The following is a 55,107-nucleotide window of genomic DNA, read 5'->3' as shown; positions in this document are numbered from 1 at the left end:
GTCGGAGACCGGAACGCGCAGGTCCGCGATCGCCGACTGGTTGTCGAGCACCTCGGAGAGCTGCAGCGTCGTGTAACCGGGGACGTTGGTGGGATCGTCGACCGGGCTGAGCGGCTGATCCGTCGTGCCGATCGAGCTGACACCCTTCTCGTCGGTCGCGAGGAGGTACAGGGTGCCGTCCTTCTTGAGGACGTTCACCTGATAGACCGGAGAGTCGGGCACGCGCTTGGCGCCGGTCGACTCGATCGCGCTGATCGCATCCGACTTGGTGCTGTTGTGGCCGTCGCTGTAGTTCGTGAAGGCGACGTACCCGCTGAAGCCGATGACGAACACCTGGAAGACGAGCAGGAAGAACACGCCGGGGGTGAGGTACTTGGCCGGCAGGCGCTTGCCCGCCCCGATGTAGATCCAGTTGATGATGCCGGTGATGACCACGGTGATCGCGATCGGCACCCACATCTGCAGGCCGGCCATGATCAGGATGGCCCAGACGGCGAACGCGTCGAGGAGCCCGAGCAGCACGATCTTCACGACCAGGCCCAGGATGCCGCCCGACCGCCGTTCGCGGGGAGGCGGCAGCGGGGCATCCGTGGATGGCGGGGGGACGTCGAGCGTCGTCGCTCGCTCGTGCTGGATGGTCATCTGTTCCTCAGTGGCTCAGGCAGGACGGTGCTCCTGACAGGACGGGAGCGGAAGAGCCGGAGCCGGCACCTGGGTGCCGGCTCCGGCCGGGAGAGACGGGCGGGTCAGCCCTTGATCTTCGACTGGACGTTGGTGGCGGCCGTGTTCCACACGGTCGCGGGGTCACCGTCGCCCTTGATGAGCTGCAGCTCGGCGCCGCCCCAGTCGGCCCAGACGGAGGCCATCTGCGGGATGGACGGCATCGGAACGCCGTTCAGGCCGATGTCGCCGAACGACTTGATGTCGGCGTCGGTCGCGGCGACGGCGTCGTACGCCGTGGTCAGCGCCGGCGGACGGCCGCCGACCTTGTAGAGCTGCTCCTGCACGGCATCCGTGCCGAGGTAGTCGACGAGGAACTTGGTGGCCGCGACCTTGTTGGTGCTCTTCGAGCTGATGAAGAACGCGTTCACGCCGAGGAACGGCTTGCCCTGCTTGCCACCGGCCGAGGGCACGGGGTCGATCGCGTACTTCACGCCGGCCGCCTTGATGGCGGGGACGTTCCACGGACCGGTCAGGTAGTACGGCGACTGGCCCTTCTCGAACGCGTCGAGGGCGATGTCACCGGTGATGTTGGCGTTCAGCACGCCCTCCTGGCCCCACTTCTTCACGGCGGTCGCGAACGCGACGCCGGCGGAGTCGCCGAGGGTCAGCTTGCTGGCGTCGTAGGTGCCGTCGGCCTTCTGGGCGAAGACGGACGATCCGAACGAGGTCTGCAGCGGGTACATGTGGTACGGGTCGCCCTGCTTCGGGTCGAGGCCGAGCAGGAAGGGGTACTTCGACTTTCCGGCGGCGACCGACGCCTTGCCGGTGACGATCAGGTTGTCGAAGCTGGTGGCTGCGGTGGGAGCGAGCGCCGTGTTGCGCAGCAGCGCGACGTTCTCGATCGAGTAGGGCAGGCCGTAGACGTTGCCCTCGTAGGTGACCGCCTGGATGGCGACCTTCGCGTAGTCGCTCTCCTTGCCGCCGAGCTGCAGCGGGGCGACGACGCCGTTCTGCACGTACGAGCCGAGCTTGTCGTGCGGCGAGACGATGATGTCGGGGCCCTTGCCGGTCGGGACCTGGCTGATGAAGTCCTGGTCGACCTTCGCGAAGTCCTTCACCGCGAGCTTCACCGTGATGCCGGTGTCCTTCTTGAACTTCGCCGCGACGTCCTTCAGGGCGGGCGCGCGCTGGGTGTCGACCCAGAGGGTGATGCTCTTGGAGCCGCTGGAGCTGTCGCCGGCGTTGCCGCCTCCGGCCGAGCATCCGGCGAGCGCTGTCGCCGCGACGGCTGTCGCCGCAACCGCGGCGATGCGCAACATCGATCGTTTGGTCACCGTCATTGGTGTGCCTTTCTGTGGTTGTGCCAGGGTCGAGGGCGTCGTCGACGCGTTCTGCGAGACCGGGATTCCCTCGCTGTGATGCAAGCGTTTTCATCAATAGTCGACTTTGGACGCAATAGCAAACCCCTATTTTCCGCGGATCGGCGGGAGTTTCGGTTTGCAGCGGCGGCTCATGCGCGTAGAGTGCTGTCGAATCATGGAAACGCTTGCAAGATCGAAGGATGCCCGACGCGTGACCTCGCTAGGATCGATCGACGACATCGAGAACAGCGGGGTGGCAATGGCCGGCATCGAAGACGTCGCGCGCGCCGCGGGCGTGTCGACCGCCACGGTGTCCCGCGCGCTGAACGGCAACCCCCATGTGTCGGAGCCGACGCGCAAACGGGTGGCCGACGCTGCCGCCGCTCTCGGATACGTCGTGTCGTCGAACGCGTCGAGCCTGGCATCCGGCCGCACCAAGAACATCGGCGCCGTCGTGCCGCACCTCAACCGCTGGTTCTTCTCCTCCGTGATCGAGGGCGCGGAGCGTGCGCTGCTGCGCCGCGGCTACGACCTCACCCTCTACAACCTGAGCGGCAGCGGGGACGAGCGCCGCACGGTGTTCGAGAACCACCTGCTGCGCAAGCGCGTGGATGCGGTGATCGCGGTCTCTCTCGAACTCACCGAGGCCGAGGTCGGCCGCCTGATCGCGCTCGGCAAGCCGCTCGTCGGCGTCGGCGGCCCGCTGCCCGGTGTGCGCACGCTGACGATCGACGACCGCGCGGTCGCGAAGCTCGCGACGGACCACCTGATCGCGCTGGGGCATCGCCGCATCGCCCACATCGGCGGCGACAAGGAGTTCGATCTCGACTTCCACATCCCGACCAATCGGCGCATGGGCTACCAGCAGGCGCTCGATGAGGCCGGCATCCCGTTGCAGCCCGCCCTGTTCCAGACGGCGGACTTCACGATCGCGGGCGGCTACCGCGCGGCCAAGCAGCTGCTCGGCGCCCCGCGCGACCGGCCGACCGCGATCTTCGCCGCCTCCGACGAGATGGCGATCGGCAGCATCCTGGCCGCGCGCGATCTGGGGCTCTCCGTTCCGCGCGACATCTCGATCGCCGGGGTCGACGACCACGAACTCGCCGACTTCTTCCAGCTCACCACGGTCGCTCAGTTCCCCGACCGTCAGGGCGAGCTGGCCGTCGAGGTCCTGATGCAGGCCCTCGAACCCGCCCCGACACCGGATGCCCTACCCGAGCACGACGCGTCGGCCACGATCCCCGTTCCGTATCAGCTCGTCGTGCGCAACAGCACGTCGCGACCCCTCGACACAGCCTGAGCGTTCGCTTGACGCAGTCATGAACTGCGCGGCTATTGTCGATTCATCCCCACCCCCGAGAGACAGGCGACCACCATCTCCAGCTCCGATTCCCCGCGTGCTTTCACCCCGATCTCGCACACCCCCGGCACCCCCGGCCGTGAGTGGTGGCGATCGGCCGTCATCTACCAGGTGTATCCGCGCTCGTTCGCGGACGCCGACGGAGACGGCATCGGCGACCTCCCGGGCATCACGCGCCGCCTCCCCGCCCTGCGCACGCTGGGCGTCGACGCCGTGTGGCTGTCGCCGTTCCAGACGTCTCCGCAGCGCGACGCCGGCTACGACGTGGCCGACTACCGCGACGTGGACCCGCTGTTCGGCACGCTCGCCGACTTCGACGTGATGCTCGAGACGGCGCACGGCCTCGGCCTGCGTGTGATCATCGACCTGGTCCCGAACCACACGTCGAGCGATCACGCCTGGTTCCAGGAGGCACTGGCCGCCGGGCCGGGAAGCCCGGAGCGCGAGCGGTACCTGTTCCGCGACGGCAAGGGCCCGGACGGGTCGCTGCCGCCGAACAACTGGGAGTCCATCTTCGGCGGCGCCGCGTGGTCGCGCGTGACCGAGCCCGACGGCACCCCCGGCCAGTGGTACCTGCACCTGTTCGACTCGTCGCAGCCCGACCTGAACTGGAACAACCCGTGGGTGTGGGAGCAGTTCCGCGGCATCCTGCGCTTCTGGCTCGACCGCGGTGTCGACGGCTTCCGCGTGGACGTGGCGCACGGCATGGTGAAGGAGGACGGCCTCCCCGACTACACGCCGCCGGAGCACCAGGGCAGCATGGGCGGTGGCGGCGTCGCGCTCGAACCCGAGATCGGCGCGGACGCCTCGATCGAGCCGTCCACTCCGCCGTACTGGGCGCAGGATGGTGTGCACGCGATCTACCGCGACTGGCACAAGCTGCTCGAGGAGTACGAGGGCGATCGCGTGCTGTGCGGCGAGGCGTGGGTCGAGCCCCTCGAGAAGCTGGCCCTCTGGGTACGCCCCGACGAGATGCAGCAGACGTTCAACTTCGGCTACCTCGAGACGCCCTGGGATGCCGCAGCGCTCCGCCACGTGATCGACCGCTCGATCGAGGTCTTCGGCAGTGTCGGCGCCCCGAGCACCTGGGTGCTCTCGAACCACGACGTCGTGCGCCACGCCACGCGCCTCGCCCTCACCACCGAGAACCTGCAGGGCCACGGGCTCGGCCCGAAGTCGACCGGGATCCCGGACACCGCCTTCGCGCTGCACCGTGCGCGCGCGGCGACGGCCCTGATGCTGGCCCTGCCCGGCTCCGCCTACCTCTACCAGGGCGAGGAGCTCGGCCTCCCCGAGGTCATCGACCTCCCCGACTCCGCCCGGCAGGACCCGACCTGGTTCCGCACGAACGGCGAGCGCTACGGACGCGACGGCTGCCGGGTGCCGATTCCGTGGGAGTCGGCCGCGCCGTCGTACGGGTTCGGCCCGAGCGACTCGAGCTGGCTGCCGCAGCCGTCGTCGTGGGCGTCGTACGCCCGCGACGTGCAGGAGGGCGTGCCTGGATCGACGCTGAGCATGTACGAGGAGGCGCTGGCCGCTCGCAGTGCGAACGACCTCGCGTTCGGCGAGCTCGAGTGGCTGTCGCTCGGCACCGATGTGATCGCATTCCGCAACGGGAATGTGACCGTCGTGACGAACCTCGGCGAGACGCTGATCCCGCTTCCGGAGGGCGAGGTGCTGCTCGTCAGCGGTGCGCTCGACCACAATGCCATCCCGCAGGACGTCACCGTCTGGCTCACCGCCGCCTGAAGCGCGCCCGCGCCGCTCGCGGGCGAGCGCTCCGCTCGCACTCGAGCGCTCCGCTCGCCCGCGCGTCCGTTTGCTCACCCATTTCGTCGAGTCGGGGATAAAGCACGCGAATCCGCCGATCGGCGTGATTAATCCCCGACTCGCGTAACGGCGTCGCGCGCGTCGCTCGCGCGCGCGTCGCTCGCGCGCGCCTCCGTTCGCTCACCCATCTCATCGAGTCGGGGATTAAGCACGCGAATCCGCCGATCGGCGTGCTTAATCCCCGACTCGCGTACAGGCGCCGACGGGCGCGCGGCGGGCGCCGGCGCCGACAGGCGCCGGGGCGCGCGGCGGGCGCCGCGGCTAGGAGGCGTTGGCTTTGAGCCAGACGTAGGGGTCGGTGTGCTCGGTGCCGTTGAGCAGGATCTCGAAATGCAGGTGCGCTCCCGTGGAGATGCCGGTGTTGCCGACGAGCCCGACGATGTCGCCGACCTTCACCGCCTGACCGACGGCGACCCGCACCGAGCCCGACATCATGTGGCAGTACTTGCTCGCCACGAGCGCTCCGCCGATCATGTGGTCGATGGTGACGTTGACGCCGCATCCGCCGTTGTCAGAGGGCACGACCTCCCGCACGACGCCGTCGGCGATGATCTGGATCGGGACGCCCACGCCGGGCGCGAAGTCGATTCCGGGATGGTTCGTCGATGCGCCCTCGGTCGGGGCGACGCGCGGACCGTACCAGTCCGAGATCGGGACGCCGATGGCGAAGGGCCACTGCACCGCACCGCGCGGGTTGTTGGTGAAGGTGTCCGCGATGCGCATGTGACTGGTCGCGGAGACCTGCTCGGCTGACGTCACATCGGCGCCGTCCCGGATGATCGACGCCACTTCGCCGCCCACCGCATCGGCCATCGCCTGCGGCTCGACCGCGGCTGCCGGAGCGAGCTGTTGCTGCAGAACCTGGGCGCGTACGTCACCCTCGCTGAGGAGGGCCATCGCCGGCACCGAGGTCGCGACGGCCATCGCGACGGCGAAGGTCATCGCGAGCAGGCTGAAGCCCTTGGCGACGGCGGACTTCCGGCGGACGACCGGCTTCCTGCGCGCCGCGCGCGGGACGGAGGGCGCGGCGGTCATCGCGCGGGCCCGATCAGCGGGACGCGGTGAATGGTCGGCCTGGGCGAGTTCGGGCTGCGCGGCCTCCTCGGCCCGCTCGGCCTTCGCGCCCTTCGCGACCTGCGCGGCCTCCTCGGCCCGCTCGACCTTCGCGGCCAGCGCGGACTCCTCGGCGCGCTCGAGCTTCGCGCCCATCCGTGCCTTCGCGGCCTCCTCGGCGCGCTCGCGTTCGCGCAGCTCGCGCCGCGTCAACGGCTGAGCCGCCACATCCCACGCAGCCGCCGCATCCGCCGCAGCCACTACAGACGCGGCATCCACCGCAACCGGCCGCGGGGTCGCCGGCCCGCCGAGCGGGCGCACAGCGGCGCCCTCATCCTGGCGGTCGGGAGTCAACGGTCGGGTCGGCTTTCGATCAGTCTCGGGGACGATGCGGGTGGACGGGCGGACCCGGCCTCACAGCGCATCGAAGATAACGAATTCATAAACCCTACCGAATCGCGGGCCTAACGTATGAATTCGCATAGAGAGCGCGCGTTAATCCCAGCCGGCGTACAGCTTCTGGATCACCGGGTCGAGCTGCGCGAACAGCCCGGGCTCGGCGGCCACCAGCAGGTCGCTCCCCTCGCGCGCATCGCCGAGGCCGCCGACCGTCGCGCCCGCCTCGCGTGCGATCAGCGCACCGGCCGCGTGATCCCACGGGTTCAGCCCGCGCTCGAAGTACGCGTCGAGCCGGCCGGCGGCGACGGCGCAGAGGTCGAGGGAGGCCGCCCCGATCCGCCGGATGTCGCGCACCTGCCCGATGAGCTCGGTCACGATCGCGGCCTGGCGGCGGCGCTTTTCGGCGTCGTAGCCGAACCCGGTCCCCACTAGGGCGAGCTCGAGCTGGGTGCCCGGCTTCACATGGATGGCGTGCCCGTTGAGCCGGGCGCCGCCGCCTTCGAACGCGGTGAACGCCTCGCCCGCGGCCGGGTTCACGACGGCCCCGGCAAGCGTGCGCCAGGTCGCCGGATCGGGGTCGCCCTCGACCACGGCGACACTCACCGCCCACGACGGGATGTCGTAGAAGTAGTTGACGGTGCCGTCGATCGGATCGACGACCCAGGTGAGGCCGCTGGTCCCGGTTGCGCCGCCCGACTCCTCCCCGAAGAAGCCGTCGTTCGGACGCGACGCCGCGATGGCGTCCCGGATGAGCTGCTCGGACTCGCGGTCCGCGCGGGTCACGATGTCGCTGAGCGACGACTTGGAGGCGGCGATCTCCACGCCCTCTGCTCGCCGCTGCCGGGCGAGGTCCGCGGCGCGGCGCGCGATCGTGAGGGCGATGTCGGCGAGTTCGGCGTTGTACGGCATGCCCCCAGCCTGACAGACGACCGACAGCAGACGCAGAAAGGGACTCAGCTCACAGAGCTGAGCCCCTTTCGTAGCGGGTGGCGAGTGAGGGATTCGAACCCCCGAAGGCTACGCCGGCTGATTTACAGTCAGATCCCTTTGGCCGCTTGGGTAACTCGCCAAGGCGCTCCCGACCACCAGTGTTCTGGTGACCGAAGGCGCTCGACAAGGATACTCATCGAATGCTCCGACGCGAAATCAGCGAGCGCCCAGGATGCTCCGGCGGTCATGTCTGCCGATGGCAGATTCGCGCTCGGCAGACGAGCGGCCTCCCGACGTCTCCGCGTTCGCACAATGGGACCACCGATCGCGCTGCCTGCGCGGGAACGGCTCTCAGCCACCGACACGGAGGTCATCATGGACACGGCAACGACCGCACCCGATCAGCTCATCTTCAAACGACTGCTCGAAGAGCGCATCGTTTTCCTCGGATCCGAGGTGACGGACGAGTCGGCGAACGAGATCTGCGCGCAGCTCCTCATCCTCAACTCGATCTCGCCCGACCGCGACATCTACCTCTACATCAACTCCCCCGGCGGCTCGATCACCGCCGGGTTCGCCATCTACGACACGATGAACTTCGTGCAGGCCGACGTCGCGACCGTCGCCCTCGGCTTCGCGGCGTCGATGGGGCAGTTCCTGCTCTCCTCGGGAACCGTCGGCAAGCGCTACGCCCTCCCCAACGCCAGCGTCGTGATGCACCAGCCGCACGGCGGCTTCGGCGGCACCTCCGCGGACATCCAGACCCAGGCGAAGCAGATCCTGCATTTCAAGCACCGGATGGCGGAGCTCACGAGCGCGCAGACGGGCAAGCCGGTCGACCAGATCGTCGAAGACGGCGACCGCGACCGCTGGTTCACCGCCGACGAGGCGCTGGACTACGGATTCGTCGACCACGTCGTCGGCTCGACGACCGCGCTCCCCCGGAGCTGAGGTGGGCGCCTCAGGCGGCGAGCAGCTGCGCGTCGAAGGTCGAACGACGACCGGATACCGCGCGATGCTCTGGCTCGCGGGCACCGAGTTCGACGATGCGGGCTGGGGCTTCGACACGGGCGGGGGTGTCGACGCGCAACGGGGCGCCGACCCGCGGCGACTCGACGCGCGACGGGGTCTCGACGAGTCGCAATCCGGATGCAGCCGGGCGCCCATCCGTCAGCCCCGCGTACTCCCCGGCGACGCGGGCGAGCAGTTCACGCTCGGTGATCTCGAGCACCCGGCACAGCGTCGCGAGGATCTCGGACGACGCCTCCTTGCGGCCGCGTTCCACTTCCGACAGGTAGGGGACGGAGATCCGCGAGGACTCCGAGAGCTGGCGCAGCGTGGTCCCCCGCTCGAGACGGCGGCGGCGCAGCACCGAGCCGATGGCGTGTCGCAGCAGCATGGGATCTCCTCACGGTCGCTGTGGGGGCCAGCCTAGGCCGTGCGCTCGCGAACCGCCCATGGCATCCGGCGGTTCTGCTCTGGGCAGAATCGCACCATCCGGGTCGCCGCCAGCAGCAGCGCCAGCCCGGCCACTCCGCCGGCGAGCGAGTATCCGGTCACGAGGATGATCAGCACGCCACCGGATGCGGCCGCCGCCGCGAGAAACGGTCGCACGCTCAGGCTCCCCGGCGAGGCGGGCGTCCCTGTCGACACGGCCACCGTCTGCCCGGCCGCCGTCCGCCCGGCCCTCGGCCGCCCGGCCCTCGGCCGCCCGGCCTCCGACCGCCTCGCGATCGCCACAACGGCGGCGACGCTCACCGCGACCGCCGCGAGCCACAGCGGCCGGGTCATCCACCAGTCCACCATCAGCGGGACCGGCAACCGCGCCCCCGACAGCAGCAGCAGCGCCGCGAGCGCGATCAGCACGAGCATGTGCCAGAGGTAGATGGTCATGGCGCGCGCGTTCATCGCGGACACCGCACGGAGGAGCATCCGGATGCCCGCGAGCCGCTGCAGCGCAGGGCGCACCAGCTCGAAGACCGCGAGTTGCGCGAGGCCGAGCAGCACCAGGGCGAGCGTCGGCGGGTTGAGGTTCGCCAGCATGTCGAACGAGTACACGCCGGTCGCAGCCAGCACGAACAAGACGGTGAGGGAGCCGACCGCCACTCCGCTGAGAGTCGGGCGAGACAGGCCCGACACACGCCCGGAGGCGAGCCAGAACCCGAGCTGCTGCACGAGCAGCCACACGAAGAGCAGGTTCGCGAACCCGACGGCCGTGATCCCCGTGCTCGATCGCACCACGTCCACGGCGATGACGAGCGCGGTGAGCGCCGCGACCGTGGCGAGCGGTGCACGCCGATGCGCCGCGTACAGGGCGGGCACGAACGCCGTGCACAGGATGTACACCCCGAGGAACCAAAGGGGCTGGCTGAGCCGGAAACCCGCCGTCGCAACGATGTCGTGCGGAACGCCTCCGAGCGTGAGAGCCGCCAGGGCGACGACCACCGCCCCCACGGCCGTCACCGCCGGTACGACGAGGCGCCGCATCCGCAGGGCGACGTACTCGCCCGCTCCGACACCGCGCTCGCGCATCCGGCCCCAGTGGGTGAAGCTCGAGAACCCGCCGAGCACCACGAAGAGCGGCATGATCTGCGCCAGCCAGGTGAACGGGGCCAGCCACGCCCAGTGCTCGAGAGCGTTGGCGAGAACCGGTCCGCCCACTCCGACGCTGACGCCGACCATGAGGGCATGCAGTCCGACCACGACGGTGAGGCACCAGGCCCGCGCGATGTCGACGGTGACGTCACGGGTTCCAGCCGGTCCCGCCGGCCGGCTGCCCGTCGTCGCGACGCGAGCACTCGGCCCCGCACCGCGAGCGCTCGGCCCCGCACCGCGGATGCTCGGCGCCGCTTCGGGCAGGATCGCTGTCGACATGCTGTGCTCCCTCCGGCGCGACCCGGATGGCCGGCCGCAGGAAGCATCCCAACGCGACGTCGCCCGCGGCATCGCTCCGCGGAGCGAACCGGACCCCTACCGCCGTAGGGGTTCCGGTGCGGTCAGGAGGCGGGCTCGACGAGTCCGGCGTCGAACGCCAGGATCACCGCGTGCACGCGGTCGCGCAGCCCGAGCTTGGTGAAGATGCGGCTGACGTGGGTCTTGACCGTCTGCTCGGCGATGAACAGCCGGCCGGCGATCTCGCCGTTCGAGAATCCGCGCCCGATCAGCACCAGGATCTCGTGCTCGCGTTCGGTGAGACCGGCCAGCGCGAGCGCGTGACGATTCGTCGGCGGCCGCTGGGCGGCGAAGCGTTCGAGCAGCCGTTTGGTCACACGCGGCGCGAGCAGGGCATCCCCGGCCGCCACGATCCGCACGGCCTGCACCAGGTCGTCGGGCAGCGCATCCTTGAGCAGGAATCCGCTCGCTCCGGCCGTCAGGGCGTCGTGAACGTAGTCGTCCACGTCGAAGGTCGTGAGCACCAGGACCAGGGGCGTGTACGGCTCCCCGCGACTCGGATGCACGAGCTCCCTGGTGGCGTCGATGCCGTTCATCACGGGCATCCGCACGTCCATGAGCACGACGTCGGGCCGCAGCCTCCGCGCCTGCTCGATCGCCTCGGCGCCGTCGGCGACCTGACCGACGACGCGGATGTCCTCTTGAGCGTCGAGGATGGCGGCGAAGCCGGCGCGCACCATGGCCTGGTCGTCCGCGATCAGCACGGTGATGGTCATGCGGTCCCTTCCGGGTCGGCCTGCGCGGCCGATTCGGCCCGCGCACCCCGCGCGACGGCCAGCGGAAGCGACGCGCGCACCACGAAGCCGCCGTCCGCCGTCCGTTCCGCCTCCAGCGTTCCACCCAGCAGCACCGCCCGCTCGCGCATGCCCCGGATGCCGTGACCACCCGCATCCGGAGCGGGAGCAGCCGACGGACGTCCGGTCGCCGCCTCGTTGCGAACCTCGACGTCGATCCTGCGGTCGCGCCGGTCGATCACGACCGCTGTGCGCGCCCCGGTCGAGTGCCGTGCGACGTTGCTCAGCGACTCCTGCACGATGCGGTAGACCGTGAGCGAGACCGCGGGATCGAGCGGCGCGTTCGGACCCGCAGCCTGGTCCTCGAGCGTCGTCGGCGTGCCGGCGCGAACGGCGCGGTTCACCAGCGCCGGCACGTCGGCGACCGACGGCTGCGGCGCCGTCTCGGCCGCGGCATCCTCACTGCGGAGCACGCCGAGCAGCCGTCGCATCTCGCCCATCGCGGTGCGGGCCGTCGCGGCGAGGTCGTCGAACTCGGCCGCCGCCTCCTCACTGAGCGACGGCAAACGGTACTTGGCCGACGACGCCTGCACCTGGATCGCCGACATCCCGTGCGCCACGACGTCGTGCAGCTCACGCGCGATCCGGGTTCGTTCCTCTGCGATCTCGCGTCGCGCGAGTTCGGAGGCCGAGACCTGCCGTTCGCGTGCGAGCTGGGCGCGCACCGCCTGCCACCGGGTGACGAGCACGCCGGCGATCAGCACCGCGCCGGTCATCGACGCGAACACGATGAGGTCGGCGGTGGCATCGTTCGCCGTCACGGATGCCCGCAGCGGCGTCAACGCGACGACGAGCGCACCCACGACCGCGGCCGCCCAGCCGGCGAGCCCGACCAGCCACGACGAGCGCACCGTCGCGATCAGCACGACGAGGGCCTGCGCGATCATGGTCGTCACGGCGACGGGCCACGGGCTGGTGCCATCGGCCGACGAGACGATCGCGAATCCGATGACAGCCGCGACCGACAGCGCCATCGCGATGCGAGGGATCACGATCGCCAGCACGATCGACGCCGACTGGGCCAGGGCCAGCACGAGGGCCAGAGCCACCGGGATGCCCGCGATCGTCGACCCGAGCGACCAGCCGAGGGCCAGCAGCACGACCGCGGCCGTGCTGCCCGCTCCCCAGAGGAGCACGAGCGCAGGGTCGAGTCGCTGCCGCGCGGGAACCGCTTGCGTGACCATCTACTCCACCTCCCCTGCGACGAGTTCGCGGCCACCGACGCGCCGCTGCGCGATCATCCGGATGACGGCGTCGATCACGACGCCGGTCACGAGGCCGAGCGCGACGCCCACGAGCATCCCGAGCACGGGGTTGCCGTGGAGCCACTGCCCCGCGAGCAGTCCCACCGTAACGGAGTAGACGGACCAGGTGATGCCCGCGAGCACCGACAATCCGAAGAATCGGGCACGGGAAAACCCCGATGCGCCCGCGACGAGGTTCACGGCGACGCGGCCGATCGGCACGTAGCGGGCCGTCATCAGCAGCACGGCGGCGCGGCGGTCGAGGCCGCGGTGCGCGGCGTCGAGGGCCGCCCGCATCCGGCGCCGGCGCATCCAGGCGAAGCGGTCGAGGCCGACCAGGCGGCCGATCGTGAAGGTGAGGTTGTCGCCGAGGATCGCCCCCGCGGCGGCGCACGCGACCACGAGCGCGATGTTGGGCTGCCCGACCGAGATGCTGGCGGCGGCCGCGGCGATGACCACGGTCTCGCTCGGCACAGGCGGGAAGAAGGCGTCGACGAACACGACCGCGATCACCACCAGGTAGACCCACGGCGATGTCGCTGCCTGCACGATGAACTCGTTGACGGCGTCCACGGCCGCCTCCCGTCTCGAAGAAGCGAAGCGACCGGATGCCGCCTCGTCTTCGAGGCTAGGAATCCGCCGGCGGCCGATCGTCACCCCGGAGTACTTTCCGACCCCTACCGTGGAGTGACATCGAGGCGCGCGCGTCGGCCGCGCAGTGACATCGGCTGCCGCAGGGTCGACAATGAGAGAGAACGTCCTGCGGGATGGGTTCTGGAGGACACCATGGTCACTGACGCTTCGCTGGCGTCGCCCGACTTCTGTGCGCCCTTCCTCGCCGCCCTACCCGTCACCGGCGCCGCGATCTCCACCCTCGGCGACCTCGTCTCGCCCGAGACGGTCTGCGCGAGCGACCCGCAGGCGGCCCGGCTCGACGAGCTGCAGTTCGACCTCGGGGAAGGACCGTGCTGGGACGCCTCGGCGTCCCGCCGCCCGGTGATCGAACCGGACATCCAGCGCGCCCCCCTCGGCTCCTGGCCGGCCTTCGTCGACGCCATCCAAGACACCTCGGTGCGGGCGATGTTCGCATTTCCGCTGCTGCTCGGCCCGATCAACCTCGGCGTGATCGACCTCTACAGCGACGCGGTCGGAACGCTCCGAACGGACTACGAGAAGACGGCGGAGGCCCTCGCCGAGGCAGCCAGCCGCCGGCTGCTCCACGACATCCTCGCCCGCCTCGAACGCGACCCGTCGCTCGACGAGGCCGGTACGGAGTTCTCGCGCCGGCGCATCCACCAGGCCACGGGTGCGGTGATCGCCCAACTCGGCGTCTCGGCGCAGGATGCTGCGCTAGTGATCCGCGCGCACGCGTTCGCGACCAGCCGGCCGGTGCGGGATGTCGCCGACGACATCCTGACCTGGCAGCTGGACTTCTCGGCAGGCGGCCCCGGCGAATCGCGGGAGGGACGATGAAGGAAGACATTCGCGAAGCACAGTTGCTGGAGTCGTTCGCCACGCTCGCCGACACGCTCGTCGCCGGCTACGACATCCTCGATCTGCTGCAGACACTGGTCGAGCGCTGTCAGGCACTCCTCACGGCGACCCAGGCCGGCATCCTGCTCGCCGACGGCAACGGGAGCCTCGACGTCGTCGCCTCGACCGACGAGCGGTCGCAGCTCATCGAACTCATGCAGCTCGGCCCGGATGGCGGCCCGTGCGTCGAGTGCTACGTGAGCGGCCACGCCGTGTCGGTGCCGTCGATCGACGACCTGCAGACGCACTGGACCAGCTTCCGTGACGCGGCCCTCGCGCAGGGCTTCCACTCGATCCACGCCTTTCCGCTCCGGTTGCGCAACGTCACGATCGGCTCGCTCAACCTGTTCCGCGACGAGCAGGGCGAGCTGGACAAGCTCGACACCGTCGCCGCCCAGGCGATGGCGGATGTCGCGACCATCGGCATCCTGCAGGAGCGCGCGGTGGCCGAGGGCGACGTCATCCGGTCGCAGTTGCAGCGGGCGCTCGACAGCCGGGTGATCATCGAGCAGGCGAAGGGCGTGATCTCGTACCGGCACCGCATTCCGGTCGATGAGGCGTTCAACCGCATCCGGGGGCACGCGCGCTCGCAGCAGCTGCCGCTGACGGCGGTGGCGCGGGACATCGTGGAGCGTCGGCTCGCCCTCTGAACCGGTGCCGCCGGTGGGGGCGACACGGTCGTCGTCAAGGGGTAGCTTGGGGCGAGTTGCCCCAGACCCGGTAGCCGCACGATGCCAGGAGACGCTCCCCGGGAGGTTCCCATGAAATCCGTTCACCTCAGCAACGACTCGGTCATGACCGGCGACGAACTCGCCGACGGACTGCTCGAGTTCGCGCTCGCGCTCAGTCGCGAACAACGCGTCGAGGTCGTCGAACTGCCCGTCGTCGACCATGAGGGCGCGGTGCAGCGCGCGCGCTTCCTGGTGGGCGGCAGCATCCCCCTCTGGACCATGACGGTCGACCCCAACGGCACGCCCGAACTCAAGGATCCGGATGCCCGCGACGAACTGCGCCGGCGCACTGACCAGCTCGAACTGGAGTGGCTGCTCCCCCGGGGCTGATCGCCTGCGCCGCGTTTCCGGGCAATCCGCGACACCCCGACCGGCCTGGCGGGAGTGTCGGTGGTGCGGCGCAGAATCGACGGCATGAGGACGTTGGAGATATGCGAACGGTGCGACGGAACCGGCGCCGACCCGACCCAGCACGAGAACGAGGTCACCCTCTGCATCGAGTGCGGCGGCGACGGATGCCACGTCACCTTCTTCGCTGAATTGCAGCAGACCGCCTGATCGTTCGCCGGCGGTTGCCCGTCGGCGATATGCTCGCGGGCTAGGCCTCGGGCGACCCTTCGGCCGCCGACGTGTCAGCACCGGTATCTGCCGTTGTACCCGCGGTCGTGTCTGTGGCCGGCTCCGTTGGCGTCGTCGTCGTTGCCGTGTCGCTCGCGGCCGGCGCGAGATCGCGCTTGGCCTCGGCCGCACGACGACCGTATTCGACGGCGGCCCACGACGCCGCCACCCCGCCGCCGAGCGCGAAGAGCCCGCCGACGATCCCCCAGCGCTTCTTGCCGAATGCCGCGTCGACGGAGAATATGCCCGGCCCGTCGGTCGCGAGGGCCGTCGCAACGGCGATCAGCACCGCGTTGAACTCGAAGCCGCCGTTCGAGTTCCACGGCCCGTTCTTCCAGTGCACCTTGCGGATCGCCGTGGTCATCGCGGCGATCAGGGCGGCGGATGCGGCCGGGGTCGCGGCGCCGGCGATCAGCGCCGCCCCTCCGATCGTCTCCGAGAGCGCCGCTGCGCGGGCCTGCAGCGGGGCCGGCTCCATGTCCATGCTGGCGACCATCTTCTCGGTCCCTTCGAGGCCGGGGCCGCCGAAGGCGCCCTTCAGCTTCTGGAGGCCGTGTCCGACGAACACGCCACCGACGACGATGCGTACGAGGAGTTTCCCTGTTCCATCCATACGCGTGACCATACGCGTGCTTCGCGCATCCCGCGAGGGAAGTGTTGCACCGGCGTCAACTGAGGGCCGGCGGCACCGTCTTGCGCATCACGGTCTTGCTCGTGCCGATGTGACGCTCGAAGGTGAACCCCGCCTTCTCGAACATCGCCCTCGTGCCGTTGTGGAGGAACGAGGACGATGTGCGCTTGCCGGGAGCGAGCTCGTTGGGGAACGAGACCACCTCGCCTCCGCCCGCCTGCGCGATCAACTCGAGGGCGCCGTCCAGCGCTTCCCTGGCCACTCCCGAACGTCGGTGGTCGCGGTCGACGAAGAAGCAGGTGATGCGCCACGGCGCCGGATTGTCCTCGCCCGCGTCGTACTGCTTGCGGTGGTAGATGCGGGGCAGTTCGGCAGGGCTGCCGTACTCGCACCACGCGATCGCGTCGTCGCCGTCGAACACGAGCGCGGCGTGCGCGACCCCCTCCGCCACGAGTCGTTGCTTGAACGTCGGCCCGTCGTACTCGCTCTTCACGGTGTCCTCCGTGTCACCGTGGAAATACGAGCAGTAGCACCCGCCCCAGACGCCGTTGTGCTTCTGCGCGAGCGCCAGCCACGCCGGAAAGGTGTCGGGGGTGAGCGGCCTGATCACGTGCGCCGTCGTCACGCTCATCTCAGCCGCGCCTCGTGCTGTGTCGAATTGTTGGCGATTGGCCCATCAGGAACTCCTCCGAATGCTGCCGGAGTCCCGAGCCGTTGACGAGCGGAGGACCCGAACAGGCCCAACGGTACTCCTGACTCCGGCCGCCCCGCCGGTAGGCTGGATGCGTTTCGACGCACGAGAGAGAGGGACGCTCACCATGGCGGATTCATCGTTTGACGTTGTCAGCAAAGTCGACAAGATGGAGGCCGACAACGCCCTCAACCAGGCGCGCAAAGAGGTCGACCAGCGCTACGACTTCAAGAACGTCGGCGCCTCCATCGAATGGAGCGGCGAGAAGGTGCTGATGAAGGCCAACACCGAGGAGCGCGTCAAGGCCGTGCTCGAGGTGTTCGAATCCAAGCTCATCAAGCGGGGCATATCCCTCCGTTCGCTCGACACGGGCGAGCCCTTCGCCTCGGGCAAGGAGTACCGCATCGAGGCCGGCATCAAGAACGGCATCGAGCAGGACGACGCGAAGAAGATCTCCAAGCTCATCCGCGACGAGGCCCCCAAGAGCGTCAAGTCGCAGATCCAGGGCGACGAGCTGCGGGTCAGCTCGAAGAGCCGCGACGATCTGCAGGCCACGATGGCGCTGCTGAAGAACGCCGACCTCGACGTCGCGGTGCAGTTCGTCAACTTCCGCTGAGGTACCCGCGCAACCACTGCGTCACGCGGGCGTAGGCGTCTTCGCGCACGGGCTCTTTCGACAGGAAGATGTCGTGCAGCGCTCCGTCGATCCGCGCCACCGTCACAGTCGGCGCCAGCTTGATCGAGCGCTGCGCGATATCGTCGACCACGAGCACGATGTCGCTGCTCAGCATGTCCGGCGTCCAGTACGGCAGCATCGTCGAACGGGCCGACACCATGGTGAGCACCGGAGCCTGGATCGTCAGGCCGCCGGCGACCTGGGCGTGCCCGGCCAGCACCGCGTTCAACCAGGCCGGATGCACGGGGAATCCTCGGACCGGCCGCCACGCCAGGTCGTAGTCCCATTCGCCGTCCATCGCGGCCGACACCGACCGCGTGTAGAAGCCGAGGTCGACGTTCGGCAGGGCTGCGCGTGGATCGACACGCGCCTGCAAGCCGATGATCGGCGCCAGGGCGGCGCGTCCGGCCGACCGCGCCTGGAACTCGAGCCACGGGCTGTTCAGTACCAGGGCATCCGCTCGTGAGGGGTGCCGATGCGCCCAGAGGCTCAGGGTGAGGCCGCCGGTGGAGTGACCCATCAGCACGAGTCGCCGCTTGCTCTTCTGCCCGACGGCGTGGCCGATCGCGGTCAGCGCTGCGTCGAGGTCCTCGTCGTAGGTGGCGAGGTCGTCGACGAATCCGGGAGTCTGCCCTGGCCTGAGGCTGCGCCCGTACTTGCGCAGATCGAGAGCGTAGAAGCGGGCGCCCTGGTCGTGCCAGAAGACGGCGAGCTCCTTCTGGAAGAAGTAGTCCGACCAGCCGTGTACGTAGAGCACATCGGTGTCGGCGGCGACCGGTCTGCGCACGTGCGCGTCGGTCAGCAGGTCCGCGAAGCCGGGCGACGGCGCGTACCGCACGAGCGTCGCCACGACCTCGCCCTCGGCATCCGGGGCCAGGGTCAGCGTCAGCTGATCGAACGGCTCGCCCAGCACGTCCGGCTGCCACCCCTGCTCGCGCGTCATGACCTCAGCGTGCCAGGTGGAGCACCCGGAAGGCCAGCGGTGGCAGCTCTGGGATTGTGCGCGCCGGGCCGGGGGCACCCGGACGGCTAGTCGGCGACGGGCGCCGCGAGCTGGTTCGACGCCCGCACCATCTCGTCGCGCGGAACGACCTTGATGCGGGTGCGGCCGCGCGCCTCGCCGAGCGCGAGCTCGTGCTGGTCGAGGTTGTGCCAGCCGTCGAGGTTCGTGTACTCCACGTCGCGCGCTTCGAGCAGGTCGACGATCGCCTGTTCCGACGGGTCGGTGGGAGCCCACCAGTTGCCCTGATCGTTGATCACGTGCTTGATGGTCTCCATCGCGTCGGACTTCGTGTGCCCGATGAGGCCGACCGGCCCGCGCTTGATCCATCCGGTGGCGTACACGCCGTACATCCGCTCGTTGTCGCCCGAACGCAGCACCTGACCCTCGTGGTTCGGGATCACGCCGTGCTCCTTGTCGAACGGGATGCCGTCGAGAGGCGAGCCGAAGTAGCCGACGGCGCGGTAGATGGCCTGCACCGGGACCTCGCGGATCTCGCCCGTGCCCCGCACGCCGCCCTCGCCGTCGGGCGCGGTGCGCTCGTAGCGGTAGGCGGCCACGTTGCCGTCGCCGTCGGAGACGACCTCGAGCGGCTTGGCGTAGAAGTGCAGGTGCAGCCGGCGCGACGCCTGGCCCACCTCGCGCTGCCGCCACTGCTGCAGCACCCGGTCGATCACCATGACCTGCTTGTTGCTGGCCACGGCCGCCTTCGACTGCTCGTCGTAGTCGAAGTCTTCGTCGTAGAGGATCATGTCGACGTCGTTGAGCTCGCCCAACTCGCGCAGCTCCAGCGGGGTGAACTTCACCTGCGCCGGTCCGCGGCGGCCGAACACATGAACGTCGGTGACGGGCGACGCCTTGAGGATCTCGTAGACGTTGTCCGGGATCTCGGTGGGCAGCAGGTCGTCGGCGTGCTTCGCCAGGATGCGCGAGACGTCGAGCGCGACGTTGCCGTTTCCGATCACTGCGACGGACGCGGCCTCGAGCGGCCAGGTGCGCGGCACATCCGGATGCCCGTCGAACCAGCTCACGAAGTCCGCCGCACCGTACGAGCCGTGCAGGTCGATGCCCGGGATGTCGAGGTCGGCATCGTGCACGGCACCGGTCGAGAAGATCACGGCGTTGTAGTGCTTCTTGAGGTCGTCGAGCGTGATGTCGCGTCCGTAGGTCACATTGCCGAACAGCCGGATGTCGCCGCGGTCGAGCACCTCGCGGAGCGCCGTGATGATGCCCTTGATGCGCGGGTGGTCGGGGGCGACGCCGTAGCGCACGAGTCCGTAGGGTGCGGGAAGCTGCTCGAACAGGTCGATCGAGACATCGAAGCTGCGTTCGGCTTTGAGCAGGATGTCCGCCGCATAGATTCCGGCGGGTCCGGCACCGACGATGGCCAGTCGCAATTTGGTCATACGCTGTATCTTTCCTCGCTCAGCTGGAACGGTCGACGATCGTGTCGGCGAATCGGGTCAGGGCCTTCTTGACCGACCCCTTGGGCAGGGGCGCGAGCGCCTCAACGGCTTCGTGCGCCCAGCGGTGCGCCTCGTCGAGGGTCTGGGCGGTGACGTCGTGGTCGCGGAGGGCGGCGATCGCCGCGGTGGCCTCCGGCGTGATGGCCCCGTCGTCGACGGTACCGATGACGTCGCGCTCGAGGCGCTCGAGAAGCGCCAGGGCATCCGCGTCGCTCTCGGCGCGTACGCGCAGGCGCAGCAGCGGAAGCGTCGCGACGCCGGCACGCAGGTCGTTGCCCGGCGTCTTGCCGGTCTCGGCGACGCCCTCGGACGAGAGGTCGATCACGTCGTCGATGAGCTGGAAGGCGACGCCGATCTTCTCGCCGAAGGTCACGACGGGCTGCTCGTAGTCCTCAGAGGCGTGCGAGAACACGACGCCCATCTGCGCGGCGGCGGCGATCAGCGAACCGGTCTTGTCGGCGAGCACCTGGAGGTAATGCTCGATCGGGTCTTCGCCGTCTTGCGGTCCGATCGTCTCGTGCAGCTGACCCAGGCAGAGTCGCTCGAAGGTGTCGGCCTGCATCGTGATGGCCCGCACGCCGAGGGCGGCGACGAGCTTGCTGGCGCGGGCGAACAGCAGGTCGCCGGTGAGCACGGCGACGGAGTTGCCCCACACCGACTGCGCGCTCGGCACCCCGCGGCGCATCTGTGCTTCGTCCATCACGTCGTCGTGGTAGAGCGAGGCGAGGTGTGTGATCTCGATCGCCTCGGCGGCCTTGAGCACCTCGGGGGTGTTGCCCTCGCCGAGCTGCGCGGCGAGCAACGTGAGCATGGGGCGCACGCGCTTGCCGCCGGCCTCGAGCAGATAGCGGGCGGTGACGTCGGCGAAGTTGTCGGCGAACCGCATCTCGGCGATCAGCCCCTCTTCGACGAGCGCGAGACCGTCATCGACCGAGGACGCGAGCTCTTTGTCCTGACCCGAGGCGAAGATCTTGTCGGTCAGGCCGACCTGGCTCGACAACGACGCCGGACGACGAACCGCCGGAACGCTTGAAGCCACTACTCCCCCTCGGTTGGGACGGATGACGGCGCGGACGCCGCCGTCAGCGGCTTGAAGCCACGGTGCAGAGCGACGATACCCGCCGTCAGGTTGCGATACGCGACCTTCTCGAACCCGGCCGCGCGCAGCCAGCCGGCGAGCACGGGCTGGCTCGGCCACGCCTCGATCGAGTCCATAAGGTATTCGTACGCCACCGGGTTGGAGCTCGCGAGCTTGACCAGTACGGGCATCCCGTACCGCAGATACGCGAAGTAGCCGGAGCGGATGACCGCGAGCGGCGGGCGGGAGAACTCGCAGATGACGACGCGGCCGCCGGGCTTCGTGACCCGGTAGAACTCGGCGATGGCCTTTTGCGGGTCGACGATGTTGCGCAGGCCGAAGGAGATGGTGACGGCGTCGAACTCGTCGTCGCCGAACGGGAGCGCGGTGGCGTCGGCCTGCACGAACTCCACGAAGGGGTTGCCGGCCTGACGGGCACGGCCCACCTCGATCATCCCGGCGGAGAAGTCGGCCGCGACGACCCGTGCACCGTCTTTTGCGAGCGATGCGCTCGAGGTGCCGGTGCCGGCGGCGACATCCAGAACGATCTCTCCGGCGCGCGGAGCCACCGCACGCGTCGTCGCCATGCGCCACAACGACGCGTTACCCATCGAGAGCACGGTGTTGGTGCGGTCGTAGTGGGTCGACACTTCGTCGAACATGGCAGCGACCTGCTCGGGCTGCTTACTGAGGTCGGCCTTACTCACCCCACTAGCTTAGGCGGCACCCGGCTGGTCTGCATTTACGCGCAGGCGGAGCCCCACTCAACCCCCAGCCCGCGCGCATCCGGCGCCCAGCATGCCGGGTTTAGGCTGGGCTGGTGACAGCTACAGCGACCACGCCACGTGCGTCGAGCGCCACCGCGCTCTCGGTCGAGACCACCCCCCTCGACGACGTACGGCAGCTCATCCCCTTCCTCGACTCCCGCCGACCGCTGCTCTGGATGCGACGCGGCGAGGGGCTCGCCGGTGTCGGCGAAGCGCTCCGCCTGGAGTTCTCCGGCGCCGACCGCATGCGCGCGGCAGCCGTGGCCTGGAGCGAGGTCGTGTCACGGTCCTCCGTCATCGACCCGATCGGCAAGCCGGGAACCGGGCTCGTCGCGTTCGGAACGTTCGCGTTCGACGACGAGAGCACGGCGACGAGCGTGCTCATCGTGCCCGAGTTCGTCATCGGCCGCCGCGACGGCCGCAGCTGGATCACCCGCGTGCGCGCGATCGACGGCCTCGACGCAGCCGGCGCCTCGACCGCGCCTGCACCCCGGCCCACCGCGTTCGGCGACGAGTACCGGCTGTCGCTGCTCCCCGGCTCCCTGAGCAAAGACGGCTACCGCCAGGCGGTCGCCACGGCCGTCGAGCGCATCCGGGAGCACGACCTCGGCAAGGTCGTGCTCGCCCGTGATCTCGTCGCCCACCTGCCGCTCGAGTCCGACCTGCGCCGTGCACTCGTCGAGCTCGCGCTCGGCTATCCGGAATGCTGGACGTTCGCGGTCGACGGGCTCGTCGGCTCCTCCCCCGAGACGCTGGTGCGCGTCGACCACGGGGCCGTCAGCGCCCGGGTGCTCGCCGGCACGATCTCGCGAGGGCCGGATGCCGCGGCCGACCACGACGCCGCCGTCTCGCTGGCCTCCAGCACCAAAGACCAGGACGAGCACCGCTACGCGGTCGCCAGCGTGATCTCCGCGCTCGAGCCGCATAGCTCCGGGCTCGCGGCAAGCGACATCCCGTTCACGCTCAAACTCCCGAACCTTTGGCACCTGGCCACCGACATCGAGGGCACGCTGAGCGACGGGTCGACCTCGCTCGACCTCATCGATGCCCTGCACCCGACCGCTGCGGTGGCCGGGACCCCGACCGACGCCGCGGTCGCCCTCATCCGGGAGCTCGAGCCGTTCGACCGCGGGCGCTACGCCGGGCCGGTCGGCTGGGTCGGTGCGGACGGTGACGGCGAGTGGGCCATCGCACTGCGCTGCGCACAGGTGAACGAGAGCGGAGACCTCACGGCGTATGCCGGCTGCGGCATCGTGGCCGACTCCGAGCCGGACCGCGAACTCGCCGAGACGACGATGAAGTTCCGGCCCGTGGTCGAAGCGTTCGGCTGATCCGGGCCGGAGTCTAGGACCCCTCCAGCCGCGCCTTCTCCGCCTCCACGTCGTAGTCGGCCTTCGGCCACTCGAGATCCAGACGCTCCAGGGCGTCGATCAGCAGGTGCTGCACCGCGAGGCGGGCGTACCACTTGCGGTCGGCCGGAACCACGAACCACGGGGCGTAGTCCGTCGAGGTGCGCTCGAAGACCAGCTGGTACGCGTCCTGGTAGGAGTCCCAGAGCAGGCGCTCGTCCACGTCGCCCGGGTTGTACTTCCAGTGCTTCTCCGGCCGCTCCAGCCGGTCGAGCAGTCGGGCCTTCTGCTCGTCCTTGCCGAGATGCAGCATGACCTTGACGATGGTGGTGCCGTCGAACGCGAGCTCGCGCTCCCAGTCGTTGATCGCACCGTAGCGCCGCTCGATCTCCTCGGCCGGGGCGAGGTTCCTGACTCTGCCGATGAGCACGTCTTCGTAATGGGAGCGGTCGAAGACACCGAGCTGACCGGCGGCCGGCGTCTCCTTCTCCACGCGCCAGAGGAAGTCGTGCTTCAGCTCCTCCTCGGTCGGCTTCTTGAAGCCCGCGTAGCGCACGCCGCCCGGGTTCACAGCGCCGACGACGTGCGAGACGATGCCGCCCTTGCCCGCGGTGTCCATCGCCTGCAGCACCAGGAGGACGCGGCGCCGGTCGCCGTCGGCACCCGCCGCGAACAGGCGCTCTTGCAGGTCGGCGAGGATCGTCGCGCCCTCGGCGAGCGCCTTCTGACCGTCGCTCTTACCGCCGTCGAACCCGTAGACGGCGTCGGTCGGCTGGTCGGCGAGCACGAAACCGTCACCCACCCTCAGCTGCTCGTCGGGATCCGTCGTCCAGAAGTCTTCCCGTCCCACGCTGGCCTCCTCGATCGCGAGTGTGTGTTCATAGTACGGTCGCGGAATGGAGTTCCGACACGGGCGAGCCCAGCCGCGCATCCACCCCACCGCCACCGTCGCGGCGACCGCCGTGATCAGCGGCGACGTCGAGGTCGGCGCCCACTGCCGCATCCTGCACGGCGCGGTGATCACCGCTGACGGCGGCTCGGTGCGGCTCGGCGACCACGTGATCGTGATGGAGAACGCGGTGATCCGGTCGACCCGGCAGAACGCGGTCGGCATCGGCGACCATTCGCTGGTCGGGCCGCTCGCCTACGTCGTGGGGGCGACGATCGAGCCAGAGGTGTTCATCGCGACCGGCGCCCGAGTGTTCAACGGTGCCGTGATCGGACGCGGAAGCGAGGTGCGCATCGACGGCATCGTGCACCTGCGCACGACGCTCGCACCCGGCACGACCGTGCCGATCGGCTGGGTGGCGGTGGGCGATCCGGCGCGCATCCTGTCACCGGATCAGCACGACGAGATCTGGGCGGCGCAGCGGGAGCTCGACTTTCCTGGCTACGTGTTCGGGATCGATCCGGCGCGCCTGGACCGCCCGTTCATGGTGGAGCTGACCGAGCGCTATGCGCGAGCGCTGGCCGGGAACGCGGACGACGAGCAGGTCTGACGCCGGCCTACCGCGCGGCGCCCGACGCGTCGAACGCCGGGTCGAATGCGTCGGCGGGGTAGTACGTCACGGTCGACGCGTCGCCGCCCGGCAGCAGCACCGGACGGAACTCGCGCTCCGACTCGGCGTCGTCGAAGGTCAGGTCGATGATCTCCCGCCATTGCCCGTCGGCCATCCGCTGCACGGTCGCCTCCCACGTGACGCCCGGGGTCTCCTTCGCCTGCAACCGGAAATGGATGCCCACCGCCCGCCGCCGCTTCAGCAACGACAGCAGACCGCGGTACACGGCCATCCGCTCGACCGAGGCGAACCACGGGCGCAGGCTGCGCACCAGCACGTCCGCATTCCAGAGGATGGTCGTCGCGAACCCGGCGCGCGACTGGTACACGTCGACGGCCAGCACATCCGGGATGCGGCGCAGGGTCTGGCGCAGGGTGCCGCGTGTGATGCCCTCCTGCACCGTGCTGTGCAGATAGAACGGCACCGACGGCTGCACCACGGAGGTGCTGGTGCGCAGAGCGGCGTGGTCGACGAGCCGCTGATCGGGACCGAAGAAGACCCGGAGTTCGGCCAGCATGGCCGCCACCCGCTCGTCGGGCGGGTCGAGCTCGAGCGTTCGCGCGGTGTCCGCGTAGGCGGTCGACTGGTGCAGCACGCCCAGGCGGAACTCGGCCGGGAGCGGAGGGCCGGCCAGCACGGTGACGAACTCGTCGGTTCCCACGACCGCGCCCACGACGGCACCCGCGTCGGTACCCGCGTCGGTGCCGCCCGCGGCCCCGCCGGTGTCGTCGTTCCGCCATCGCACGGGGTTCTCGCGCCCCTCGATGCGCGGAACGATGTCGAGCACGTGCTCCAGCGCGAGCACGTGCACCCCGCGCGGGATCGGCACCCGGCCGAGCGGCGTCCCACCCGTGACGAGGTGCGTGACCGTGAACCCCTCGGCCTCCGCGCGCACCGCCACCTGGGCGGCGACCATCCCGCCGAGGCTGAAGCCGGCCAGCATCACGGGCTCGCCCTCCCGGATGCCGGCGGCGCGCATCACCTCGAGCCCGGCACGCGTGACCGTCGGCTCCCCCTCGGCGCCGATCACGAGGTCGGCGGTGAGGTCGTTCGGCGCGACGCCGGCCCGCGGGTGCCACGACTTGGTGCTCGGGAACTGCACGATCCAGTGGCGGCGGCCGCCGGCCATCCGGGACGAGACCCTGATCAGAGCGACGTCGGCGCGGTCGTCGAGGTCGGGATCGCAGAGGTCGTCGATCTCCCGCTGGCTCACGAACAGCTGACGCAGCCCGGTGATCTGCCGCCGACGCAGAGCTCCCGCAGCGAGGCCCGGATAGCCGAGCGGATCGGGATACGGCTCGAGGTGCAGACCCAGCAGCCCGGCCGGCACATCCACGAGTCCGGGCGACGGGCGATAGTCGTGCGGAGCATCCGGATCGCGCCACCACCGCAAGAAGTCGAGGATGTGCGGAAACGCCTCGCCGAGGAACGCGTCGTAGCCGAGCACGCGCGCGTCGTGGCCGTCCCGCAGCCAGCCGCGCCGCCTGCCCAGGTTCACGCTCTTGCGCAGGATGCCCGCGAGCGTGAACACGGCGACGTACGGTCGCGCTCGCCAGCGCGGCGCGACGAGGCCGACGGCGCTCGCGAGCAGGGCGAGCGGGGAGAGCAGGAAGCCGGCCAGGCGGGCTGACGCCCCGACGATACGTGGCGCCGACGACAGGTACAGGGAGCTGAAGACGATCGTGCGCGAGCGGCGGCCAACCGGTGCGTGCAGCCGGAACGGGTACGGGATGCGCCGCGGACCCTGCACGAAGAACCAGATCCACGCGACGACGTACCCGACGAGCCAGACCGCGGCCACCACGACGGCGGCGACCACCCCGAGAACGAGCAGCACGACGCCGATGGCGAGCATGAGGATCGCGCCCAGCACGACGCCGACGCCGAGCACGAGCCACCCCAATGGACCTCGCCGACGCAGCGTGCGAGGGGGGAGCTGGGGCAGCATGGCGTCAGCCTAGCCCCGGCCACTGTCGCGGCCACGACGCCCCTCTGACGTCGGGTGGCTGACGCTCAGACCTCGAAATCGACGGCTGAGCGGCCGCCGACGACAGAACGGATGTACCCGGCGACCACCTGGTGATCGGGGTGCGCCACATAACGGGCCAGCGCATCCGCGTCGGCGAAGTCGCTGATCAGCACGATGTCGAAGTTGTCTCCGTCGAGGGCGTTGATGCCCACTTCGAGGCTCAGGATCTCCGGGATCGTCGCCGGAAGGCCCTCCAGCCCGCGCTTCATGACGGCGAGCTGCTCGGCGCGCTCGGACTCCTCGGCTGCGGCGAGCTTCCACGAGACGACGTGGCGGATGGTCATTCGGCCTCCAGGAGAGCGGTGCGGAGACGGGCCGGATCGACCCGCCAGTACGTGTGCACGCGGCCGCCGATCAGCACGACCGGGATCTCCTCGACGTAGCGCTCGTGCAGGTCGGGATCGTCGAGGATGCTGACCTCGCCGACCGACACGGACGGCGCGCCCGCCGGAAGATCGGCGATGACCGCGTGGATGACGTCGCGCGCGTCATCGCACAGATGACAGCCGGGCTTGCCGACGAGCGTGAGTTCAACGTCCACCCGTTCAGCCTAGCGAGCGCGCGCCGGCCTGCGGGTGCAGCGCTGTGCCCCTTGGGAACTGCGCTGTGCCGTTCGGGTACAGCAAAAAGCGCCGGGCCACTGGACCGGCGCTTGAGCTGCAGACTCGAGGTCTACTTCTTGTTGCGACGCTGGTGGCGCGTCTTGCGAAGAAGCTTGCGGTGCTTCTTCTTCGCCATACGCTTGCGACGCTTCTTGATAACGGAACCCACGTAGACCTCACAAAGTTAGGGGGCTGGCCGCGGAATGCGCGGCGACACAAAGCACAAGTCTACCGGACGTCACGCAGTGTCGGCGACGTGATTGTCGAGAGCCTGTGTTACCGCCGACTCCGGCACGCGAAACGAGCGGCCGAAACGGATGGCGGGGAGTTCTCCGGAATGCACCAGGCGGTACACGGTCATGCGGGAGACACGCATCATGTCGGCCACCTCGGCGACCGTCAGGAAGCGCACATCCGAGAGATCGCGTGCCATCTGCTGTGTTTCCTTCTGTCCACTGTCATGGTACTCGTGTGACACGAGTTGTGAATGGAAACTCTAGGGCCAGAATGTCCCGCGCGTAAAGTGCGCGAAAGGGGCTCGTCGACCGCTCAGTCGCGACGCCACTTGCGGGGCGTGACGCGCTCCACGGCCGTGGTGACCCGGTGGCTCGTGTCGGCGAACACCTTTCCGACCGTGCTCGCGAATTCGCGGGTCTCGTCGGCGAGCTCGGCGTTGAGCGCCTCGACATCGGCGGCAGATGCCACGAACGGAATGATCCAGTCCTCGACGGCCTCGAGCGGCTCCGCATCGAGACGGTAGTAGCGGTGCTGGCCCTCCTCGCGCACGGCGACGAGTCCCGCATCCCGCAGCACCTTCAGGTGCTTGGAGACGGTGGGCTGGCTCAACTCGAGGGTGGCCACGATCTCGGAGACACTGATCTCGCCTGCGGAATGAGCATCTCCGGCATGACGATCGAGCAGCACCCCCAGGATGTCGCGCCTGGTCGCGTCGGCAATCACGTCAAAGATGTCGGCCATCCCCCCAGGCTAGTCACTCACCCTGCGGAGTACCATGTCGGAACTGTCGGTCGAACCGGTCAGTGGGAGGATCTAGGCATGCGAGCCACCCTGGCACCCGGCCGTCCGAGCAGCACAACGGTCGGCAGCCGTGTTCGCGAAGCGGTGAACGGCTTCGCGAGCCGCAGTCCGTCGCGGTTCGCCATCCTGGTGTTCGCGCTGCTCATCCTCGTGTTCACGCTGCTGTTCTCCCTTCCCATCGCGACCACGACGGGGACGACCACTCCGCTCGCCGATGCGCTGTTCACGGCCGTCTCTGTCATCTGCGTCACCGGGCTGGCCACGGTCGACATGGCGACCCACTGGTCGGTGTTCGGCCACACGCTCGTCTACGTCGGCGTGCAGATCGGCGCCGTCGGTGTGCTCACGATGGCGAGCATCCTCGGTCTGGTCATCTCGCGCCGGCTCGGGCTGCGCGCCAAGCTGATGGCGGCGAGCGACAGCAACCCGTTGCGCATCCACGCGGGCCCGGTCGCCGAGGGCCAGGCGGTGCGGCTCGGCGACGTCGGCAAGCTCCTGATCACGGTCGCGCTCAGCATGGTCGTGATCGAGGGTGTGATCGCGCTGCTCCTCTTCCCCCGCATGCTCATCGCGGGCATCCCGCTCGGTACGGCCCTCTGGGAGAGCGTCTACTACTCGGCGATGGCGTTCACGAACACCGGATTCGCGCCCAACGTCGAGGGACTCACGGCGTTCGCGACGGACTACTGGTTCCTCAGCGCCCTGATGATCGGCGTCTTCCTCGGCGCGATCGGATTCCCGGTCATCCTGGCGATCGCGACCAACCTGCGGCGGACGCCCGGCCGGCGCCGTCGCTGGTCGATCCACGTCAAGCTGACGCTGCTCACCTCCGTCATCCTGCTCGTCGCGGGCACCGTGCTCTACATCGTGCTCGAATACGACAATCCCAAGACGTTCGGCCACCTGGATGCCGGCCACACCGTCTTCCAAGCGCTGTTCCTGTCGACGATGACGCGCTCGGGCGGCTTCTCGACCATCCAGATCGACGACCTGCACGGATCGAGCCTGCTCGTCAGCGACATGCTCATGTTCATCGGCGGCGGCTCCGCCTCGACAGCCGGCGGTATCAAGGTCACGACGCTGGCCGTGCTGTTCCTCGCGGCGTTCGCCGAGGCGCGCGGTGTCGAGTCGATGGACGCGTTCCGCCGCCGCATCCCGATCGATGTGCTGCGCCTGTCGGTGGCGGTGGCGCTCTGGGGTGCGACGATCGTCGCGGTCTCGACGATCGTGCTGCTGCAGATTACGAAGGCGCCGCTGGAACACGTGCTGTTCGACGTGATCTCCGCGTTCGCGACCTGCGGTCTCTCGACCGGCCTCACGGAGAAGCTCCCCGACGCCGGCGTCTACGTGATGGCGGCCACGATGTTCTGCGGGCGCGTTGGTACAGTGACTCTCGCCGCGGCGCTGGCTCAGTCCCAGCGCAAGCAGCTGTTCCACAATCCTGAAGAGAGGCCGCTCGTTGGTTGACCGCATCAAGCACAACGCACCCGTGCTGGTGATCGGCCTCGGCCGTTTCGGCGCCGCGACCGCCGGCGAGCTCGACCGGCTCGACCGCGAGGTGCTCGCGATCGACACCGATGGGGCGCTCGTGCAGAAGTGGGCCGACCGCGTGACGCACACCGTGCAGGCGGACGCGCGCTCGATCGAGACCCTGCGCCAGCTCGGCGCGGAGGACTTCTCGGTCGTCGTCGTGGCCGTCGGGTCGTCGATCGAGGCGAGCGTGCTGATCACGGCGAACCTGGTCGACCTCAAGGTGCCGCAGATCTGGGCGAAGGCGATCTCGCAGTCGCACGGCAAGATCCTGGAGCGGATCGGCGCCAACCACGTGATCTATCCGGAGGCGGAGGCGGGCGAGCGCGTCGCGCACCTCGTCTCCGGCCGGATGCTCGACTTCATCGAGTTCGACGACGACTTCGCGCTCGTCAAGATGTACCCGCCGAAGCCGATCCGGGGCATCCGGCTGGCCGACTCGGGAGTGCGCTCGAAGTACCACGTCACCGTCGTCGGCGTGAAGAGCCCCGGCAAGCCCTTCACCTACGCGACGGCCGACACCGTCGTCTCGAACCACGACCTCATCATCGTCTCGGGCACCTCCGGCGACATCGAGCGCTTCGCCGCCCTCGAGTAGCCCCGCCTCGCTCCGCTCCCCCGCAATCGAGTCCGGGAGAAATCAGTCCCCGGACATCACTAGAGCGATTTCGCCCGGACTCGATCCGGCCTGTGGATAACTTTTACGAGGGTCGTTCGGAGTTCGCAATCATGTTGCATGCGAAAAAGTCCTGCACTCCCTCCGAGTCTCGACGGCTGCGGCTTCACCTACGCTGAGGCGCGCGCTGCAGGAGTCGATCGGTCACATCTCTATAGCAAAGCAGTCCAGCGTCCGTTTCACGGTGCGAGAACGGCTGGCGTCAACCTCGCCGACCATGTAGCACTCTGTCGAGCAGCGGCCGCCGTCCTGCCGACGACCACCTACTTCAGCCACGCTTCAGCCGCGGTACTGCACGCCTTCCCGCTCCCGCGTCATGCCGAGCCATCTGATGTCGAAGTGAGCGTATTCGAACCCGCCCGACCTCCGGAGATCGCCGGAATCGCCGCCCACCAACTGACGTCGACCGGCCAGCGCTGGGTCCTGATCAAGGGGCTGAGAGTGATCGGCGCGGAAGACGTGTGGGCGCAGTTGAGCCACCGGCTCTCGATCGACGACCTCGTGGTGGTCGGCGACTTCCTCGTGACCGGAGACCAGCCGTATTCGGGAATTCCGCCATCGTCCACGATCGATCGGATGGCCGCGGCTGTGCGCAGACATGGCCGACGCAGAGGCGTGCGTGATCTGCGGTGCGCTCTTGAGAGGATTCGATACGGATCGATGTCGCCCCAGGAGACCCGCCTCCGGCTCGCACTCATCGACGCGGGGCTTCCCGAGCCGAAGCTGAACATGCGAGTCGTCGATCCCGAAGGACGACTTCTTGCGCTCATCGACCTTGCATACCCCGAACACCGTGTCGCCATCGAATACTTGGGCGACCATCACCGACGGGAAAAGTCGACCTATCGGAACGACATCGCCCGGCGCGAGATGCTGTCGGATCTGGGCTGGTCGGTCATCTTCGTAACAGGTGGCGACCACCTAACGACTGCCGCCCATCGAGTTCGTCGCGCCCTCCTCAGATCGAGTCCGGGAGAAATCGCTCCGAATCCAGTTTGAGTCCTGATTTCTCCCGGACTCGATTGCGGGGGGCTGCGGGGGCGGGGGGGGCTAGGACTGGGCGAGCTCGCGCGCGCGGGCGAGGGCGGCGTCGGTCGCGCGGGCGAAGAGCGCGCCGAGGTCGGCCTGCTCGAGCACGCTGATCGCGCGCTCGGTGGTCCCGCCGGGGCTCGTGACGCGGCGGCGCAGCTCGGCCGGCTCCTCCCCCGACGACACCAGCAGTTCGGATGCGCCCAGGAAGGTCCCGTTGACGAGCTGCCGCGCCTGTTCCGGCGTGAAGCCCTTGCCGACGGCGGCCTCGGTGAGCGCCTCGATCAGGTAGAAGACGTATGCCGGGCCGGACCCGGAGATCGTGCTCAGCGCATCCAGCTGCGATTCGGGAACCTCGACGACCTCGCCGACCGTCTCGAAGAGCGCGCGCACGAGCGCCAGGTCGTCCGGGTCGGTGCGCGTGCCCGGGCTGATCCCGGTGACCGCCTTGCCGACGATGGCGGGGGTGTTCGGCATCGAACGCACCACGGAGACCGTGTCGGGCAGCAGGGACTCGAAGGTCGCGATCGTGACCCCCGCCGCCACGCTCACGATCACGGTGCCCGGCTCGAGCGAGTCCGCGATCTCGCGCAGCAGGTCGGGGACCATCGCGGGCTTCACGGCGACCAGGACGATCCGGGCGCCCTCGACGGCGACGCGGTTCACATCCGGCTTCTCCTCGGTCGCGTACGCCGTCACACCGCGCGTCGACGCGAGCTCTTCGGCGCGGTGCTTCGACCGGTTGGTGACGCGGATGCCGCCCTCCACCGTCACTCCGGGAGCGACCAGGCCGCCCAGGATGGCCCTGCCCATCGACCCGGCGCCCAGAAGCGCGATCGTCGGAAGCGTGACGTTCTTCGTGTCGCTCATGCGGCCATCCTAGGATGAGAGCATGAGCGCATCGGGTGGAACAAAGGCGATCGTCGCGGCCTTCGCTGCCAACCTCGGGATCGCGGTCACGAAGTTCATCGCGTGGGCCTTCTCGGGCTCGTCGTCGATGCTCGCAGAGGGCGTGCACTCGCTCGCCGACTCCGGCAACCAGCTCCTGCTCCTGCTCGGCGGACGCCGGGCCAAGAAGAAGGCCGACAGCGAGCATCCGTTCGGCTACGGGCGCGAGCGCTACGTCTACGCGTTCGTCGTGTCGATCGTCCTGTTCTCGGTCGGTGGCGTGTTCTCGGTCTACGAGGGCATCGAGAAGCTCACGCACCCGCATCCGCTCGAGAACTGGTGGATCCCGATCCTCGTGCTGCTCATCGCGATCGGCCTCGAGTCGTTCTCGCTGCGTACCGCGGTGCGCGAGTCGCGCCCCCACAAGCACGGGATGTCGTGGCCGCAGTTCATCCGCCGCGCCAAGGCTCCCGAGCTTCCCGTGGTCCTGCTCGAGGACGTCGCCGCCCTCACCGGTCTGGTGTTCGCGTTCTTCGGCGTCGGCCTGACGGCCCTCACCCACAACGGCGTCTTCGACGCGATCGGGACCCTGCTCATCGGTGCTCTGCTCATCTCCGTCGCGGTCGTGCTCGGCATCGAGACCAAGAGCCTGCTGGTCGGCGAGGGCGCCAGCGATGCGGATGTCGCCGCCATCGAGCAGGCGATCCTGGCCGGCAACGAGGTCGAGCGCATCATCCACATGAAGACCCTCTACCTCGGCCCGGACGAGCTGCTCGTCGGAGCCAAGCTGGCCGTGTCGGGCGAGTACCGGCTGGCGGAGGTCGCCGCGTCGATCGACGTCGTCGAGCGCCGCATCCGCGACGCCGTCCCGGCCGCCCGCGTGATCTACATCGAGCCGGATGTCTGGATCGACCCGAACGAAAAGCACCCGGCCACCGACGCCATCGTCATCAAGGGTCTGGAGTGACGCGGACGGCGGTCGTCCTGCAGCACGACCCCACGATCCACCTCGGCAACATCGGGCCCGTCCTGCGCGACGCCGGCTACGACCTGCGCATCGTCGACGTCACGACGGAGGACGTCTCCGCCATCGACCCGAACGAGGCCGATCTCGTGGTCGTGCTCGGCGGCGAGATGGGTGCGTACCAGACCGAGGAGTACCCGTTCCTCGCGGCCGAGCAGTCGCTGCTGCGCGCGCGGCTCGACGCGGAGCGGCCGACCCTCGGGGTCTGCCTCGGCGCGCAGCTCATGGCGGGCGCCCTCGGCGAGCGCGTGTACAAGGGCGACTCGATGCAGATCGGTTTCCGGCGGGTCGAACCGACGGAGGCCGGCGCAGCGTCGCCCATCCGGCATTTCGGCGAGGTGCCCGTAGTCGAGTGGCACGGCGACACGTTCGAGCTGCCCGAGCGCGCGACCCTGCTCGCGTCGTCGAGCGATTACTCGAACGAGGCGTTCGCGGTCGGGGACTTCGCGCTGGCGGTGCAGTTCCATCCGGAGGTGACCGACGAGATGCACGAGCGCTGGGTCAGCGACGGCTACAACGAGCTCGACGAGCACGCCCTCGATCCGGATGCCCTGCGAGAGGATCGCGCGGCGTATTCGAGCGGCATGCAGGAGGCCTCCCGTCGCGCGTTCTCGGAGTGGCTCTCGCAGCTGCCGGCCTGAGCGCACGTCCCGTCGAGCCCCCACACCGTCGAGCCTGCACGCAATCGAGTCCGAACTTCTTGCGCCCAATCGCGGCGTGTCGCTGCAACAAGTTCGGACTCGATTTCGTGTGACGCGAGGACGGGACGCGGACGGGACGCGGGCGCGGCGCCGCTCAGCGCTTGGCGCGGAAGAAGTCGAGCAGCAGCTCGGCGCAGTCCTCGGCGCGCACGCCGGCGAACACCTCGACCCGGTGGTTGAGCCGCTGGTCGCGCAGAACGTCGTAGACCGAACCGGCCGCTCCGGCCTTCTCGTCCCACGCCCCGAACACCACCCGCGGCACCCGCGCCGCCAGGATCGCGCCCGCGCACATCACGCACGGCTCGAGCGTGACGACGAGTGTGCATCCCTCGAGGTGCCAGTCGTCGCGGGCCGCCGCCGCCTCGCGCAGCGCCAGCACCTCCGCATGCGCGGTTGGATCGTGCCGCAGTTCGCGCTCGTTGCGCCCCGTTCCGATGACGGCGCCGTTTTCGTCGAGCACGAGTGCGGCCACCGGCACGTCGCCGGTCCCGAACGCGAGACGTGCGTCGACGATGGCGCGCAGCATCCACTCGTCGTACGCAGCGGGTACGGGCAAACTCACGTCGGGCTCCCGGGGAGATGTTGGATACCCTTGAGCCTATGCGCGTTCACGTTGCCGACCATCCCCTCATCACCCACAAGCTGACGGTGCTGCGCAACAAGGAGACCTCGTCTCCCACGTTCCGCGCCCTCACGGAGGAGCTGGTCACCCTCCTCGCCTACGAGGCGACCCGCGCGGTGCGGGTGGAACCGCAGGAGATCGAGACGCCCGTCACGACGACGGTCGGCGTGCGACTGAGCGAACCGCGGCCACTGGTGGTCCCCATCCTGCGCGCCGGGCTCGGGATGCTCGAGGGCATGGTCAAGCTCATGCCCACCGCCGAGGTCGGCTTCCTGGGCATGGTCCGCAACGAGGAGACCCTCGAGCCGACCACCTACGCCGAACGCCTCCCCGACGACCTCTCGCACCGTCAGTGCTTCGTGCTCGACCCGATGCTCGCCACCGGCGGCTCTCTCGGTGCCGCGATCGACTTCCTCTTCAAGCGCGGCGCCGTCGACGTCACCGCGATCTGCATCCTCGCGGCTCCCGAGGGCATCGCCGCCCTCGAGAAGGCCACCGAGGGTCGCGACGTCACGATCGTGCTCGGCGCCCTCGACGAGCGCCTGAACGAGAACGGGTACATCGTGCCGGGTCTCGGTGACGCGGGCGACCGCCTCTACGGCACGGTCTGACGCTGCCGGGCACCGCATTCCCCGGGCATCCCGCGCCTGGGAGCGCGCCCGAAACATTACGTAATGATTTGACACCGCACGTCACCGTTCGCTTTACTTGCCAACATGACTGACAACTCGCGTACCCTGACCTCCTTCGAGGCCCCTGGGGATGCCGGCATGATGATGCCCGGCCGCGACTCGGTCATGTGTTGCCGAATGTGTCGCTAATCTGACGACCCTTCGCCGAGTCACCAGGCCCCCGACCCACTGAGTCGGGCGAGGCCACTGGCTCCCCGGATGCGCCACACTCACGCATCCGATCATCGGCCGATCTGAGGCCCAACACAGAACACGCGAATCCTCGCAACCCGTCACCTCTTGAACCGGATGTACCGGTCCTCACGGGAACGCCGAAACGGCGGCAGCGGATTCCACGCATCATCACAAAGGACTTCATCCCATGTCTCTGGCAACCATCGACACCACTTTCGCCCCCGCTCCCGCCCGCCGCCTCTCCGCCGCCCCGGCCGTTCCCGCCGCGGCGCCGGCCCCGGCCGCTCCCGCCGTCCAGATCCGCGCCGTACCGAACGGCACCGAGGCCCGCGGCTTCGTGCTCTACGTCGGAATCGACGAGGCGAAGGCCGCCGCGTCCGGCACCGACCTCGGCCGCATCGTCGAGGCGCTCAAGCGCCTCACCGCCGAGATCGCCCCGTCGGCAGAGACCTACGCCGCCGTCGCCCTGGCTCCGGAGGGAGCCGGCGGACGCGACGTCGACGTCGTGCGCCTCGCCCTGCAGGATCCGGCCGCGATCGCGAAGCACCGCCACGCCGGCACGGTCGACGAGGACGAGGACCGCGCATCCGGTGGCGTCGTCGTGGACATCTCCCGCAAGCGCCTGATCCTCGACAACCAGACCGCCGCGCTCACCTACAAGGAGTTCGAGCTGCTGCAGTACCTCGTTCTGCGCGAGGGACGCACCATCGAGCGCGCCGAGCTCATCTCGTCGCTGTGGGGCGCGGCCGACGACGAGGCGCCGAACGAGCGCACGATCGACGTGCACGTGCGCCGCCTGCGCGCCAAGCTCGGCCGGTACGAAGACATCGTGCGCACTGTCCGCGGAGTCGGCTACCGCTTCGACCGTCACGCCGACGTGTCGATCCGCCACGCCAGCGCCCCCTCGCCCGACCTGTTCTAAGCCGGGGCCCCGCCGCGCGCCACCCCCACGCGGCCGCATCCGGCCACATCCGTTGAGGGGCGGCAAACGCATCCAAGACCGCCGTGTTGGATGCGTTCGCCGCCCCTCAACGAAATCCCCTCGACGGAACCCGCGCAACAAACCCGACGGTCAGGCCGAGCGCTGGTACGACCGGAACGCGGAGGTCGCCCAGGCGGCCATGACCACGGTCAGCGCCGCCAGGAGTGCGACGTGCCCCCACAGCGAACCCCAGTCCGGGTTCGCGCTCAGCGCCTGACGGCCGACGATCACCGCCCACTCGAACGGGTTGTACGCGGCGACGTTCTGCACCCACTCCGGCGAGAGCTTCGTGTTCATGATCGCCGAGCTCAGGAACATCAGCGGCAGCGTGATGATCTGCGAGATGCCGATCAGTGCCGTCTGGTCGCGGGCGAGCAGCGCCACCGCGTTCGACAGCGAGCAGAACACCGCGGTGAGCAGCACCACGCCGAGCAGCAGCAACAGGATGCCCGTGAAGCCGCCCTCGAAGCGGGCGCCCGCCCAGAAGGCGATTCCGACGACCACGAGCGACTGCACGATCGCCAGGAGCGACTGGTACACGAGCGTCGACACGATCAACGCGCCCCGGTTCGTCGGCGACGTGAGGAAGCGGTCCATCACCCCGCGCTGCATGTCCTGGATGTACACCGTGCCCGACCAGGCGCTGCCGAACAGGGCCATCATCATCACGATGCCGGGCGTGAGGAACTCGAGGTAGCTCTGGCCGTTGCCGAAGCCGGGGATCTCGACGACCGACTTGAACAGCTGCCCGAACAGCAGCAGCCAGATGATCGGCTGGATGAGGTTCATCACCAGGAACGCCGGCATGCGCCATGCGGCGCGCAACTGACGCCCGGTCAGGATGGCCGTGTGGGTGAAGAAGGTCGGTGATGCGGTGGTGCGGCCGGGTCGGCCGGCGGCGATGGTTGTCATGATGCGTTCTCCACGGCGAAGTTCTCTTGTGCTTTGGTGAGGGTGCGGCCGGTGTGCCGCAGGTAGACGTCGTCGAGACTGGGACGCGCGACGGTGGCCGATGCCACCGTGACCGACGCGGCCTCGAGCGCGGCGAGCGCGAGCGGGAGTGTCGCCGCCCCGTTGTCGGAGCGGGCGCGCAGTGTGCGGCCGTCCCCGCCGACCTCTCGGAGCTGGTCGACACGCTGCAGCGCGGCGAGCGCGGCGAACGGGTCGCCGTCGGCGGTCAGTTCGACGATCACCGCGTCACCGCGCAGATCGTTCTTCAGCTCCTCCGGCGTTCCGCCCGCCACGACCGTTCCGTGGTCGACGATCGCGAGGCGCGATGCCAGCCGGTCCGCCTCCTCCAGGTAGTGCGTCGTGAGCAGAACGGTCATGTTCTCGTGCTTCGTCATCCGCTCGATCTCGGCCCACAGCTCTGCGCGGGCCTCCGGGTCGAGGCCGGTCGTCGGCTCGTCGAGGAACAGCACCTCGGGGTGGTGCATCAGGCCGATCGCTACGTCGAGCTTGCGCGCCATGCCGCCGGAGTAGCCCTTCACCTGGCGCTTCGCGTGCTCGGTGAGCCCGAACCGGTCGAGCAACTCGGATGCCCGCGCGTGCGCACCCCGTGCGCTGAGGCCTTGCAGGCGTCCGGCGAGCACCAGGTTCTCGACGCCGGTGTCCATCGGATCCGCCACGGACTTCTGGGCGACGAATCCGATCGCGCGCCGCACGCGGGCCGGATGCTTTCCCACGTCGATCCCGGCGACGAACGCTCGCCCGGAGTCGGCGCGGGCGAGGGACGAGAGGATCTTGATGGTGGTCGACTTGCCCGCGCCGTTGGGGCCGAGCAGTCCGAAGACCGTTCCGGCCTCGGCGTCGAAGCTGAGGCCGTCGAGGGCGCGCACGGGGGTCTTGCCCCGGCCCGCCCGGTAGGTCTTGACGAGGTCGTCGGCGATCAGCGCCGACGGTAATGCAGTAGCCACGGTGGCTTCCTTTCCATTGGAGAGCCGTCCGTGCGAGCCTGCGCAGTACGATGTGAATGGACCCTCGGTGACTGTTGACGCAGGTTCCTCACGGAACGACTGGGGTTTGGATGGCCGGAGAGTTGCCGCTCTCCGGCCATCACCTTTTGTGGTGCGGTTCGTTTCAGCCCAGCAGGTCGGCCACCTCCTGACCGAAGTCGCCAGCCGAGATCCTCTGCTGGATCTCGACCATGCTGAGTCCTTGGGTCAGAAGGGCGTGCAGCCCCTCCCACATCTCGATCCCGCCGATGTCGCGGGCAGCGATGCGCTCTGCCAGCCCGGCGAGGAACGCGCGCTCTGCGACGAGCATCGCCTGCTTGTAGTGGAACTCGATCATGAAGAGCTCGGGCAGCCGGCCGACCAGTTCGGCCGCTCCCTTCTCGCGCTCCGCGATCTCGGCGTCGAGGCGCTCGAGCCGGCTCCTCAGGAGGTCGACGACGACCTCCGGGGCCAGCATCGGCAGCAGGGAGAGGCCCGTCTCGATCGCCGGGTACTCCTTGACCGGGGTGTCGATGAGCTCGCGCAGCCAGTCGTCGGCCTCGCGCCGACCGGCGTCCGTGATCTCGTACACGATGCGCTCCGGGCGGTTGCCCTCGCGCTCGGTCTGGGCGACGGCGATGAGACCGTGCTTCTCGAGCGACTTGATCACGGCGTACAGCGAGCCGAAGTTCAGGCGGATGCTGTCTTCTTTTCCGCGTTCGCGCATCGAGGTCGTCATCTCGTACGGGTACATCGGTCGCTCCCACAGGCACGACAGCACGGCCAGTGCCAGTGGGTTTCCCACCGGCCGCTTGCTCGCATCACGCAGCACCACGATCACTCACCTCCGAATACTTTAGTCAGAGTATTCGATTCAGAGTGATCGCGTCAAGCGGTGCGTGCATCCCGGTCGGCTGGTCAGCTGCCGCCCGGGATGCAGCCGCTACTCCAGTCCCAGCACCGCGGCGACGCCGAGCTCGGCGAGGCGCGAGGGATCGGCCAGCACCTCGAGCCCCACGATGCGGCCGTCGGCGAGGTCGAACGCCATGATCGACACGACGCGGTCCCCCAGCACCGCGGCGACTCCCGGGAGTCCCCCGATCAGCACGGGGACGGAGTGCGCCGCGAGTCGTCCGGAGAGCACGGCCTGACCTGCGATCGCCGCGGCGCCGGAGACCAGCTGTGTGCTCGTTCCGTAGTCGGCGCGCAGCACCGCGCCGTCGTCGAGCAACGAGAGCAACGCGGTCACGTCGCCCCGTTGGGCCGCCTGCAGCCACGCATCGATCAGGGTCCTGGCGCGCCGCGGATCCGGGCGGGCGGGGTCGCTCGCGTCGCGAACCCGGCGACGGGCACGGGATGCGAGCTGCCGCACGGCCTCCGGGGAGCGGTCGAGGGCATCCGCCACCTCGTCGAACGGGCGCCCGAAGACGTCGTGCAGCACGAACGCGACCCGCTCCGCCGGGCTCAAGGTCTCGAGCACCACCAGGAGCGCGGCCGTGACCTGATCGCCGCGTTCCGCCTCGGCGGCCGGGTCCCCGATCGGCGAGGACGGGTCGTCGGGCCACTGCTCCACCTCCCACGACCGCTCGCGGGTGCGGCGTGGAGCGCGCAGGATGTCGAGACTCACGCGCGAGACCACGGTGGTCAGCCACGCGTCGAGGTTCTCGATCTGCGAGACGTCGGAGCGGCTCAGCCGGAGCCAGCTCTCCTGCACCGCATCCTCCGCGTCGGCGCGCGATGAGAGCAGCCGCGTGGAGATGCCGAGCAACCGCGGCCTCGCCGTCTCGAATCGTTTCGCGAGAATCTTCTGATCCACCAGTCACATCCTCCGGAGTCCGTTCGTCACTCTATCGACGGGGCAGCACGCCCCGACGTGACACGGACCGACAGGAGTCGAATCATGAACGCACCGATCCTCGTGACGGGCGGCACCGGAACCATCGGGCGCCGCGTCGTCCCCCTGCTGACCGCCGTCGGACGGGAGGTGCGCATCCTGAGTCGTCACCCCGAGCAGGATGCGCCCGGCATCCGGCACGTCGGCGGCGACACGGTGGCGGGCACCGGGCTCGCGGATGCCCTCAGCGGCGTGCGCACGGTGCTGCACCTTGCGGGCGGTGCCAAGGGGGACGACGTCGCGGCACGGAACCTCGCGGCCGCAGCGCTGTCTGCGGGCGTCGAGCACCTCATCCTGATCTCGGTGGTCGGTGCCGACCGGATGCCGATCGGCTACTTCCGCGCGAAGGCGGAGGCCGAGCGGACCATCGTCGAGTCGGGCGTTCCCTGGACCGTGCTGCGTGCGGCTCAGCTGCACGAGTTCGTGCTGCCGATCGTCCGCGGTCTCGCGCGACTGCCGATCACGCCCGTGCCGACGGGCCTGCGGTTCGAGCCCGTCCACGTGGACGAGGTCGCGGCCCGCCTGGCGGCGGTCGCGCTCGGGACACCTGCAGGTCGGGCGCCGGACATTGCGGGCCCGGAGGTGCTCGGCGTGGCCGAACTCGTGGCGGCGTATACGGAATTGCTGGGCACGAGACGAGCGCGACGCCCGCATCTTCCTGTGCGGCTGCCGGGAGCCGTCGGGCGTGCGTACCGCGCCGGCGACAACCTTGCGGGCGGATCCGCGATCCGGGGCGAGCGGGGATGGGCGGAGTTCCTCGCGGAGCAGGCGGCGATCGGCACCCCCCGGACGGGGCCCATCGAGAACCCGAAGCCGCGCATAGAAAACTCGCAGCAAAAATAACGAACAGGTAACTAGCGGCCGTTACCTCTTCGTTATATAGTTCAAGAGCGTTAGTTGTTTGCTGTGGCAGCCAACGCGGAATGTGATTGCAGGACACTCTTGGTGCAAGGGAGAGGGCCGGCCGCTAGCCTCTGCGGCCGGCCCTCAATCTGTTAAGCGGCACCCCGTTCGCGTCACTCGCCGGGGAGGCCCGGGCGGAACGGGGACCTCCGCACGCACGCAGATCCGGCACCCGGTGCCCGGCGATCCGTGGCAGCACCGATGCCGGTGTCACCGGGTAGTGGGATGATGCGAATGCATCGAGAGACGGATCAGGCACCGAGGAGGCACGGATGCGCACAGAGGAACGCGTGAGAGCACGGCCGAACGCCGTGACCGCATGGGAAGCGCTCTTCCGGGCTCAGGTCGCGGTAATGCGCACGCTCGCCGCCGAGTTCCCCACCAAAGACATCTCGTTCAACGAGTACGACGTGCTCTTCAACCTGTCGCGTCAGCCCAACCGCGAGCTCCGTCTTCGTGATCTCAACAAGCACGTTCTGCTCACGCAGCCCAGCGTCAGCAGGCTCGTCGACCGGCTCACCGCCCGCGGCCTGCTCGCCAAATGCCCTGAGCCCTCGGATGCGCGCGGCACCGTCATCCGGTTGACGGACGACGGGTTCGACATGTTCCGCAGGGTCGCCGTCGAGCACATGAAGACCATCACCGAACGCGTCGGCGGCAAGCTCGACCCGGACGAACTCGAGCAGCTGGCACGCCTGTGCAACAAGCTCCGCGCCGGCGCGTGAGATCGGCTTCTGCACAGCGTCGATCGTCGTCCGATCATCCACAAGCTGATCGAAGCCCGGGCGTCCTGCTACGTTCGCCGCGTATCATGACGCCATGAAATCTTCGGGACGCAGAGGCTGGGCGTGGGCGCCTGCGCTCATCGGATTCGTTGCTCTGAGTACCGTGGCGGGAGTGCTGGCAGCGGCAGCGGTCACCCCTGCGGTCGCCCTGACGGGATCGGCAGCCGACTCCACGATCGGTGTCTTCGACGGGTTGCCCGAGTACATCAAGGTCGAGCCGCTGGCCCAGGCCTCCACGATGTACGCCAACCTGAACGGCAAGCCGGTCGCGATCGCGTCGTTCTACTCGCAGAACCGCATCGAGGTCGGCTGGGACGACATCTCCCAGAACCTCAAAGACGCGGCCGTCGCCACGGAGGACCCGCGGTTCTACGAGCACGGTGGCGTCGACGTCACGGGAACTCTGCGCGGAGCCGTACTGACGGCCCTTCACAAAGACGTGCAGGGCGGATCGTCGATCACCCAGCAGTACGTCAAGAACATCCTGGTGCAGCGCTGCGAGAACAAGCAGCCCGACGTCACCGCCACGGCCGCTGTGCAGAAGAAGCAGCTCGCCGTGTACGAGGCCTGCTACAACGACGCCACCGAGGTCGACCCCGTGCGCAAGCTCAAGGAGATGCGTTACGCGATCGGGCTCGAGAAGAGCTACACCAAGAACCAGATCCTGCAGAGCTATCTGAACATCGCGTTGTTCGGCGGACGCGTCTACGGGGTGCAGTCGGCGGCCGAGTACTACTTCGGCGTTTCTGCGAAAGCTCTCAGCATCCCGCAGGCTGCGACGCTCGTCGCGATCCTGAACAACCCCGACAACCTGCGCATCGACCGCCCCGCCGACAAGGCGAACGGCCAGGCCAATGGATACAAGGCCACCCTCGATCGACGCAACTACGTGATCGACCGCATGGCGGCCAACGGCAAGATCACCACAGAGGAACGCGACGCCGCGAAGGCCACCAAGATCGTCCCCAAGATCACGCCTGTGCAGAACGGCTGCATGACGGCCCAGAAGTACCACGCGGCCTTCTTCTGCGACTACGTCGAACGCACCATAGAGCAGAGCTCGATCTTCGGCGCGAACGAGGATGCCCGCACCAGCTTCCTCAACCGGGGCGGCCTGAAGATCTACACCACGCTGAACCTCAACCTGCAGGGCACCGCGCAGTCCGCGCTGAGCGCCTACATCCCCGCACAAGACCCCAACCTCAACCTGGGCGCGTCCAACGTGTCGGTCGAGGTCGGCACGGGGCGCATCGTCACCATGGTGCAGAACCGTCCGTACGACAACACGGCTGCACCGGCGCCGGGAACCACCGCGGTCAACTACAACACCGACTACAACTACGGCGGATCGCAGGGCTTCCAGACGGGTTCGTCGTATAAGGCGTTCGACCTGCTCGAATGGCTGCAGGAGGGCCACTCGCTCTACGAGAGCGTCGACGGCTCCAAGCACCTCTTCCCGCAGTCGCAGTTCCACTCCAGCGCGCCCTGTGCCGATATCGGCGGCGCGCCCTGGCCGGTCGCCAACGACGAGGGCGAGTCCGTATCGAGTACGACCGTCATGAATGCGACGGCCGCCTCGATCAACTCGATTTTCGCCATGATGGCCACCAAGCTCGACCTGTGCGGCATCAAGGAGCGTGCGCAGGATCTGCTCGTCCACGGAGCCGATGAGCAGGCCAACCGCTACATGGCCAACCCCTCGTCGGTGCTGGGCACGAACTACATCGCCCCGATCACCATGGCCACTGCGTACGCGGGCATCGCGAACAAGGGCGTCGCCTGCTCGCCGGTCGCGATCGACCGCGTCGTGAACGCCGACGGCACTCCCCACGCCGTCCCCAAGACCGGATGCTCCAAGACGCCGATCGATCCCAAGGTCGCGGCCGCCGCGATCTTCGCCCTCCAGGGAGTACTCACGAACGGAACGGCCACCTCGGCCAAGCCGGACGACGGCGTCCCGATCTTCGGCAAGACCGGCACCACCGACGACTCGCTCGAGAACTGGCTGGTGACCTCGACGACGAAGGTGGCGCAGGCGACCTGGGTCGGCAACGTCTCCGGCGCGGTCCCGCTGCGCAGCCAGACGTTCCAGGGCATCGGAGGCGGCAACGTCAAGTTCTCGATCGTGAAGCCCATCGCGACCGCGCTCAACGCGGTCTACGGTGGTGGCTCGTTCCCGGCCGTCGACAGCAAGTACCTGTACCGCCCGGCACCGCCCAAGGTCACGAAGCCGACGAATCCGACGGCGCCGACCGCGCCGAAACCGGGCGCCGGCAACGGTGGCAACGGTGGCGGCAACCAGGGCAACCCTCCTGGCAAGAAGCCGTAGTCGCTGCCGGCACGAGAGCTGCACGGCACCTTCATCGCGGAAGGTCTCTCGCCTATTGTGGTGAGGTGGGACGCATACCTGATCCGAACCGCAAACCCGAGTTGCTCGGCCGCATCATGGAACATGTCGCGACGGAGCCCCTGTCACGCATGACCTTCCGCAGTCTGGCGAGTGCGCTCGGCGTCAGCACCTACTCGTTCGTTTATCACTTCGGCTCCCGCCAGGAGATGATCGACGCCATCCTCGAAGAGGGCGTGCGACAGCACGGCGAGACGATCACGGGCGTCGACGTCGCCGCATTCGACCAGGAGCAGTTCGCCGCCTGGTACGCCGAGGCGTTCCGGCATTCCCTGCGCGACGCCAATCGCACAGGGCTGCGCCTGCAGTTCGAGGCCGGCGCGCTGGAACCGATCGACCCCGACATCGGCAAGCGCATCACCACCTCGTTCGCGGAGTGGCTCGACACCGTCGACCGCTGGTTGCAGCGGCACGGCGTCGACCCGGCGCGGTCTCGCGTGCTGGCGACCTGGCTCACCGACACCGTCTCCGGGCTGCACTTCGGGTACCTGATCACCGGCGATCACGCGCGCACCGTCGCCGCCTTCGACGTGTTCATCGACGCCTTCGTGCGCGAGGCCTTCGCCGACTGAGTCAGCGGCCGCGTGCGGCTGCACGCCGCGCCGTCAGCGGCGTTCGCACACCGCCTTCACGCCCTCGAGCATCTGCGCCCAGTTCGCGCGCGAGTGCTTCGCCGCCTCCAGCGTCGGATTGTTGTCCTGGTCCAACGTGATGTGCGTACCCTTCGACGTCTCATCGAGCTCGAATCGGAGTGTGTGATAGTTCTCGGGCACATCCGGCTCACCGCTCATCGGGCTGAAGTGCGTGAGCACGATCCGCGAGGGCTCCTGCAGTTCGATGACCACCCCGTGATCCTCGAACGCCGTGCCCTGCCACTCCCCGCGCCACACGATGCGGCTTCCGATACGCCAGTCGGAGACGATCTCGGCGCCGAACATGATCTCCGGATGCGAGCCATTGCTGGTCAGCACCCGCCACACCTTCGCGCGGGGCGCCAGCACATCCGTCTCGGCCCGCGCAACATAGCTGCTCATCGTGCGATCTCCTCACCGCCCCGGCACCGACCATCGCCGTGCGCACAATGAGACCACCGCGCGCGACGTTCGGCAAGGGGCAGGTGGAGCACCGCGCGCGCCGGGCGGCCTCGTCAGTCGGTGCGCACGAGCACGAGCGCCTGCCACGGGGCGAGCCGCCCGTCGGCCGCGCGGGAGCCGTCCGGCAGATTCCCGAGCACGAACTCGGCCTCGCTCCAGCTCCCGGGATCCGGCCGCACGTCAACCGCCGGCGCAGAGGCGCCCGCCAGCGCATCCGGCTCGTACTCAGCGACCTCGCCCGTGAGATTCACGAGCACGAGCATCCGGCGGCCTTCGAGCGTGCGCGTGTACGCGAAGATCTGCGGGTGCTCGGCCAGCACCAGCTCGAACGATCCACGTGCGACCACGTTCTCGCGGTGCCGCAGGTCGATGAGCTGCCGGTAGTACGCGAACACGGAGTTCGGATCGTCGCGCTCGGCTGCAGCGTTGATGCGCGTGTAGTTCGGGTTGGCTTCGATCCACGGGGTCGCGGCGCTGAAGCCGGCGTTCGGGGCCGACGACCACTGCACCGGCGTGCGGGCGTTGTCGCGGCTGGTGCGGCGGAGCGCCGCCAGAACATCGGCGGGCGACGCCCCGAGAACGTCGACGGCCTCGGCGTAGTAGTTCAGCGACTCGATGTCGCGGAAGTCCTCGATGCCCTGGAACGGCACGTTGGTCATCCCGAGTTCCTCGCCCTGGTACACGTACGGCGTCCCCCGCTGCAGGTGCAGCACCGTCGCGAGCGCCGTCGCCGACTCGCGCCAGTAGACCGTGTCGTCGCCGAACCGGCTGACCACCCGGGGCTGGTCGTGGTTGTTCCAGTAGAGGCTGTTCCAGCCGGCGTCGGCGAGGCCGCGCTGCCACTTGCCGAAGGACTCCTTGAGGTCGAGCACCGTGGCGTCGCGGTGGTCCCACTTGCCGCCGGGGCCGTGGTCGAGGTCGACGTGCTCGAATTGGAACACCATGTCGAGCTCGTCCCGAGCCGGATCGGTGAACAGCTGCGCCTCGTCGATCGTGACTCCGGGCATCTCGCCGACGGTGAGGTAGCGGTCCTCGCGCCCGGCGAACACGCGCTCGTGCATCTCGTGCAGGAACTCGTGGATGCGCGGACCCTGCCCGTAGTACGGGTAACCGTCGCCGTACAGGGCCCCAGGAGCCACGACACCGTCGGGCAGGCTGGTGACCTTGGAGATGAGGTTGATGACATCCATCCGGAAGCCGTCGACCCCACGGTCCAGCCACCAGTTCATCATCGCGTAGACGGCGTCGCGCACCTCCGGGTTCTCCCAGTTGAGGTCGGGCTGCTTGCGCGAGAAGAGGTGCAGGTAGTACTCGCCGCTGGCCGGGTCGAGCTGCCAGGCCGAGCCGGAGAAGAACGACGCCCAGTTGTTCGGCTCGGCGCTGTGCTCCCCCGGCGTCTTGCCGTCGCGCGGCGGGCGCCACCAGTACCAGTCGCGTTTGGGGCTGTCGGGAGACGAGGCCGACTCCACGAACCACGGATGCTCGTCGGAGGTGTGGTTCACGACGAGATCCATCACGAGCTTGATGCCGCGCTCGTGCAGTCCCGCGAGCAGCTCGTCGAAGTCCTCGAACGTGCCGAACAGCGGGTCGATCGCCTGGTAGTCGCTGATGTCGTAGCCGTTGTCGTCGTGCGGGCTCGCGTAGATCGGCGAGAGCCACAGCACGTCGACGCCGAGAGCGACGAGGTGGTCGAGGTGGTCGATGACTCCGCGGAGGTCGCCGATCCCGTCGCCGTTCGAGTCGGCGAAGCTGCGCGGATAGATCTGATAGACGACGGCTGACTGCCACCACTTGTCGGTCATCCACTCACCATACGGAAGATGCCCGAGAATGCTTAATGTCTTCCACTCGTTCGCGTCGAAACGGTCATCACATGCGTATGGTCTCCGCGCTCGCTCCGGCTGCTCTGCGCGCCGCCCTCAGCGTGGGTGCCGCCGCGGCCGCCTGCGCCACCATGTGGTGGATCGCCGTGTGGGTCGGCGCCGGTTCATCGACGGCGGTGCTCGCGACCGTGATCGCGTTGACCCTGTCGCGGCGCACCTTCGGCTCCCGCGGCGAGTTCGCAAGGTCGTCGGCCGTGCTTCCCGCTGTCGGGCTGGTCGCCGCGGGCGTCGGCTGGCTGCTGGTCGCCGTTCCCGTCGCGGGTGCGGTCGCGTTCGTGCTCGGGATGTCCATCCCGATCTGGATGCGGCGCTTCGGCGAGCGCGCATCGCGCCTCGGAACGCTGATCACGCTCCCCTTCGTCGCCATGCTGGTGGCGCCGGGAGCGGCGCCGAAGACAGGGTACCCGTGGCTCGATCTGGCGCTGCTGGTCGCGGCGTCGGTCGTCGCCATCGCTTGGGTCGCGCTCTCCCGCGAACTCGGGATGGTGCCCGGTGTCGTGAGTGCCGCATCCGCGTCGGCGCCACCAGCGCGGGCCGAGGGACTGCAGAAGGCTGAGCGAGCCCGGCCGGCCGACGGGTCCGTGCGCACCCCGCTTCGCGCCAGCACCCGGATGGCCCTGCAGATGGCGGCGGCCCTGACGGCCGCCTTCGTCGTCGGATGGCTCGCCTTCCCCGAGCACGCGATGTGGACCGTGCTGACCGCGTTCATCGTGTGCTCCGGCAACCGTGGGCGCGGCGACGTCGTCTACAAGAGCGGACTGAGGGTCGCGGGCGCGCTCGCTGGGACCGTCGTCGCGGTGGCCCTCTCGTTCGTGGTCGAGCCGACGGGCTTCGGTGCGGTCGTCGTGATCTTCGCCGCCCTGTTCGTCGGATCGTGGCTGCGCGACGTCAGCTACGCCTTCTGGGCGCTGACGATCACACTGGTGCTCACCCTGCTGCAGGGAGTCCTCGGTACCACCCCGGCGGCCCCGGCGTCGCTCGGCTGGATGCTCGCCGAACGGATGCTCGCGATCGTGGTCGGCGCACTGATCGGCATCGCAGCGAGCTGGTTCATCCTGCCCGTGCGGAGCTCCGACGTCGTGCGCCGCCGTCTCGCCGACGCGCTGCTCGCCCTCACGGGGGTACTCGCCCCGTCCTCCGACGATCCGGATGCCCCCAGCCGCGCCGAGCGGATCGCCGCCTTCCGCGCCGCGATCGACCGGCTCGAGCAGCTGGCGCCGACGCAGAGCGCGCACCGGATGCTCCGGAGGGGCGTCGGGCGTGCGACCGCTCACCCGTCCGGGCCTGCACATCCGATCGACTGCATCCGGGTCGCCGCCTCGCTGCCCGCGGCGCTGGACTCCCCCGCCCCGCGCTCGCGCGCGGATGTCGGCGCCGCCTTGCGCGACGCACGCCGCTCTCTCGCCGCACCCGCCGACTTCGACCGCATCCACACGGCTCTCGTCGCCCTCCGCGCGCAACTCGATCCGCCCTCGCCACTGCCGGGCGGGAACGGGGCCGGTAGCCTGTGAGCATGCTCACGCCGCCCACGACACCCAAGCGACCGACCGAACGCGTCCACCACGGCGACGTGTACATCGACGACTACGAGTGGCTGCGCGAGAAGGACGATCCGACGGTCACCGCCCACCTGCACGAGGAGAACGCGTACACCAACGCGCGCACCGATCACCTGTCCCTGCTGCGGGAGCAGATCTTCGAAGAGGTCAAGGACCGCACCCGGGAGACCGACCTGAGCGTGCCCACCCGCGAGGGCGACTGGTGGTATTACACCCGCACGGTCGAGGGGAAGCAGTACGGCGTGCATTGCCGCGCCCCGATCGCCGACCCCGACGACTGGGAGCCGCCGGCGCTCGACGAGGACGCGCAGCGCAACGGGCTCCCCGGCGAGCAGATCCTGCTCGACGACAACGTCGAGGCGAAGGGCCACGACTTCTACTCGCTCGGCAGCTTCGACGTGAGCGCGGACGGCACCCGCCTGCTCTGGGCGGTCGACACCGAGGGCGACGAGCGCTACACGATCCGCATCCGCTCCCTCGTCGACGACGGCGTGGAGTTCCCCGACGAGATCACGGGCACCAGCGCCGGTGCCCTCTTCGACCAGACCGGAGCTTTCGTGTTCTACACGACGGTGGACGACGCGTGGCGCCCGGACACCGTGTGGCGGCATCCGGTGGGCGTCGGCCCGGCGAACGGCGACGACGCCTCCACGGACACGCTCGTCTTCCACGAACCCGATGAGCGGTACTTCGTCGGCGTCGGCCTCACCCGCAGCCGCCGGTTCCTGATGATCGAGGCGGGCTCCAACATCACGAGCGAGACCTGGCTGCTCTCGTCGGACGACCCGACCGGCGACTTCACCGTCGTCTGGCCGCGGGTGGACGGCGTCGAGTACGAGGTCGAGCACGCCGTCGTCGACGGCCGCGACCGTCTGCTCATCGTGCACAACGCCGACGCGATCAACTTCGAGCTCATCAGCGTCGCCGCCGAAGACCCGCAGGGCCATCGGCGCGTCCTGCTCCCTCACAACCCGGCCGTGCGGCTCGAGAGCGTCGACGCGTTCCGCGACTTCGTCGCCGTCGAGTACCGCCGCGAGGGCCTCACCCGCATCGCCGTCGCCTGCCTCCCCGAGAACGGTTCGGACGACGACACCCTGCACGAGCTGCACTTCGACGAGGAGGTCTTCACCGTCGGCGCCGGCGGCAACCCGGAGTGGACGCAGCCGACGCTGCGGCTCGGCTACGGCAGCTTCGTGACCCCTTCGACCGTCTACGACTACGACGTGCGCACCCGCGAGCTCCGCAAGCGGAAGCAGCAGGCCGTGCTGGGCGACTTCGATCCCAGCCTGTTTGAGCAGAAGCGCGAATGGGCGACGGCCAAGGACGGGACGCGCATCCCGATCTCGCTCGTCTACCGCCGCGACCTCGTGACCCCCGGCGAGCCGGCGCCGCTCGTGCTCTACGGGTACGGCTCGTACGAGGCGAGCATGGACCCGTCGTTCGGCATCCCGCGCCTCAGCCTGCTCGACCGCGGCATCGTCTTCGCCATCGCCCACGTGCGCGGCGGCGGCGAGCTCGGCCGGCTCTGGTACGAGAACGGCAAGAAGCTGCACAAGAAGAACACGTTCACCGACTTCGTCGAGAGCGCCCGCCATCTGATCGACACCGGATGGACGGCCCCCGACCGCCTCGCCGCCCAGGGCGGGAGCGCCGGCGGCCTCCTGATGGGCGCCGTCGCGAACCTCGCGCCGCGCTACTTCTCGGGAATCCTGGCCGAGGTTCCGTTCGTCGACCCTCTGACGAGCATCCTGGACCCGTCGCTGCCGCTGACGGTGACCGAGTGGGACGAGTGGGGCGACCCGCTGCACGACGCCGAGGTCTACGCGTACATGAAGTCGTACTCGCCGCTCGAGAACGTGCACCAGACGCACTACCCGCGCATCCTGGCGGTCACCAGCCTCAACGACACCCGCGTGCTCTACGTCGAGCCGGCGAAGTGGGTGGCGCGGCTGCGCGAGGTCGGGGCGGATGCGCTGCTGAAGATCGAGATGGCGGCCGGGCACGGCGGCGTCTCCGGTCGCTACTCCGCGTGGCGCGAGCGCGCGTTCTCGTACGCGTGGCTGGTGGATGCGGTGGGAGCGCACCCGACCGGCGAGTAGCCGCGCTCGCGCCCCGCAGCGGCGCTTCTGATCGAGTCGGGGCGCTCAGCCGAGGTCGTCGGGGTCTTTGCCGGTGCGCTCGCCCGTCTCGAGCCCGGCGATCACGGCGAGGTCGTCGGCGTCGAGCTCGAACCCGAAGACGTCGAGGTTCTGGCGGATGCGCTCCGGAGTGACCGACTTCGGGATGACCACGTTGCCGAGCTGGAGCTGCCAGCGGATCACGATCTGCGCCGGAGTCACGCCGTGCTTGCGCGCCAGGGCTTCGAGCGGCTCGTTGCCGAGGATGCGTCCGCGGGCGAGCGGCGACCACGCCTCGGTCACGATCCCGTGCGACGCGTCGTACGCGCGCACGTCGCTCTGCGGCAGCCACGGGTGCAGCTCCACCTGGTTCACCGCGGGAACCGACTCCGTCTCCCTGGCCAGACGCTCGAGGTGGTGGATGTGGAAGTTCGCGACGCCGATCGACCGCGCCCGCCCTTCCGCCCGGATGCGCTCGAGCGCCCTCCAGGTGTCCACGTACTTGTCGTGCTTCGGCGCCGGCCAGTGGATCAGGAACAGGTCGACCGTCTCGAAACCGAGCCGCTCCAGACTCTCGTCGAACGAGCGGAGCGTGCTGTCGTAGCCGTTCCGGTCCCACCAGACCTTGGTCGTGACGAATATCTCGTCGCGGTCGATCCCGCTGCGCCGGATGCCCTCGCCGACCCCCCGCTCGTTGTCGTAGAAGGCGGCCGTGTCGATGTGGCGGTATCCGGCGTCGAGGGCGGTGAGCACGGCATCCGGCGTCTCGGATTCGGGGATCTTGTACACGCCGTAGCCGAGCTGCGGGATGCGGTTGCCGTCGTTCAGGGGGATCAGGGGGATCTCGGGAATGAGCGCCATGGGTTCATTCTCGCGCGCTGAAGGCGTACGGATGGTGTGACGACCCAGGACGACGTCCCGGATGACGTCCCAGACGAGCAGAAGGAGGAGTCGGATGACTCTCGAAGGAAAGACGATCGCATTCGTGGTGGCTGCAGAGGGAATCGAGCAGGCCGAGCTGGTGGAGCCGTGGAAGGCGGTCACCGATGCCGGCGGCACGCCGAAGCTGATCTCGGCGGAGGCGGGGACCGTTCAGGCGTTCAACCACCTGGACAAGGCGGACACGTTCCCGGTGGATGTGACGCTCGCCGAGGCATCCGCCGACGACTACGACGCGGTCATGCTTCCCGGAGGTGTCGCGAACGGCGACGAGGTGCGCACCCAGCCTGAGGCGGTGGCCCTGCTCAAGGCCTTCGCCGGTGCGGGCAAGCCGATCGGGGTGATCTGCCACGGCGGATGGGTGCTGATCGAGGCAGGCATCGTCGACGGCCGCACGCTCACCAGCTGGCCCAGCCTGCAGACCGACTACCGCAACGCGGGCGCCGAGTGGGTCGACCAGGAGGTCGTGGTCGACGACGGCGCGTTCCCCCTCGTCTCCTCGCGCAAGCCGGACGACCTGCCCGCGTTCAACCGGGAGTTCCTCGCGGCCGTCGGCGGCTAGCGCCCCCGGCGCCAGTCGCGACAACCCGGCGCGCCGGGCGAGGCTCAGAGGGCGACCGTGCGGAAGCCGGTGTTCGCCATCGAGGAGTCGGGCGTGTTCGACGAGCGCGCGGCATTGCGGTAGCGGTTGCAGTACGAGTCGTGGCAGAGGAACGACCCGCCGCGCATCACGCGCTGGGTGCCCTCGGCCGGGCCCGTCGGATCCGCCGGGCTGGACACCGCGTAGTAACCGGCGTCGTACCAGTCGGCGCACCATTCCCAGACGTTGCCGACGGTCTGCCACAGTCCGTACGCGTTCGGCTCGAAGGTGTGCACGGGCGCGGTGGTCAAGAATCCGTCGGCCGTCGTGTTGACTCCGGGGAAGTCGCCCTGCCAGATGTTCGTCCGCCACGGGTCGGGCGCGGCCACGTCGGCCGCAGCTGCTTCGTCCGAGGCCGCATCGGGCGCCGCCGCACCGGACGCCGTCTCGAGCCCGCCGCGCTCATCGCCCCACGGGTAGCGGGCGCCGTCGAGCCCGCCCCGCGACGCGCACTCCCACTCCGCCTCCGTCGGCAGCCGCCGGCCGGCCCACGCGCAGTACGCCTGCGCGTCGTTCCAGCTGAGGTGCACCGCCGGATGCTCGTCCAGGCCGTCGATCGACGAGTGACGCCCGCCCGGATGCCGCCAGTCCGATCCGGCGACCCCGAGCCACCACGGCGTCTGAGGCGGCTGGCCGAGGATGTCCTCGTCGTCGGCGGCGAGCGCGAGGTGGAACACGGCCGAGTATCCGAACGTCTCGGCCTCCGTGCGATACCCGGTGGCGTCGACGAAGCGCGCGAACGCGGCGTTCGTGACGCTGGTGGTGTCGATCGAGAACGCCGCCAGCGTCACCGGATGCACGGGCGTCTCGCCGTCGCCCCACCGGTCGTCACCGTGCCGATCGCCCATCGCGAAGGTCTGCGCCGGGATGCGCGCCTGCGGGATGTCGTGGCCGGCCACGGCGGTCGCACTGACCGTCAGGGCCCCGGAGATGGGGCGTGCGCCGAGCGTCAGCCCCTGGCGGGACGGCGCGCAGCAGTCGTGGCCGGCATCGTGCGAACCGCCCGTGTGATCGTGGTCGGCGGCGTGCGCAGCGGCTGCGGGGTCGGTGGTGGACACGTCCCCATTCTGCGGGCGCTGGGTCGCAGTGTCTATGTGTTCACAGCGCCCGGGGCGGTCGTCGAACAGCGCCGGCACGGCGCATCCCGAGGTTCTTGAGTGGTTCCTGGCAATCGCCGCGAAGCACTTGATGCATTCCGCCGGTCGCGGGAACGTAGGGCGTTCTGGACCGCAACTGGAAGGAGAGCACATGCTCACCCTGACTGAAAACGCCAGCACGATCGTCAAGACCCTCACCGGTCAGAACACCGAGACGGAGGACGCCGGTCTGCGCATCGCGAGCAGCAACCCGCAGAACACCGCCTTCGCCGCCGCCGTGGCGCCGATCCCCGAGCCGGCCGACCAGGTCGTGGAGGTCTCGGGAGCCCGGCTGTTCCTCGAGCCGAGCGCAGCCGTCGCACTGGACGACAAGGTGCTCGATGCTCAGGTGGACGCCGACGGAGCCGTGAGCTTCGCCATCGGCGCCGTCGCCTGAGGCACGACCCGTATAGAGAACGGCCCCCGCCGCGATGCGCAGCGGGGGCCGTTCTCTGCGTACGGGGTCAGGGTGCGTCGGCGTCAGGATCAGTGTCGGCCGGCGGCGCCGGCGGGTTGCGCGGCTCGGCATAGAGGGGCTGACCGCCGGCCGGGCTCGCGTACGGCAGCGGATAGTCGGGCCAGCCGAACTCACGAGGCGTCGGCTGGGCCCCGGTCGCGTCCGCCACGTAGCCGGGGATCTCGTCGTCGGGCCGGTCGAATCGCGCACCCCTGGGGTTCGGCGGGAGCAGTGTCATCACGAAGATGGCCAGGGCGCCGAGGCTGGGCACGAGCACGAGCAGCAGCAGCCAGGCGCTGAGGTCGACATCGTGCAGCCGCCGTGCGTGCAACGCGATGCTCGGCACCAGCGTCGCAAGCCCCCACAGCACGAGCAGCGCGACGCCCACCGCCAGGCCGGGGCCCGCCCGGTAGCGGCCCTCTGCATCCGTCGTGGAGCCGGCTAGGCCGCCGAGCAGCATCACCAGATAGATGGCCCCGACGACGACCGCGTTCGCGAGCGCCCACCACCAGTACTCGCTCCGGCTCGCGCGCCCGTCGAAGCGGGCGTACTTCCTCCAGAAACGGCGGACGCTCTGGATGAGCGGCGCGGCGTAGTACGGCGCCCAGAGCGGTGTCGACGGCGTCATCTCGTGACCCCCAGATGCGGCAGCGGGTGTACCGGTGCTCGACAGCCTAACCGCGACGG

At 69.2% G+C, this 55,107-nt stretch carries 58 protein-coding genes and 1 tRNA gene (1 of these 59 running past the window's edge); 25 read left to right on the top strand and 34 right to left on the bottom strand.

Annotated elements, in window-relative coordinates; translation table 11 throughout:
- Both PKE84_RS09740 and PKE84_RS09735 read right to left on the bottom strand, forming a co-directional pair.
- Positions 1-642 carry the start of an ABC transporter permease subunit gene (locus PKE84_RS09740; RefSeq protein WP_271177029.1) on the bottom strand. The gene continues 957 nt to the left of window position 1, outside the view, so the window shows 642 of its 1,599 coding nt (coding positions 1-642); its start codon is at positions 640-642; its stop codon lies beyond the left edge, outside the window.
- 104 nt (positions 643-746) lie between these two features.
- Positions 747-2,003: a sugar ABC transporter substrate-binding protein gene (locus PKE84_RS09735; RefSeq protein ID WP_271177028.1), complete on the bottom strand. Its 1,257-nt coding sequence runs from the start codon at positions 2,001-2,003 to the stop codon at positions 747-749.
- A 280-nt stretch (positions 2,004-2,283) separates the two neighbouring features.
- Between PKE84_RS09735 and PKE84_RS09730 the strand changes: the two genes are divergently transcribed.
- Both PKE84_RS09730 and PKE84_RS09725 read left to right on the top strand, forming a co-directional pair.
- On the top strand, positions 2,284-3,324 hold the full coding sequence (locus PKE84_RS09730) for a LacI family DNA-binding transcriptional regulator (RefSeq protein ID WP_271177144.1): 1,041 nt from the start codon (positions 2,284-2,286) through the stop codon (positions 3,322-3,324).
- 75 nt (positions 3,325-3,399) lie between these two features.
- Complete coding sequence (locus PKE84_RS09725) at positions 3,400-5,133, top strand: glycoside hydrolase family 13 protein (RefSeq protein ID WP_373877133.1); 1,734 nt, start codon at positions 3,400-3,402, stop codon at positions 5,131-5,133.
- Between the two features lie 342 nt (positions 5,134-5,475).
- On the opposite strand, the gene PKE84_RS09720 is transcribed toward PKE84_RS09725, so the two are convergent.
- The 3 genes from PKE84_RS09720 to PKE84_RS09710 form a co-directional block, all read right to left on the bottom strand.
- On the bottom strand, positions 5,476-6,621 hold the full coding sequence (locus PKE84_RS09720) for a M23 family metallopeptidase (RefSeq protein WP_271177027.1): 1,146 nt from the start codon (positions 6,619-6,621) through the stop codon (positions 5,476-5,478).
- 141 nt (positions 6,622-6,762) lie between these two features.
- A complete protein-coding gene (locus PKE84_RS09715; RefSeq protein WP_271177026.1) occupies positions 6,763-7,575 on the bottom strand; it encodes an inositol monophosphatase family protein in 813 nt (270 codons plus the stop codon).
- 78 nt (positions 7,576-7,653) lie between these two features.
- Positions 7,654-7,735, bottom strand: a tRNA-Tyr gene (locus tag PKE84_RS09710).
- A gap of 236 nt (positions 7,736-7,971) precedes the next feature.
- Between PKE84_RS09710 and PKE84_RS09705 the strand changes: the two genes are divergently transcribed.
- Positions 7,972-8,547 carry an ATP-dependent Clp protease proteolytic subunit gene (locus tag PKE84_RS09705; protein ID WP_271177025.1) on the top strand — a complete coding sequence of 192 codons (576 nt, stop codon included), beginning with the start codon at positions 7,972-7,974 and terminating at the stop codon, positions 8,545-8,547.
- Between the two features lie 10 nt (positions 8,548-8,557).
- On the opposite strand, the gene PKE84_RS09700 is transcribed toward PKE84_RS09705, so the two are convergent.
- The 5 genes from PKE84_RS09700 to PKE84_RS09680 form a co-directional block, all read right to left on the bottom strand.
- Positions 8,558-8,995, bottom strand: a complete 438-nt coding sequence (locus PKE84_RS09700; protein ID WP_271177024.1) for a helix-turn-helix domain-containing protein — start codon at positions 8,993-8,995, stop codon at positions 8,558-8,560.
- Positions 8,996-9,027: 32 nt separating this feature from the next.
- Complete coding sequence (locus PKE84_RS09695; RefSeq protein WP_271177023.1) at positions 9,028-10,470, bottom strand: acyltransferase family protein; 1,443 nt, start codon at positions 10,468-10,470, stop codon at positions 9,028-9,030.
- 122 nt (positions 10,471-10,592) lie between these two features.
- The gene (locus PKE84_RS09690; protein ID WP_271177022.1) at positions 10,593-11,264 is read right to left on the bottom strand and encodes a response regulator; all 672 of its coding nucleotides are present in this window, start codon (positions 11,262-11,264) and stop codon (positions 10,593-10,595) included.
- Positions 11,261-12,526, bottom strand: coding sequence for a sensor histidine kinase (locus tag PKE84_RS09685; protein ID WP_271177021.1), 1,266 nt, complete (start codon positions 12,524-12,526; stop codon positions 11,261-11,263). Before PKE84_RS09685 ends, PKE84_RS09690 begins: the two co-directional genes overlap by 4 nt.
- A complete protein-coding gene (locus PKE84_RS09680; protein ID WP_271177020.1) occupies positions 12,527-13,159 on the bottom strand; it encodes a DedA family protein in 633 nt (210 codons plus the stop codon).
- Positions 13,160-13,372: 213 nt separating this feature from the next.
- Between PKE84_RS09680 and PKE84_RS09675 the strand changes: the two genes are divergently transcribed.
- The 4 genes from PKE84_RS09675 to PKE84_RS09660 all read left to right on the top strand — a co-directional run bounded on the left by PKE84_RS09675 (position 13,373) and on the right by PKE84_RS09660 (position 15,408).
- Positions 13,373-14,059 (top strand): GAF and ANTAR domain-containing protein, encoded by a 687-nt coding sequence (locus tag PKE84_RS09675; protein ID WP_271177019.1) that lies wholly within the window; start codon positions 13,373-13,375, stop codon positions 14,057-14,059.
- A complete protein-coding gene (locus PKE84_RS09670) occupies positions 14,056-14,769 on the top strand; it encodes a GAF and ANTAR domain-containing protein (protein ID WP_271177018.1) in 714 nt (237 codons plus the stop codon). The genes PKE84_RS09675 and PKE84_RS09670 overlap by 4 nt, the downstream gene beginning before the upstream one ends.
- A gap of 111 nt (positions 14,770-14,880) precedes the next feature.
- On the top strand, positions 14,881-15,180 hold the full coding sequence (locus PKE84_RS09665) for a hypothetical protein (protein ID WP_271177017.1): 300 nt from the start codon (positions 14,881-14,883) through the stop codon (positions 15,178-15,180).
- Positions 15,181-15,264: 84 nt separating this feature from the next.
- Positions 15,265-15,408, top strand: coding sequence for a hypothetical protein (locus PKE84_RS09660; RefSeq protein ID WP_271177016.1), 144 nt, complete (start codon positions 15,265-15,267; stop codon positions 15,406-15,408).
- A gap of 40 nt (positions 15,409-15,448) precedes the next feature.
- Here the strand turns inward: PKE84_RS09660 and PKE84_RS09655 are convergent, their stop codons facing one another.
- Both PKE84_RS09655 and PKE84_RS09650 read right to left on the bottom strand, forming a co-directional pair.
- A complete protein-coding gene (locus tag PKE84_RS09655; RefSeq protein WP_271177015.1) occupies positions 15,449-16,081 on the bottom strand; it encodes a DoxX family protein in 633 nt (210 codons plus the stop codon).
- A gap of 55 nt (positions 16,082-16,136) precedes the next feature.
- A complete protein-coding gene (locus PKE84_RS09650) occupies positions 16,137-16,730 on the bottom strand; it encodes a GNAT family N-acetyltransferase (protein ID WP_271177014.1) in 594 nt (197 codons plus the stop codon).
- A 187-nt stretch (positions 16,731-16,917) separates the two neighbouring features.
- Between PKE84_RS09650 and PKE84_RS09645 the strand changes: the two genes are divergently transcribed.
- Positions 16,918-17,406, top strand: a complete 489-nt coding sequence (locus PKE84_RS09645) for a YajQ family cyclic di-GMP-binding protein (protein ID WP_271177013.1) — start codon at positions 16,918-16,920, stop codon at positions 17,404-17,406.
- Here the strand turns inward: PKE84_RS09645 and PKE84_RS09640 are convergent.
- The 4 genes from PKE84_RS09640 to PKE84_RS09625 all read right to left on the bottom strand — a co-directional run bounded on the left by PKE84_RS09640 (position 17,393) and on the right by PKE84_RS09625 (position 21,717).
- On the bottom strand, positions 17,393-18,409 hold the full coding sequence (locus PKE84_RS09640; protein ID WP_271177012.1) for an alpha/beta hydrolase: 1,017 nt from the start codon (positions 18,407-18,409) through the stop codon (positions 17,393-17,395). The two genes, PKE84_RS09645 and PKE84_RS09640, sit on opposite strands and share 14 nt — an antisense overlap.
- Before the next feature lie 86 nt (positions 18,410-18,495).
- Positions 18,496-19,872: an FAD-dependent oxidoreductase gene (locus PKE84_RS09635; RefSeq protein ID WP_271177011.1), complete on the bottom strand. Its 1,377-nt coding sequence runs from the start codon at positions 19,870-19,872 to the stop codon at positions 18,496-18,498.
- Between the two features lie 19 nt (positions 19,873-19,891).
- A complete protein-coding gene (locus tag PKE84_RS09630; protein WP_271177010.1) occupies positions 19,892-20,971 on the bottom strand; it encodes a polyprenyl synthetase family protein in 1,080 nt (359 codons plus the stop codon).
- On the bottom strand, positions 20,971-21,717 hold the full coding sequence (locus PKE84_RS09625; RefSeq protein ID WP_271177009.1) for a class I SAM-dependent methyltransferase: 747 nt from the start codon (positions 21,715-21,717) through the stop codon (positions 20,971-20,973). Before PKE84_RS09625 ends, PKE84_RS09630 begins: the two co-directional genes overlap by 1 nt.
- Positions 21,718-21,830: 113 nt before the next feature.
- Between PKE84_RS09625 and PKE84_RS09620 the strand changes: the two genes are divergently transcribed.
- The gene (locus PKE84_RS09620; RefSeq protein ID WP_271177008.1) at positions 21,831-23,108 is read left to right on the top strand and encodes an isochorismate synthase; all 1,278 of its coding nucleotides are present in this window, start codon (positions 21,831-21,833) and stop codon (positions 23,106-23,108) included.
- Between the two features lie 13 nt (positions 23,109-23,121).
- Here PKE84_RS09620 and PKE84_RS09615 read toward each other — a convergent pair whose 3' ends face one another.
- Positions 23,122-23,976 carry a PPK2 family polyphosphate kinase gene (locus tag PKE84_RS09615; protein ID WP_271177007.1) on the bottom strand — a complete coding sequence of 285 codons (855 nt, stop codon included), beginning with the start codon at positions 23,974-23,976 and terminating at the stop codon, positions 23,122-23,124.
- A 46-nt stretch (positions 23,977-24,022) separates the two neighbouring features.
- Here PKE84_RS09615 and PKE84_RS09610 point away from each other — a divergent pair, with 46 nt between their 5' ends.
- Positions 24,023-24,625 carry a gamma carbonic anhydrase family protein gene (locus PKE84_RS09610; RefSeq protein WP_271177006.1) on the top strand — a complete coding sequence of 201 codons (603 nt, stop codon included), beginning with the start codon at positions 24,023-24,025 and terminating at the stop codon, positions 24,623-24,625.
- Between the two features lie 7 nt (positions 24,626-24,632).
- Here the strand turns inward: PKE84_RS09610 and PKE84_RS09605 are convergent, their stop codons facing one another.
- The 6 genes from PKE84_RS09605 to PKE84_RS09580 all read right to left on the bottom strand — a co-directional run bounded on the left by PKE84_RS09605 (position 24,633) and on the right by PKE84_RS09580 (position 28,294).
- Positions 24,633-26,633 carry a hypothetical protein gene (locus PKE84_RS09605; protein ID WP_271177005.1) on the bottom strand — a complete coding sequence of 667 codons (2,001 nt, stop codon included), beginning with the start codon at positions 26,631-26,633 and terminating at the stop codon, positions 24,633-24,635.
- Between the two features lie 65 nt (positions 26,634-26,698).
- Entirely contained in the window at positions 26,699-26,998 is a 300-nt protein-coding gene (locus PKE84_RS09600; protein WP_271177004.1) for a Dabb family protein, read from the bottom strand.
- On the bottom strand, positions 26,995-27,255 hold the full coding sequence (locus PKE84_RS09595; RefSeq protein WP_271177003.1) for a glutaredoxin family protein: 261 nt from the start codon (positions 27,253-27,255) through the stop codon (positions 26,995-26,997). The genes PKE84_RS09600 and PKE84_RS09595 overlap by 4 nt, the downstream gene beginning before the upstream one ends.
- Before the next feature lie 131 nt (positions 27,256-27,386).
- Entirely contained in the window at positions 27,387-27,485 is a 99-nt protein-coding gene (locus PKE84_RS09590; protein WP_003792170.1) for a 30S ribosomal protein bS22, read from the bottom strand.
- Between the two features lie 69 nt (positions 27,486-27,554).
- Complete coding sequence (locus tag PKE84_RS09585) at positions 27,555-27,749, bottom strand: helix-turn-helix domain-containing protein (protein ID WP_055889786.1); 195 nt, start codon at positions 27,747-27,749, stop codon at positions 27,555-27,557.
- Between the two features lie 116 nt (positions 27,750-27,865).
- Positions 27,866-28,294, bottom strand: coding sequence for an ArsR/SmtB family transcription factor (locus PKE84_RS09580; protein ID WP_271177002.1), 429 nt, complete (start codon positions 28,292-28,294; stop codon positions 27,866-27,868).
- A 78-nt stretch (positions 28,295-28,372) separates the two neighbouring features.
- Here PKE84_RS09580 and PKE84_RS09575 point away from each other — a divergent pair, with 78 nt between their 5' ends.
- From PKE84_RS09575 to PKE84_RS09565, 3 genes are all read left to right on the top strand, one after another.
- Positions 28,373-29,821 (top strand): TrkH family potassium uptake protein, encoded by a 1,449-nt coding sequence (locus PKE84_RS09575; RefSeq protein WP_271177001.1) that lies wholly within the window; start codon positions 28,373-28,375, stop codon positions 29,819-29,821.
- Positions 29,814-30,482: a potassium channel family protein gene (locus PKE84_RS09570; RefSeq protein ID WP_271177000.1), complete on the top strand. Its 669-nt coding sequence runs from the start codon at positions 29,814-29,816 to the stop codon at positions 30,480-30,482. Before PKE84_RS09575 ends, PKE84_RS09570 begins: the two co-directional genes overlap by 8 nt.
- A gap of 417 nt (positions 30,483-30,899) precedes the next feature.
- Complete coding sequence (locus PKE84_RS09565; RefSeq protein ID WP_271176999.1) at positions 30,900-31,559, top strand: putative endonuclease domain-containing protein; 660 nt, start codon at positions 30,900-30,902, stop codon at positions 31,557-31,559.
- A gap of 51 nt (positions 31,560-31,610) precedes the next feature.
- Here the strand turns inward: PKE84_RS09565 and proC are convergent, their stop codons facing one another.
- Positions 31,611-32,459, bottom strand: a complete 849-nt coding sequence (proC, locus tag PKE84_RS09560; protein WP_271176998.1) for a pyrroline-5-carboxylate reductase — start codon at positions 32,457-32,459, stop codon at positions 31,611-31,613.
- A 22-nt stretch (positions 32,460-32,481) separates the two neighbouring features.
- On the opposite strand from proC, the gene PKE84_RS09555 reads away from it, so the two are divergent.
- Complete coding sequence (locus PKE84_RS09555) at positions 32,482-33,444, top strand: cation diffusion facilitator family transporter (RefSeq protein WP_271176997.1); 963 nt, start codon at positions 32,482-32,484, stop codon at positions 33,442-33,444.
- Entirely contained in the window at positions 33,441-34,142 is a 702-nt protein-coding gene (locus PKE84_RS09550; protein ID WP_271176996.1) for a glutamine amidotransferase, read from the top strand. The genes PKE84_RS09555 and PKE84_RS09550 overlap by 4 nt, the downstream gene beginning before the upstream one ends.
- 154 nt (positions 34,143-34,296) lie before the next feature.
- Here PKE84_RS09550 and tadA read toward each other — a convergent pair whose 3' ends face one another.
- Positions 34,297-34,764: a tRNA adenosine(34) deaminase TadA gene (gene tadA, locus PKE84_RS09545; protein ID WP_271176995.1), complete on the bottom strand. Its 468-nt coding sequence runs from the start codon at positions 34,762-34,764 to the stop codon at positions 34,297-34,299.
- Positions 34,765-34,802: 38 nt separating this feature from the next.
- Here tadA and upp point away from each other — a divergent pair, with 38 nt between their 5' ends.
- Together upp and PKE84_RS09535 are read left to right on the top strand one after the other, a co-directional pair.
- Positions 34,803-35,435, top strand: a complete 633-nt coding sequence (gene upp, locus PKE84_RS09540) for a uracil phosphoribosyltransferase (protein ID WP_271176994.1) — start codon at positions 34,803-34,805, stop codon at positions 35,433-35,435.
- A gap of 442 nt (positions 35,436-35,877) precedes the next feature.
- Positions 35,878-36,612, top strand: coding sequence for a winged helix-turn-helix domain-containing protein (locus tag PKE84_RS09535; RefSeq protein WP_271176993.1), 735 nt, complete (start codon positions 35,878-35,880; stop codon positions 36,610-36,612).
- Between the two features lie 150 nt (positions 36,613-36,762).
- On the opposite strand, the gene PKE84_RS09530 is transcribed toward PKE84_RS09535, so the two are convergent.
- The 4 genes from PKE84_RS09530 to PKE84_RS09515 form a co-directional block, all read right to left on the bottom strand.
- Entirely contained in the window at positions 36,763-37,584 is an 822-nt protein-coding gene (locus PKE84_RS09530; protein WP_271176992.1) for an ABC transporter permease, read from the bottom strand.
- Positions 37,581-38,588 (bottom strand): ATP-binding cassette domain-containing protein, encoded by a 1,008-nt coding sequence (locus PKE84_RS09525; RefSeq protein WP_271176991.1) that lies wholly within the window; start codon positions 38,586-38,588, stop codon positions 37,581-37,583. Before PKE84_RS09525 ends, PKE84_RS09530 begins: the two co-directional genes overlap by 4 nt.
- Positions 38,589-38,751: 163 nt before the next feature.
- The gene (locus PKE84_RS09520; RefSeq protein WP_271176990.1) at positions 38,752-39,441 is read right to left on the bottom strand and encodes a PadR family transcriptional regulator; all 690 of its coding nucleotides are present in this window, start codon (positions 39,439-39,441) and stop codon (positions 38,752-38,754) included.
- Between the two features lie 108 nt (positions 39,442-39,549).
- Entirely contained in the window at positions 39,550-40,422 is an 873-nt protein-coding gene (locus PKE84_RS09515) for a sigma-70 family RNA polymerase sigma factor (protein ID WP_271176989.1), read from the bottom strand.
- Between the two features lie 84 nt (positions 40,423-40,506).
- Here PKE84_RS09515 and PKE84_RS09510 point away from each other — a divergent pair, with 84 nt between their 5' ends.
- The 4 genes from PKE84_RS09510 (at position 40,507) to PKE84_RS09495 (ending at position 45,167) form a co-directional block, all read left to right on the top strand.
- Positions 40,507-41,343: an SDR family oxidoreductase gene (locus tag PKE84_RS09510; protein WP_271176988.1), complete on the top strand. Its 837-nt coding sequence runs from the start codon at positions 40,507-40,509 to the stop codon at positions 41,341-41,343.
- Positions 41,344-41,675: 332 nt separating this feature from the next.
- Positions 41,676-42,128: a MarR family winged helix-turn-helix transcriptional regulator gene (locus PKE84_RS09505; protein WP_271176987.1), complete on the top strand. Its 453-nt coding sequence runs from the start codon at positions 41,676-41,678 to the stop codon at positions 42,126-42,128.
- A gap of 94 nt (positions 42,129-42,222) precedes the next feature.
- Complete coding sequence (locus tag PKE84_RS09500; RefSeq protein ID WP_271176986.1) at positions 42,223-44,517, top strand: transglycosylase domain-containing protein; 2,295 nt, start codon at positions 42,223-42,225, stop codon at positions 44,515-44,517.
- A gap of 65 nt (positions 44,518-44,582) precedes the next feature.
- Positions 44,583-45,167, top strand: coding sequence for a TetR/AcrR family transcriptional regulator (locus tag PKE84_RS09495; RefSeq protein ID WP_271176985.1), 585 nt, complete (start codon positions 44,583-44,585; stop codon positions 45,165-45,167).
- 33 nt (positions 45,168-45,200) lie between these two features.
- On the opposite strand, the gene PKE84_RS09490 is transcribed toward PKE84_RS09495, so the two are convergent.
- Both PKE84_RS09490 and PKE84_RS09485 read right to left on the bottom strand, forming a co-directional pair.
- Positions 45,201-45,629 carry an SRPBCC family protein gene (locus tag PKE84_RS09490; protein WP_271176984.1) on the bottom strand — a complete coding sequence of 143 codons (429 nt, stop codon included), beginning with the start codon at positions 45,627-45,629 and terminating at the stop codon, positions 45,201-45,203.
- 113 nt (positions 45,630-45,742) lie between these two features.
- The gene (locus tag PKE84_RS09485) at positions 45,743-47,491 is read right to left on the bottom strand and encodes a glycoside hydrolase family 13 protein (protein ID WP_271176983.1); all 1,749 of its coding nucleotides are present in this window, start codon (positions 47,489-47,491) and stop codon (positions 45,743-45,745) included.
- Between the two features lie 71 nt (positions 47,492-47,562).
- Here PKE84_RS09485 and PKE84_RS09480 point away from each other — a divergent pair, with 71 nt between their 5' ends.
- Together PKE84_RS09480 and PKE84_RS09475 are read left to right on the top strand one after the other, a co-directional pair.
- Positions 47,563-49,083 (top strand): FUSC family protein, encoded by a 1,521-nt coding sequence (locus tag PKE84_RS09480; RefSeq protein ID WP_271176982.1) that lies wholly within the window; start codon positions 47,563-47,565, stop codon positions 49,081-49,083.
- 2 nt (positions 49,084-49,085) lie between these two features.
- Positions 49,086-51,230, top strand: a complete 2,145-nt coding sequence (locus PKE84_RS09475; RefSeq protein WP_271176981.1) for a S9 family peptidase — start codon at positions 49,086-49,088, stop codon at positions 51,228-51,230.
- A 45-nt stretch (positions 51,231-51,275) separates the two neighbouring features.
- Here the strand turns inward: PKE84_RS09475 and PKE84_RS09470 are convergent, their stop codons facing one another.
- The gene (locus tag PKE84_RS09470) at positions 51,276-52,109 is read right to left on the bottom strand and encodes an aldo/keto reductase (protein ID WP_373877130.1); all 834 of its coding nucleotides are present in this window, start codon (positions 52,107-52,109) and stop codon (positions 51,276-51,278) included.
- Positions 52,110-52,203: 94 nt separating this feature from the next.
- On the opposite strand from PKE84_RS09470, the gene PKE84_RS09465 reads away from it, so the two are divergent.
- Entirely contained in the window at positions 52,204-52,749 is a 546-nt protein-coding gene (locus PKE84_RS09465) for a type 1 glutamine amidotransferase domain-containing protein (protein ID WP_271176980.1), read from the top strand.
- Between the two features lie 44 nt (positions 52,750-52,793).
- On the opposite strand, the gene PKE84_RS09460 is transcribed toward PKE84_RS09465, so the two are convergent.
- The gene (locus tag PKE84_RS09460; RefSeq protein ID WP_444979820.1) at positions 52,794-53,780 is read right to left on the bottom strand and encodes a formylglycine-generating enzyme family protein; all 987 of its coding nucleotides are present in this window, start codon (positions 53,778-53,780) and stop codon (positions 52,794-52,796) included.
- Positions 53,781-54,075: 295 nt separating this feature from the next.
- Here PKE84_RS09460 and PKE84_RS09455 point away from each other — a divergent pair, with 295 nt between their 5' ends.
- Complete coding sequence (locus tag PKE84_RS09455) at positions 54,076-54,360, top strand: Fe-S cluster assembly protein HesB (RefSeq protein WP_271176979.1); 285 nt, start codon at positions 54,076-54,078, stop codon at positions 54,358-54,360.
- A 67-nt stretch (positions 54,361-54,427) separates the two neighbouring features.
- On the opposite strand, the gene PKE84_RS09450 is transcribed toward PKE84_RS09455, so the two are convergent.
- The gene (locus PKE84_RS09450; RefSeq protein ID WP_271176978.1) at positions 54,428-55,048 is read right to left on the bottom strand and encodes a DUF805 domain-containing protein; all 621 of its coding nucleotides are present in this window, start codon (positions 55,046-55,048) and stop codon (positions 54,428-54,430) included.
- Between the last annotated feature and the right edge of the window lie 59 nt (positions 55,049-55,107).

Source organism: Leifsonia poae (assembly GCF_027921845.1).
Classification (GTDB): Bacteria; Actinomycetota; Actinomycetes; order Actinomycetales; family Microbacteriaceae; genus Leifsonia; species Leifsonia poae.
Note: the sequence above shows the minus strand (reverse complement) of the source record. Positions and strands in the feature narration are given on the sequence as shown.

What these genes read in the sequence shown, in the direction of transcription:
- PKE84_RS09735 (WP_271177028.1), bottom strand. Translation starts at nt 2,003, where the DNA reads ATGACGGTGACCAAACGATCGATGTTGCGCATCGCCGCGGTTGCGGCG.
- PKE84_RS09730 (WP_271177144.1), top strand. Translation starts at nt 2,284, where the DNA reads ATGGCCGGCATCGAAGACGTCGCGCGCGCCGCGGGCGTGTCGACCGCC.
- PKE84_RS09715 (WP_271177026.1), bottom strand. Translation starts at nt 7,575, where the DNA reads ATGCCGTACAACGCCGAACTCGCCGACATCGCCCTCACGATCGCGCGC.
- PKE84_RS09705 (WP_271177025.1), top strand. Translation starts at nt 7,972, where the DNA reads ATGGACACGGCAACGACCGCACCCGATCAGCTCATCTTCAAACGACTG.
- PKE84_RS09700 (WP_271177024.1), bottom strand. Translation starts at nt 8,995, where the DNA reads ATGCTGCTGCGACACGCCATCGGCTCGGTGCTGCGCCGCCGCCGTCTC.
- PKE84_RS09695 (WP_271177023.1), bottom strand. Translation starts at nt 10,470, where the DNA reads ATGTCGACAGCGATCCTGCCCGAAGCGGCGCCGAGCATCCGCGGTGCG.
- PKE84_RS09690 (WP_271177022.1), bottom strand. Translation starts at nt 11,264, where the DNA reads ATGACCATCACCGTGCTGATCGCGGACGACCAGGCCATGGTGCGCGCC.
- PKE84_RS09685 (WP_271177021.1), bottom strand. Translation starts at nt 12,526, where the DNA reads ATGGTCACGCAAGCGGTTCCCGCGCGGCAGCGACTCGACCCTGCGCTC.
- PKE84_RS09675 (WP_271177019.1), top strand. Translation starts at nt 13,373, where the DNA reads ATGGTCACTGACGCTTCGCTGGCGTCGCCCGACTTCTGTGCGCCCTTC.
- PKE84_RS09670 (WP_271177018.1), top strand. Translation starts at nt 14,056, where the DNA reads ATGAAGGAAGACATTCGCGAAGCACAGTTGCTGGAGTCGTTCGCCACG.
- PKE84_RS09665 (WP_271177017.1), top strand. Translation starts at nt 14,881, where the DNA reads ATGAAATCCGTTCACCTCAGCAACGACTCGGTCATGACCGGCGACGAA.
- PKE84_RS09660 (WP_271177016.1), top strand. Translation starts at nt 15,265, where the DNA reads ATGAGGACGTTGGAGATATGCGAACGGTGCGACGGAACCGGCGCCGAC.
- PKE84_RS09655 (WP_271177015.1), bottom strand. Translation starts at nt 16,081, where the DNA reads ATGGATGGAACAGGGAAACTCCTCGTACGCATCGTCGTCGGTGGCGTG.
- PKE84_RS09650 (WP_271177014.1), bottom strand. Translation starts at nt 16,730, where the DNA reads ATGAGCGTGACGACGGCGCACGTGATCAGGCCGCTCACCCCCGACACC.
- PKE84_RS09645 (WP_271177013.1), top strand. Translation starts at nt 16,918, where the DNA reads ATGGCGGATTCATCGTTTGACGTTGTCAGCAAAGTCGACAAGATGGAG.
- PKE84_RS09640 (WP_271177012.1), bottom strand. Translation starts at nt 18,409, where the DNA reads ATGACGCGCGAGCAGGGGTGGCAGCCGGACGTGCTGGGCGAGCCGTTC.
- PKE84_RS09635 (WP_271177011.1), bottom strand. Translation starts at nt 19,872, where the DNA reads ATGACCAAATTGCGACTGGCCATCGTCGGTGCCGGACCCGCCGGAATC.
- PKE84_RS09610 (WP_271177006.1), top strand. Translation starts at nt 24,023, where the DNA reads ATGGAGTTCCGACACGGGCGAGCCCAGCCGCGCATCCACCCCACCGCC.
- PKE84_RS09605 (WP_271177005.1), bottom strand. Translation starts at nt 26,633, where the DNA reads ATGCTGCCCCAGCTCCCCCCTCGCACGCTGCGTCGGCGAGGTCCATTG.
- PKE84_RS09600 (WP_271177004.1), bottom strand. Translation starts at nt 26,998, where the DNA reads ATGACCATCCGCCACGTCGTCTCGTGGAAGCTCGCCGCAGCCGAGGAG.
- PKE84_RS09585 (WP_055889786.1), bottom strand. Translation starts at nt 27,749, where the DNA reads ATGGCACGCGATCTCTCGGATGTGCGCTTCCTGACGGTCGCCGAGGTG.
- PKE84_RS09580 (WP_271177002.1), bottom strand. Translation starts at nt 28,294, where the DNA reads ATGGCCGACATCTTTGACGTGATTGCCGACGCGACCAGGCGCGACATC.
- PKE84_RS09575 (WP_271177001.1), top strand. Translation starts at nt 28,373, where the DNA reads ATGCGAGCCACCCTGGCACCCGGCCGTCCGAGCAGCACAACGGTCGGC.
- proC (WP_271176998.1), bottom strand. Translation starts at nt 32,459, where the DNA reads ATGAGCGACACGAAGAACGTCACGCTTCCGACGATCGCGCTTCTGGGC.
- PKE84_RS09555 (WP_271176997.1), top strand. Translation starts at nt 32,482, where the DNA reads ATGAGCGCATCGGGTGGAACAAAGGCGATCGTCGCGGCCTTCGCTGCC.
- upp (WP_271176994.1), top strand. Translation starts at nt 34,803, where the DNA reads ATGCGCGTTCACGTTGCCGACCATCCCCTCATCACCCACAAGCTGACG.
- PKE84_RS09535 (WP_271176993.1), top strand. Translation starts at nt 35,878, where the DNA reads ATGTCTCTGGCAACCATCGACACCACTTTCGCCCCCGCTCCCGCCCGC.
- PKE84_RS09530 (WP_271176992.1), bottom strand. Translation starts at nt 37,584, where the DNA reads ATGACAACCATCGCCGCCGGCCGACCCGGCCGCACCACCGCATCACCG.
- PKE84_RS09510 (WP_271176988.1), top strand. Translation starts at nt 40,507, where the DNA reads ATGAACGCACCGATCCTCGTGACGGGCGGCACCGGAACCATCGGGCGC.
- PKE84_RS09505 (WP_271176987.1), top strand. Translation starts at nt 41,676, where the DNA reads ATGCGCACAGAGGAACGCGTGAGAGCACGGCCGAACGCCGTGACCGCA.
- PKE84_RS09500 (WP_271176986.1), top strand. Translation starts at nt 42,223, where the DNA reads ATGAAATCTTCGGGACGCAGAGGCTGGGCGTGGGCGCCTGCGCTCATC.
- PKE84_RS09490 (WP_271176984.1), bottom strand. Translation starts at nt 45,629, where the DNA reads ATGAGCAGCTATGTTGCGCGGGCCGAGACGGATGTGCTGGCGCCCCGC.
- PKE84_RS09485 (WP_271176983.1), bottom strand. Translation starts at nt 47,491, where the DNA reads ATGACCGACAAGTGGTGGCAGTCAGCCGTCGTCTATCAGATCTATCCG.
- PKE84_RS09480 (WP_271176982.1), top strand. Translation starts at nt 47,563, where the DNA reads ATGCGTATGGTCTCCGCGCTCGCTCCGGCTGCTCTGCGCGCCGCCCTC.
- PKE84_RS09475 (WP_271176981.1), top strand. Translation starts at nt 49,086, where the DNA reads ATGCTCACGCCGCCCACGACACCCAAGCGACCGACCGAACGCGTCCAC.
- PKE84_RS09470 (WP_373877130.1), bottom strand. Translation starts at nt 52,109, where the DNA reads ATGGCGCTCATTCCCGAGATCCCCCTGATCCCCCTGAACGACGGCAAC.
- PKE84_RS09465 (WP_271176980.1), top strand. Translation starts at nt 52,204, where the DNA reads ATGACTCTCGAAGGAAAGACGATCGCATTCGTGGTGGCTGCAGAGGGA.
- PKE84_RS09455 (WP_271176979.1), top strand. Translation starts at nt 54,076, where the DNA reads ATGCTCACCCTGACTGAAAACGCCAGCACGATCGTCAAGACCCTCACC.
- PKE84_RS09450 (WP_271176978.1), bottom strand. Translation starts at nt 55,048, where the DNA reads ATGACGCCGTCGACACCGCTCTGGGCGCCGTACTACGCCGCGCCGCTC.